This window comes from Hyphomonas sp. TMED31, assembly GCF_002172815.1.
GTDB lineage: Bacteria > Pseudomonadota > Alphaproteobacteria > Caulobacterales > Hyphomonadaceae > Hyphomonas > Hyphomonas atlantica.
This window is the reverse complement of the sequence record NZ_NHCK01000062.1, coordinates 1-57,671: the sequence shown is the minus strand read 5'-3', so window position 1 is coordinate 57,671 and position 57,671 is coordinate 1. Positions and strand designations below refer to the sequence as shown.

At 55.4% G+C, this 57,671-nt stretch carries 50 protein-coding genes, 1 tRNA gene and 1 pseudogene (1 of these 52 running past the window's edge); 31 read left to right on the top strand and 21 right to left on the bottom strand.

The annotated features are described in order from the left end of the window. A protein-coding gene (gene pyk, locus CBB91_RS09695; RefSeq protein WP_273013816.1) for a pyruvate kinase crosses the window boundary here: on the top strand, positions 1-282 show its end. The gene continues 1,143 nt to the left of window position 1, outside the view; 282 of the gene's 1,425 nt are visible here — the last part of the coding sequence; the start codon falls outside the window, past its left edge; it ends in the stop codon at positions 280-282. On the opposite strand, the gene CBB91_RS09690 is transcribed toward pyk, so the two are convergent. Both CBB91_RS09690 and CBB91_RS09685 read right to left on the bottom strand, forming a co-directional pair. Further along, entirely contained in the window at positions 269-805 is a 537-nt protein-coding gene (locus CBB91_RS09690) for a TIGR02281 family clan AA aspartic protease (RefSeq protein WP_051602802.1), read from the bottom strand. The two genes, pyk and CBB91_RS09690, sit on opposite strands and share 14 nt — an antisense overlap. 11 nt (positions 806-816) lie before the next feature. Continuing rightward, positions 817-1,011 (bottom strand): DUF1289 domain-containing protein, encoded by a 195-nt coding sequence (locus tag CBB91_RS09685; RefSeq protein WP_081806204.1) that lies wholly within the window; start codon positions 1,009-1,011, stop codon positions 817-819. Positions 1,012-1,143: 132 nt separating this feature from the next. Between CBB91_RS09685 and CBB91_RS09680 the strand changes: the two genes are divergently transcribed. The 7 genes from CBB91_RS09680 to CBB91_RS09650 all read left to right on the top strand — a co-directional run bounded on the left by CBB91_RS09680 (position 1,144) and on the right by CBB91_RS09650 (position 11,243). Further along, positions 1,144-2,154: a nicotinate-nucleotide--dimethylbenzimidazole phosphoribosyltransferase gene (locus tag CBB91_RS09680; RefSeq protein ID WP_273013814.1), complete on the top strand. Its 1,011-nt coding sequence runs from the start codon at positions 1,144-1,146 to the stop codon at positions 2,152-2,154. Positions 2,155-2,263: 109 nt separating this feature from the next. Further along, positions 2,264-3,460 carry an acyl-CoA dehydrogenase family protein gene (locus CBB91_RS09675; protein WP_035553822.1) on the top strand — a complete coding sequence of 399 codons (1,197 nt, stop codon included), beginning with the start codon at positions 2,264-2,266 and terminating at the stop codon, positions 3,458-3,460. A 26-nt stretch (positions 3,461-3,486) separates the two neighbouring features. After that, a complete protein-coding gene (locus tag CBB91_RS09670; RefSeq protein WP_035553819.1) occupies positions 3,487-4,641 on the top strand; it encodes an acyl-CoA dehydrogenase family protein in 1,155 nt (384 codons plus the stop codon). 357 nt (positions 4,642-4,998) lie between these two features. Beyond that, a complete protein-coding gene (locus CBB91_RS09665; protein WP_273013810.1) occupies positions 4,999-6,291 on the top strand; it encodes an outer membrane beta-barrel protein in 1,293 nt (430 codons plus the stop codon). A gap of 71 nt (positions 6,292-6,362) precedes the next feature. Further along, the gene (locus tag CBB91_RS09660; protein WP_155841930.1) at positions 6,363-8,759 is read left to right on the top strand and encodes a GNVR domain-containing protein; all 2,397 of its coding nucleotides are present in this window, start codon (positions 6,363-6,365) and stop codon (positions 8,757-8,759) included. A 145-nt stretch (positions 8,760-8,904) separates the two neighbouring features. Continuing rightward, entirely contained in the window at positions 8,905-9,951 is a 1,047-nt protein-coding gene (locus CBB91_RS09655) for a hypothetical protein (protein ID WP_273013808.1), read from the top strand. Continuing rightward, entirely contained in the window at positions 9,948-11,243 is a 1,296-nt protein-coding gene (locus CBB91_RS09650; protein WP_273013806.1) for an O-antigen ligase family protein, read from the top strand. The genes CBB91_RS09655 and CBB91_RS09650 overlap by 4 nt, the downstream gene beginning before the upstream one ends. A 24-nt stretch (positions 11,244-11,267) precedes the next feature. Here the strand turns inward: CBB91_RS09650 and CBB91_RS09645 are convergent, their stop codons facing one another. The 9 genes from CBB91_RS09645 to CBB91_RS09605 all read right to left on the bottom strand — a co-directional run bounded on the left by CBB91_RS09645 (position 11,268) and on the right by CBB91_RS09605 (position 20,816). Continuing rightward, positions 11,268-11,498 (bottom strand): hypothetical protein, encoded by a 231-nt coding sequence (locus CBB91_RS09645; RefSeq protein ID WP_273013804.1) that lies wholly within the window; start codon positions 11,496-11,498, stop codon positions 11,268-11,270. 82 nt (positions 11,499-11,580) lie between these two features. Continuing rightward, on the bottom strand, positions 11,581-12,564 hold the full coding sequence (locus CBB91_RS09640; RefSeq protein ID WP_273013803.1) for a glycosyltransferase family 2 protein: 984 nt from the start codon (positions 12,562-12,564) through the stop codon (positions 11,581-11,583). Next, positions 12,548-14,089 carry a lipopolysaccharide biosynthesis protein gene (locus CBB91_RS09635; RefSeq protein ID WP_273013801.1) on the bottom strand — a complete coding sequence of 514 codons (1,542 nt, stop codon included), beginning with the start codon at positions 14,087-14,089 and terminating at the stop codon, positions 12,548-12,550. The genes CBB91_RS09640 and CBB91_RS09635 overlap by 17 nt, the downstream gene beginning before the upstream one ends. Positions 14,090-14,224: 135 nt before the next feature. Next, on the bottom strand, positions 14,225-15,016 hold the full coding sequence (rfbF, locus tag CBB91_RS09630; RefSeq protein ID WP_273013799.1) for a glucose-1-phosphate cytidylyltransferase: 792 nt from the start codon (positions 15,014-15,016) through the stop codon (positions 14,225-14,227). 83 nt (positions 15,017-15,099) lie between these two features. After that, the gene (locus CBB91_RS09625; protein WP_273013797.1) at positions 15,100-16,236 is read right to left on the bottom strand and encodes a glycosyltransferase family 2 protein; all 1,137 of its coding nucleotides are present in this window, start codon (positions 16,234-16,236) and stop codon (positions 15,100-15,102) included. An 8-nt stretch (positions 16,237-16,244) separates the two neighbouring features. Further along, on the bottom strand, positions 16,245-17,423 hold the full coding sequence (locus CBB91_RS09620; protein ID WP_273013795.1) for a glycosyltransferase: 1,179 nt from the start codon (positions 17,421-17,423) through the stop codon (positions 16,245-16,247). 53 nt (positions 17,424-17,476) lie between these two features. Then, a complete protein-coding gene (locus tag CBB91_RS09615; RefSeq protein ID WP_273013793.1) occupies positions 17,477-18,448 on the bottom strand; it encodes a glycosyltransferase in 972 nt (323 codons plus the stop codon). A 62-nt stretch (positions 18,449-18,510) separates the two neighbouring features. Continuing rightward, the gene (locus CBB91_RS09610; protein ID WP_273013791.1) at positions 18,511-19,617 is read right to left on the bottom strand and encodes an acyltransferase; all 1,107 of its coding nucleotides are present in this window, start codon (positions 19,615-19,617) and stop codon (positions 18,511-18,513) included. Positions 19,618-19,778: 161 nt separating this feature from the next. Then, on the bottom strand, positions 19,779-20,816 hold the full coding sequence (locus tag CBB91_RS09605; protein ID WP_035553785.1) for an SDR family oxidoreductase: 1,038 nt from the start codon (positions 20,814-20,816) through the stop codon (positions 19,779-19,781). 178 nt (positions 20,817-20,994) lie between these two features. Here CBB91_RS09605 and CBB91_RS09600 point away from each other — a divergent pair, with 178 nt between their 5' ends. Further along, positions 20,995-22,107 (top strand): NAD(P)/FAD-dependent oxidoreductase, encoded by a 1,113-nt coding sequence (locus CBB91_RS09600; RefSeq protein ID WP_273013790.1) that lies wholly within the window; start codon positions 20,995-20,997, stop codon positions 22,105-22,107. Here the strand turns inward: CBB91_RS09600 and CBB91_RS09595 are convergent. Beyond that, positions 22,104-23,438 (bottom strand): FAD-dependent oxidoreductase, encoded by a 1,335-nt coding sequence (locus CBB91_RS09595; RefSeq protein WP_051602798.1) that lies wholly within the window; start codon positions 23,436-23,438, stop codon positions 22,104-22,106. The two genes, CBB91_RS09600 and CBB91_RS09595, sit on opposite strands and share 4 nt — an antisense overlap. Before the next feature lie 179 nt (positions 23,439-23,617). Here CBB91_RS09595 and rfbC point away from each other — a divergent pair, with 179 nt between their 5' ends. After that, positions 23,618-24,148, top strand: a complete 531-nt coding sequence (gene rfbC / locus CBB91_RS09590; RefSeq protein WP_273013787.1) for a dTDP-4-dehydrorhamnose 3,5-epimerase — start codon at positions 23,618-23,620, stop codon at positions 24,146-24,148. A gap of 30 nt (positions 24,149-24,178) precedes the next feature. Continuing rightward, positions 24,179-25,087: an NAD(P)-dependent oxidoreductase gene (locus CBB91_RS09585; RefSeq protein WP_273013785.1), complete on the top strand. Its 909-nt coding sequence runs from the start codon at positions 24,179-24,181 to the stop codon at positions 25,085-25,087. A gap of 111 nt (positions 25,088-25,198) precedes the next feature. On the opposite strand, the gene CBB91_RS09580 is transcribed toward CBB91_RS09585, so the two are convergent. From CBB91_RS09580 to CBB91_RS09565, 4 genes are all read right to left on the bottom strand, one after another. Next, complete coding sequence (locus tag CBB91_RS09580; RefSeq protein WP_273013783.1) at positions 25,199-25,894, bottom strand: sugar transferase; 696 nt, start codon at positions 25,892-25,894, stop codon at positions 25,199-25,201. Positions 25,895-26,258: 364 nt separating this feature from the next. Continuing rightward, a complete protein-coding gene (locus tag CBB91_RS09575; protein WP_035553775.1) occupies positions 26,259-26,846 on the bottom strand; it encodes a polysaccharide biosynthesis/export family protein in 588 nt (195 codons plus the stop codon). 54 nt (positions 26,847-26,900) lie between these two features. Beyond that, positions 26,901-27,824 carry a metallophosphoesterase family protein gene (locus CBB91_RS09570; protein WP_273013781.1) on the bottom strand — a complete coding sequence of 308 codons (924 nt, stop codon included), beginning with the start codon at positions 27,822-27,824 and terminating at the stop codon, positions 26,901-26,903. Between the two features lie 25 nt (positions 27,825-27,849). Then, positions 27,850-28,887: a glycosyltransferase family 2 protein gene (locus tag CBB91_RS09565; RefSeq protein ID WP_273013780.1), complete on the bottom strand. Its 1,038-nt coding sequence runs from the start codon at positions 28,885-28,887 to the stop codon at positions 27,850-27,852. Positions 28,888-29,105: 218 nt separating this feature from the next. Between CBB91_RS09565 and CBB91_RS09560 the strand changes: the two genes are divergently transcribed. From CBB91_RS09560 to CBB91_RS09545, 4 genes are all read left to right on the top strand, one after another. Next, a complete protein-coding gene (locus tag CBB91_RS09560; protein WP_035553773.1) occupies positions 29,106-29,390 on the top strand; it encodes a putative quinol monooxygenase in 285 nt (94 codons plus the stop codon). A 12-nt stretch (positions 29,391-29,402) separates the two neighbouring features. Continuing rightward, positions 29,403-30,626, top strand: coding sequence for an acyl-CoA dehydrogenase family protein (locus tag CBB91_RS09555; protein WP_035553771.1), 1,224 nt, complete (start codon positions 29,403-29,405; stop codon positions 30,624-30,626). Continuing rightward, positions 30,623-32,083: an MFS transporter gene (locus CBB91_RS09550; protein WP_273013778.1), complete on the top strand. Its 1,461-nt coding sequence runs from the start codon at positions 30,623-30,625 to the stop codon at positions 32,081-32,083. The genes CBB91_RS09555 and CBB91_RS09550 overlap by 4 nt, the downstream gene beginning before the upstream one ends. Positions 32,084-32,151: 68 nt before the next feature. Next, the gene (locus CBB91_RS09545) at positions 32,152-33,573 is read left to right on the top strand and encodes a Do family serine endopeptidase (RefSeq protein WP_273013777.1); all 1,422 of its coding nucleotides are present in this window, start codon (positions 32,152-32,154) and stop codon (positions 33,571-33,573) included. A 1,507-nt stretch (positions 33,574-35,080) separates the two neighbouring features. Here the strand turns inward: CBB91_RS09545 and CBB91_RS09540 are convergent. Both CBB91_RS09540 and CBB91_RS09535 read right to left on the bottom strand, forming a co-directional pair. Then, positions 35,081-36,346: a cytochrome P450 gene (locus tag CBB91_RS09540; RefSeq protein ID WP_273013773.1), complete on the bottom strand. Its 1,266-nt coding sequence runs from the start codon at positions 36,344-36,346 to the stop codon at positions 35,081-35,083. A gap of 58 nt (positions 36,347-36,404) precedes the next feature. Continuing rightward, positions 36,405-37,247, bottom strand: a complete 843-nt coding sequence (locus CBB91_RS09535) for a TauD/TfdA family dioxygenase (protein WP_273013771.1) — start codon at positions 37,245-37,247, stop codon at positions 36,405-36,407. Between the two features lie 59 nt (positions 37,248-37,306). On the opposite strand from CBB91_RS09535, the gene CBB91_RS09530 reads away from it, so the two are divergent. Continuing rightward, positions 37,307-38,620 (top strand): replication-associated recombination protein A, encoded by a 1,314-nt coding sequence (locus tag CBB91_RS09530; RefSeq protein WP_273013769.1) that lies wholly within the window; start codon positions 37,307-37,309, stop codon positions 38,618-38,620. Beyond that, on the top strand, positions 38,617-39,339 hold the full coding sequence (locus CBB91_RS09525; RefSeq protein WP_273013768.1) for an RluA family pseudouridine synthase: 723 nt from the start codon (positions 38,617-38,619) through the stop codon (positions 39,337-39,339). Before CBB91_RS09530 ends, CBB91_RS09525 begins: the two co-directional genes overlap by 4 nt. Positions 39,340-39,399: 60 nt before the next feature. Here CBB91_RS09525 and sppA read toward each other — a convergent pair whose 3' ends face one another. Continuing rightward, positions 39,400-41,172, bottom strand: a complete 1,773-nt coding sequence (sppA, locus tag CBB91_RS09520; protein WP_273013766.1) for a signal peptide peptidase SppA — start codon at positions 41,170-41,172, stop codon at positions 39,400-39,402. A 204-nt stretch (positions 41,173-41,376) separates the two neighbouring features. Between sppA and CBB91_RS09515 the strand changes: the two genes are divergently transcribed. The 8 genes from CBB91_RS09515 to CBB91_RS09480 all read left to right on the top strand — a co-directional run bounded on the left by CBB91_RS09515 (position 41,377) and on the right by CBB91_RS09480 (position 48,532). Further along, a tRNA-Gln gene (locus tag CBB91_RS09515) sits at positions 41,377-41,451 on the top strand. Between the two features lie 410 nt (positions 41,452-41,861). Then, entirely contained in the window at positions 41,862-42,629 is a 768-nt protein-coding gene (locus CBB91_RS09510; RefSeq protein WP_273013764.1) for a DUF3450 domain-containing protein, read from the top strand. A 33-nt stretch (positions 42,630-42,662) separates the two neighbouring features. Then, on the top strand, positions 42,663-44,060 hold the full coding sequence (locus CBB91_RS09505) for a MotA/TolQ/ExbB proton channel family protein (RefSeq protein ID WP_273013763.1): 1,398 nt from the start codon (positions 42,663-42,665) through the stop codon (positions 44,058-44,060). A gap of 35 nt (positions 44,061-44,095) precedes the next feature. Continuing rightward, the gene (locus CBB91_RS09500) at positions 44,096-44,605 is read left to right on the top strand and encodes a MotA/TolQ/ExbB proton channel family protein (RefSeq protein WP_027838575.1); all 510 of its coding nucleotides are present in this window, start codon (positions 44,096-44,098) and stop codon (positions 44,603-44,605) included. Further along, entirely contained in the window at positions 44,605-45,021 is a 417-nt protein-coding gene (locus tag CBB91_RS09495) for a biopolymer transporter ExbD (protein ID WP_273013761.1), read from the top strand. Before CBB91_RS09500 ends, CBB91_RS09495 begins: the two co-directional genes overlap by 1 nt. Before the next feature lie 11 nt (positions 45,022-45,032). Further along, positions 45,033-45,452, top strand: coding sequence for a biopolymer transporter ExbD (locus CBB91_RS09490; RefSeq protein ID WP_273013760.1), 420 nt, complete (start codon positions 45,033-45,035; stop codon positions 45,450-45,452). A gap of 11 nt (positions 45,453-45,463) precedes the next feature. Further along, positions 45,464-46,090, top strand: a complete 627-nt coding sequence (locus CBB91_RS09485) for an energy transducer TonB (RefSeq protein WP_273013758.1) — start codon at positions 45,464-45,466, stop codon at positions 46,088-46,090. 1,038 nt (positions 46,091-47,128) lie between these two features. Continuing rightward, positions 47,129-48,532, top strand: a complete 1,404-nt coding sequence (locus CBB91_RS09480) for a hypothetical protein (protein WP_035553734.1) — start codon at positions 47,129-47,131, stop codon at positions 48,530-48,532. Between the two features lie 55 nt (positions 48,533-48,587). Here the strand turns inward: CBB91_RS09480 and CBB91_RS09475 are convergent, their stop codons facing one another. Together CBB91_RS09475 and CBB91_RS09470 are read right to left on the bottom strand one after the other, a co-directional pair. After that, positions 48,588-49,925: a VWA domain-containing protein gene (locus CBB91_RS09475; protein WP_273013755.1), complete on the bottom strand. Its 1,338-nt coding sequence runs from the start codon at positions 49,923-49,925 to the stop codon at positions 48,588-48,590. A 12-nt stretch (positions 49,926-49,937) separates the two neighbouring features. Next, a complete protein-coding gene (locus tag CBB91_RS09470; protein ID WP_051602794.1) occupies positions 49,938-50,918 on the bottom strand; it encodes a MoxR family ATPase in 981 nt (326 codons plus the stop codon). A gap of 135 nt (positions 50,919-51,053) precedes the next feature. Between CBB91_RS09470 and CBB91_RS09465 the strand changes: the two genes are divergently transcribed. The 6 genes and pseudogenes from CBB91_RS09465 to CBB91_RS09440 form a co-directional block, all read left to right on the top strand. Then, entirely contained in the window at positions 51,054-52,025 is a 972-nt protein-coding gene (locus CBB91_RS09465; RefSeq protein ID WP_273013752.1) for a hypothetical protein, read from the top strand. A 79-nt stretch (positions 52,026-52,104) separates the two neighbouring features. Next, a complete protein-coding gene (locus CBB91_RS09460) occupies positions 52,105-54,273 on the top strand; it encodes a primosomal protein N' (protein ID WP_273013750.1) in 2,169 nt (722 codons plus the stop codon). Between the two features lie 178 nt (positions 54,274-54,451). After that, positions 54,452-55,012, top strand: a complete 561-nt coding sequence (gene atpH / locus CBB91_RS09455; protein ID WP_273013748.1) for an ATP synthase F1 subunit delta — start codon at positions 54,452-54,454, stop codon at positions 55,010-55,012. 8 nt (positions 55,013-55,020) lie between these two features. Further along, positions 55,021-56,556, top strand: coding sequence for a F0F1 ATP synthase subunit alpha (gene atpA / locus CBB91_RS09450; RefSeq protein WP_273013820.1), 1,536 nt, complete (start codon positions 55,021-55,023; stop codon positions 56,554-56,556). 41 nt (positions 56,557-56,597) lie between these two features. Next, positions 56,598-57,476, top strand: coding sequence for a F0F1 ATP synthase subunit gamma (locus tag CBB91_RS09445; RefSeq protein ID WP_273013747.1), 879 nt, complete (start codon positions 56,598-56,600; stop codon positions 57,474-57,476). A 47-nt stretch (positions 57,477-57,523) separates the two neighbouring features. Then, positions 57,524-57,671, top strand: a pseudogene (locus CBB91_RS09440) (F0F1 ATP synthase subunit beta); the annotation flags it as partial.

Below are 57,671 nucleotides of genomic sequence, written 5' to 3'. Positions count from 1 at the left end.
GGAGCCTTCGACCGTCTGGCCCGGTTCGCGCGTGTGCGTGGCAAGGCACCGATCCTGTATGGTTCATTGGACGATCAGAGGCTTCGCACTGCTTGCCTGCTATGGGGCGTCCACCCGCAAAGGCTGAATGCGGGCGCTGTTTATTGGTATCGGGATCTGATGGACGCAGCAGGCCTTGAGGGGCGCGTAGCCTATGCCCGTTGGGCTGGCGATGAGGAACGATTCGCCTGGGAGATCGGCGTTGGCAAAGGCCGCAACGGTGCGCTGATTACCGGCGTATGATCAGCTGGCTTTGCTTGAATTCATACGAGTAAAGTTCGCCAAGAAAGGTCATGCCCAGCAGCGACTGTTCCAGCCCGTCTTTCAGGATCATTGCGCCCACCTGTTCAATCTCAACCTGTCCGATGCGAATGCTGTCCAGCGTTACAGCGGCGCCGTGCGTAATGCCGCCAGCGGTCCGGATTTCCCAGCGATAGTCGAGGGTTTCAGGATTAAGGCCCAGGCGCTGGGCATCCCGATACGTGAGGGCCACCGTGCTGGCACCGGTATCCACCATGAATTTGACCGCGGTGCCGTGGACTTCTGCGCGCGTCCAGTAGTGTCCATCATCTTCGCGATCGATGATTGCGGCATTGGCGAAGCGAACCGACGTTCGCTTTTCGGTGGGGGCAGGCGCGGCCTCCGGTGTCATCGTTGCAAGCTCAGTGCGATGCTGCTCCATTTTTGGGGCAATGATGAAACTGACGATGGCCGAAAGCGCCACAGCGATGCCGAAACCGGCCAGTATGGTTTTCTGTGGTGACATCGTGCCGGCTCCTAACGCTTGCCGAGGGACTCGAGGCGGGAGATCCGCGCAGGCAGATCCGCAAGCACCTGCTCACGTCCTTCTTCCCCCATTTTTACCCATCCCCCAATTTCCTTGAGCGTTCGCGCGCACCCGAGACAGAGTCCTGTAGAGGCGTCTACAGCACAAACTTTGATACAGGGCGATTTGATGGCTTGAGCGGTCATGGATATAGGGTAATCAGCGATCGAGTGTGTGCAAGACAATCCCATGAATTCAGTAACAAAACCTTGTCGCCGATTGGGTTTGTTTTCTGTTATAAGAACAAGCAGTTTGAATATTAAGACGGAGCGTTTCCCTTGAGTGAGTCGACCCAGGAAATTTCACCTCTGGAAGACGCCCGTTCCCTGATCCGGAACGCGCCCGAACCCGATGCCGCACCCGCGCGGAAAGTGCGGGATGCACTTCTCGGCATGGGGCGTGAGGGGGATTTTGGCCGCCTCGGCGAGGCGGCGGCCTGGCTGGCAAAATGGCAGGGCAGGTTTCCTCCCCGGATCGAAAAGCCTTTCCTGGCTGTTTTTGCCAGTTCTCACGGCCTGGCATCAGAGGGCGTTTCCCTGTCCAGTCCAGACGACACGCGCGCACACGTCGATGCTCTGCGGGAAGGCAAGGCGCCCTTGTCGGCCATCGCGACCCAATCTGGTGCGAATATTCGCGTTTATGACCTCGCAATTGACAAGCCTACGCAAAGCATTGCCGAGAGCCCGGCCATGTCGGAGCGAGAGTGCGCTGCGACGATCGCCTACGGGTTCGAAACCGCGGAAGACAAGCCGGACCTGCTGGCGCTAGCGGTTTCTGGCGCGGGTGTGGGCACCGCTGCTGCCGCCGTGGCTTGCGCCCTGTATGGCGGCGCGCCGGACTATTGGGTCCGTCCAAGCAATCAGACGACCGCTGAACTGGTGGAGCGGCGCGTAGATGTTGTCGCCCGCGCGCTCGCATTGCATCGCGGGCATTTATCCGATCCGTTGCAGGCTTTGCGGCATGTGGGGGGGCGTGAACTGGCGGCGTGCGTCGGCGCGATCATCGCCGCGCGCCATCAGGGTATCCCGGTGGTGCTGGATGGATTCGCCACCACAATTGCGGCGGCGGTTGTGCACGCGATTGAGCCGAAGGCGATCAGTCACTGTATCGCGTCTCACGTCACGAGGCGGCCTGCCCACGAGGCAGCGATGGAGCGACTGGGCTTGCAGCCCTTGCTTCAGCTTGAGTTCCAGACTGGTGGTGGTCTCGGGTCGGCCACGGCGATTGGTCTTCTTAAAACAGCGTGTGCCCCCTTCATCGCTGAGCCCGAGGGAGCAAGTGCGACCTGACGCGACGAGAACCTGACGTTTACGCTCACGTCACCTTGCCTTTGTTCCAAAATGGCGGAAATAGAGGGGGCAAGAATGATGCGCAGTCAGCGCACAGTGAGGAGCCGTCATGAATCTCGATTTTACGCCGGAAGAAATTGCCTTCCGTAATGAAGTCCGCGAATTCATTCGCGATAATTATCCAAAGGAACTGGATGGAATTGGAACGCGTGAAGATCTCACGCGCGAGGAATTCCTGGCCTGGCACAAGGTGCTCGGCAAAAAAGGCTGGTCTGCGCCGGCTTGGCCAGAAAAATATGGCGGCACAGGTTGGACATCGACCCAGCGCTACATCTGGTCAGAAGAAAATGCGCGCGTTGATGCGCTGATGCCGCTGCCATTCGGTGTCTCGATGGTTGGGCCGGTGATCTACACATTCGGAAACGAAGAGCAGAAAGAGCGCCACCTGCCGGGTATCCTGTCCGGCGATGTCTGGTGGTGTCAGGGCTATTCCGAGCCGGGCGCTGGTTCCGACCTCGCCAGCCTGAAGACCACGGCCGTCCGCGATGGCGATCATTACGTGATCAATGGCCAGAAAACCTGGACCACTCTGGCGCAGCATGCCGATTGGGGCTTCTTCCTGTGCCGCACGGACCCAGACGCGAAAAAGCCGCAGGAAGGCATCAGCTTCATTCTCGTCGATATGAATACGCCGGGCATTGAAGTGAAACCAATCAAGCTGATCGACGGCACCCACGAGGTGAATGAGACCTGGCTGACGGATGTCCGCGTGCCAGTCGAAAATCTTGTTGGCAAGGAAAACGAAGGTTGGACCTACGCTAAATTCCTGCTCGCACATGAACGGTCCGGTATTGCCGGTGTCGCCCGCTCGAAGCGCGGCGTTGAGCGTCTGCGCAACATTGCTTCCGAAGAAACGGTTGACGGCACACCACTGATTGAAACCCAGGATTTTGCTCGCAAGATCAGCCAGCTGGAAATCGATCTGACCGCGCTTGAGTTCACAGAGCTGCGCACGCTGGCATCAGAAGCTGCAGGCAAGGGGCCGGGACCTGAAAGCTCGATCCTGAAAGTTAAAGGGACCGAGATTCAACAGCGTCTGACTGAGCTTACGCTTGAAGCGGTTGGCTATTATGGCGCGCCTTATGGGTACGGCATGGAAGCGACTGGCAACGAAGGTTTTGGCGTTGGTCCAGACCACGCCAACTTCGCAGCTGAGTCATATTTCAATATGCGCAAGACATCGATCTATGGTGGATCGAATGAAATTCAGCGCAACATTATTTCGAAGATGATCCTCGGCCTGTAAGGCGTACGAGGCAGGGAGGATACAAGATGGACTTCAATTTCACCGAAGAGCAAACCATGATCCGCGACAGCCTTTCCAGGCTGATCCGGGAACAATACGACTTCGAAACCCGTCGCAAGGTCGTTCAGTCCGAGTCTGGCTGGCGTCCGGAAATGTGGGCGCAGTTCGCTGAGCTCGGCTTGCTGATGGCTCCTTTCAGCGAAGAAGATGGCGGCCTTGGCGGCGGCCCGATCGATGCGATGGTTGTCATGGAAGAGTTCGGCAAAGGGCTCGTCGTCGAGCCATACGTGCCAAGCGTTGTTTGTGGCGGCGGTTTCCTGAAGCGCGGCAGTGACGCACAAAAGGAGGAATATCTCTCCGGCGTGATGTCTGGCGAGAACATCTTTGCCTTCGCATATGCAGAGCCGCGTGGTCGCTACAACCTGGCAGATCTTGAAACAACCGCGAAGAAAGACGGTGCCGGCTTTGTCCTAAACGGGCACAAGGCTGTCGTTGTCGGTGCGCCTTGGGCCACCCACTTCATCGTAACGGCGCGTACGTCCGGCGACCGTCGTGACAGCAACGGCGTTACAGTATTCGTGGTTGCGAAGGACGCCCAAGGCATCAGCACACGCGACTATCCGACCGTGGATGGCCGCCGGGCATCCGAAGTTTACTTCGAAAATGTCGCCGTTGGTGCGGAAGCCGTGATCGGCGAAGTCGACAACGGACTGCCACTGATTGAGACGGTGACCGATGAGGCCATTGCGGCAATCTGTGCAGAAGCGTGTGGCGCCATGAAGGTGGCTCACGCCATGACAGTGGATTATTCCCGTCAGCGTAAGCAGTTTGGTGTGGCCATCGGCAAGTTCCAGGTGCTGCAGCATCGCATGGTCGACATGTTCATGGAACACGAGCAGTCAATCTCCATGACTTACATGGCGACTTTGAAGCTCGATGAGGACGAGGTGACTCGCAAGAAAGCCGCGTCAGCTGCGAAAGTGCGCATCGGCCAAGCGGGTCGCTTTGTCGGCCAGGAAGCTGTGCAAATTCATGGCGGTATGGGCATGACTGACGAGTTGGCAGTTGGGCACTACTTCAAGCGCCTCACCATGATTGATGCCGAATTCGGTAATGTTGATCACCATTTGAAGCGCTACACCGCCCTGTCTGAAATGGATCTACCTGCAGCAGCGGAGTAAGGCAGATAGCGAACACGGCTTCGGCTAACCTTCAGACGAAGCTGTGCAATAATTAACTTCTGCCATAACGATTGTTACAACTTAGCCCGGGGCGCCGTTTCTTGCGCTCCGGGCTTTCTGCATTCTGCATAAAATACTGCAGAACACAGGTGTAGGAGAGGCCGAACGCAGTCGCCGTCCACGATCGGCCTCCCTGTAATCGATCGAATTTGTTCTAGTTTAATTACCTGATCCTCACCGTACTTCGCTAAGGATGGCTCACCAAAGGCAATAAAAGTGGTATGGGTCTTGCTTCATTGTTTTGGTAAACATTCCGGTAGGATGAACCGGAGATCGAGTTCCAGGGAAGAGGTGGAAATGTTGGAAATCAAGCGTGCGGGCCTTGCAGGTGTCGCAACAGGAGCGTTGGTGTTGGCCGCTACGGGTGTCGCACATGCGCAGTCTGGCGACTATTATAGCCGCGATAAGTATGAATCGGTCACCGACCGTAACCAGCCGGAGTTTGACCCGGAGCCCATCCGGCTTGGAGCCCTTACCGTAAACTCCAATGCCCATGCTGGACTCGGATACACGAGCAACGCGCTTGGCACGAGCACAGATGAGGAGTCTGATACGATTGCTGAAGTAGGCGCAAACCTCTCTGCGCGTACAAATTGGAGCGTACACGAGGTTGGTGTGGACGTCTCAGCGGTCCATCAGGAGTATCAAGACTACGGCGATCAATCGTTCACTAATCTGAATGGTCGTCTTCGTGGTCGCATCGATGTGACGCGGGAGTTTTCCTTCGGGGGCGCAGCCTTCTACCAGAAATCAACGGATCGGTATTCTGATCCTTCGAACACGTCCGGATTGGGCGAGCCGATTGAATTCACGCGGACTGGCTTTGATGTGAATGCGAACTACTCGAACGACCGGATCCGTTGGGCCAATGTGCTTACGATTGCGGAAGTCGATTATGATGATGCATCCACGATCACAGGTGTGCCGATTGACCAGGATTTCCGTGATCGCACCGACAACCGGTTCTATTCCCGGCTTAGCTACGCGCTTACGCCGAACCTTGCCATCTTTGGACAGGGCGTTCTGGATCAGCGCGAGTATGATAACAACGTCATTGTTGATGGTGTCGCGCGTTCACGCGACTCCGATACATATACGCTGTCCGGTGGTGTCGACTTCGAGCTGAACTCTCTGGTCCGCGGAGACATCGCGATCGGTTTTCTCTCGCAAGAGATGGACGACGCTTTCTTTGAGGACAATGACGGTCTTGCTGTCGACGCCAATGTCGAGTGGTTCCCGACCCGCCTGACGACAGTGTCGTTCAATGGCGGTCGCCGAACGGTTGATAGTGGTGTTGTGAATACCGCCAGTTCGGTCCAGACCAATTTCGGCGTTCGTGTTGATCATGAGTTGTATCGGAACATCATTCTTTCCGGATACGGAAACATCGAGAACTACGAATATGATGAAGTCGACCGTGATGAAGACGTTACTGATTTTGGCGTGATTGGCACGTACAAGATGAATAAACGTGTGCATCTGAATGCATTCGCGCGACACGTGGAGCGTGAGCGCGATGGTTCCGCGGTTGTCGGCAATCAGGATTACAGTGCAGATTTGCTCGGCATTTCTGTCCGCGTGTTCCCTTAATCCAAAATGGAGCGGCCTGAACCTTGGGCCGCTCCAAATTCAGCGTCAACTCCAACTTTCGGTATAGTATCTTGACCAAGACTTTCAGCTTTGAGCTTCCGACCCAGGTACCCGCAGAAGCGGATTCCGATGGCAACACCATGCCTACGGACCTCAAGTCCCTATTGGCTGCGGTCTATCGCCGATTCTGGCTGATTGCGCTGAGCTTTCTGGCGGTATTTTCGCTGGTCGCCTACATGACATTCAATCAGGTGCCGCTCTACAAGGCGAGCTCAATCGTTCAGCTTGATACGGAGCAGCAGAACGTCATTGATCTTGGAAGCGTGCTTAGTGGGTTGGCTGTAAGTACGGCAGTGATCGATACCGAAGTCATGATCATGAAGTCCAAATCTTTGCTCACCAAGGTGGCGGTGAAGCAAAAGCTGGTCGAAGATCCAGAGTTCAATTGGACGCTCAGAGAACCGGAAACGAGTGTGCTCGGTAGTCTGTCGGATAGCTTTCTTGGCTTTCTGGGGGTCGACACGACAGAAGAAGATCCGTTTGAAGGGATGAGTGTCGATGAGCGGGAAAATGCACTTCTCGAAAGTGCTGTAGCCAAACTCATGGGTAGCGTAGGCGTATCTCGAGTAGGTACGACTTACCTGATCAATGTGGAGGTTACGAGCGAGTCGCCTGAAACAGCCGCACGACTGGCAAATGCCATCGCAGATCAATACCGTGTCCAACAGCTTGAAACCAAACTGGATGCCACGCGGCGCGCTACCGAGTGGTTGTCTGACCGGGTATTCGCACTTCGGGAAGAGGTTGAAGAAAAAGAAAATCGAGTTGCTAAATTTATCGCTGACAACGACATGGAAACGGCGATGGGCAACACGCTCACTGAGCAGAATATCGCCTATTTAACCACGCAGAAAACCCAGGCCGAAGTCGAACTGAATCGTGTTCGGTCTCGATATGACAGCATGCGTCGCCAAATTGATGGGGGTGCAGGTGTGGATGGTATTTCCGAAGTTCTGGAATCTCCACTGATCACCAGCCTCAAACAACAACTCTCTACTGTGCGTGGTCGCGTTGGAGACCTTGAGACTCGTCTCGGTCCGCAGCACCCAGAATTGATTGGTGCGCGTGCAGAACAAGCCGATATCGAACGCCAGATCGAGAATGAAATGAACCGCATTGCGACGAATCTGGAAAACGAAGTTCGGGTTCGCCGGGATCAGGTCGGACGTCTCCAGTCGCAGATCAATAATTCAAACGCGAAGTTGCGCGGCAACAGCCTGGCCATGGTGCGCCTGCGTGAGTTGGAGCGCGATGCGGAGACCAGCCGCGTCCTGTATGAGGAGTTCATTTCACGCTCCAAGGAAACGCGAGAGCAGGATGGCCTGGTTCAACCTGATGCGGTGATCCTGTCGCAAGCATCGGTTCCAAAACACCCAAGTTCGCCTCGCACGAAATTGAACCTGTTGATTGGTGCAATTCTCGGCGGAATGCTGGGCGCAGGACTGGCACTTCTGGCTGAGCTGCTGGATATGAAAATTTCCTCCACCGAGGACATCGAGAAAAAGCTGCGCCAGAATGCGATCGGATCGGTGCCACTCATTCGTACCACCAACGCGCTCGGCTTTACGCAAACCAACCCGGCTGAGTATCTAATAGAGAACCCGCTATCTGCCTTTGCCGAGAGTGTGAGGTATTTGCGTGCAGCCATCGCGTTCTCTGACCTTGATAGCGAAACAAAGACGGTAGCGATTACGTCTTCGCTGCCGGATGAAGGTAAAACCAGTTTGACGCTCGCACTTGGTCGGATGTCAGCAATGTCCGGGGCTCGCACACTGGTTATTGATGGCGACTTCCGTCGCCGTCAGTTGACCGAAGCCGCCGGTCTCAAGCCCGAAGTCGGATTTATTGAGTATCTATTCGGAGCTGGTCAGCTGTCTGATGCAATTGCAAAAGATCCGAAGAGCATGCTCGACATCCTGCCCCTGTCGTTGACTGGGCACACGCCGCATGATGTGTTCGGTACGCGAGCGTTCGACGACTTGTTGGTTCGTCTGCGGTCAATGTACGATCTTATTCTGATTGACACAGGCCCGCTATTGTTGATGGCAGAGGCTCGTGTTGTGGCCGGGAAAACCGATAAAACGATCTTGGTTGTCCGTTGGAGGCATACGACACGTGCCGCGGCACGTCAGTCTCTCGCATTGTTGAAATCGTTCCAAGCAGACCTGCTCGGCGTGACACTAAACATGGTCAATCTCAATCGTCGTCGTCATTACAGTGATCCGGGTGCNAGCTACGATGCNTACCGGAAGTACTATCAGATGGAGAGCAAACCTTCTCTCTTCTCCTTTATGCGCGGCGGTTCCAAGAAGTCNAAGAGTGGGAAAATTCAGCCTACGGCCATTCAAACNCCTCCGAGTCTTGCCGACCATAAAACCGGNGCTGCNGAAAAGGTCGACGCGAACTGAGGTGCGGTGTGGGGGCTTTGGCCTCTGGCGAGAATTGGATTTTGTAATGACCAGGATTGCCTTCTTCGGACACGACGCGGCCGATGCGGCCGTGCGTCGCCGGGTCAAATCCTTTGTCGGAGACGGTCTGGAAGTTACGGGTTTCATGATGCGCCGCCGAGATAGCGACCCCGAATGGGAGAATGTCGATCTTGGCAAAACTCGCGATGGCGCTTTTCTTCAACGGATTGCACAGGTGTTCAAAGGGGCGAGAAAGGCTGCTGCCCACAGGGAAAAGCTCGCGGATGCTGACCTGATCTACGCTCGTAATCTGGACATGTTGGCTTGTGCATTTCTAGCGAAGCGCTACGCAAAATTGGACACACCGGTCATTTATGAGAGCCTTGATGTGCACCGATTGCTGGTTCGCAAAGACATTGTCGGACGGACAGTGCGATTTTTGGAAAGATCTTTGCTGAAACGTAGCCGAGCGCTGGTGGTTAGTTCTCCCGGTTTTATCAAGAACCATTTTGAGCGGTACTATGCTGGTCAGTACAAGGCTTACCTCGTTGAAAACCGGCTCAGCGCGGATGCTGACTTTGGACCTCGTCCGCGCGGTGAGGTATGTTCAGAAAGCGCAGCATCAAAAAAAATCACCCTTGGTTGGGTCGGCAATTTGAGATGCCAACGATCATTCAATCTTCTATGCGCATTGGCCGATGCTTTCCCTCACGCAGTAGAGGTTCATCTCCACGGGCTGCCGGCCCGAACAGAAATTCCAGTGTTTGAGCCTGAAATTGATGCGCGCCAGAACGTGCGATATTTCGGCAGCTATCAATCGCCTGAAGACTTGTCGGGAATTTATGCCTCGCTGGACGTCGTCTGGGCAGGTGATTTCATGGAAGCGGGATACAACTCGGTCTGGTTGCTACCAAACCGCATATATGAAGGCGGCTACTACGCAACGCCCTCCATCGCGCCTGCGGGCACTGAGACTGCGGCGTGGCTGCAACGGCATGGCTGCGGTTTTGTGGTCGAGGAACCACTGGAGACGGAGTTACCCAAACTGATCGAAAAACTCGTTTCTGATCGAAGTGAGATAACCCGATATGTGAATGTCTTGAATGCGTTACCCGAGGACATCTTTATTCAGCCAGCTGGCTTCATGCGTGATGTCGTAAGGACGAGCCTTGGGGGGGAGAGCGCGACATGAACATCGTAAGTCGTATTCCTGCTGATGACCGCGATGCGCTTGTCATGGCTACTGTATATGAAGAGCCGCGCAAGATTCCTTTTTGGGAGCAAGCGCTTCTTTCTATATGGTTCCTAAATGCGTTCGTTCCGCTGCCAATGGAGACGCCCCTAAGATATTTGATCGTCTTGTGGTTTGTCGCACAGCTGTTCCTTTACAAGGATGAAATTATCCCGGTCATGCTCAAGGCGTGGCCACTTTTTCCGATTCAGCTGTTCGGTCTGATGTCAGTGGCATGGTCTCCCTTTACAGGAGATGCCTTGCGCACGGCATTGCTGTTCCTGCTCACGCCAATTGTAGCCTTAATCACGATCGCGCGGTTTGATATCTCGACTATCTTGCGCTGCATGTTTTTCGCTGGAGTTGCCGCACTTGTTGTTTGCGCGCCTTATTACGACACCATGCATGCAGGCGGCCCGTATCCTCAGAAAAACTATTTTGCACAGCAAATGCTCCTTGTGGCTTTGCTTAGCCTAACGACGTTGTTGAACGACAAATCTTGGCCTTGGACGCGCATGCTCGCAGCTGTCGCGTTTCCCGTCGCACTTCTGTTCATGTTGCGGGCGCCGTCGGCCACTGCCTTGGTGTTCGCCGCGATAGGTATTGCTGGCCTTATGGGTGTTAAGTTTCTTTGGGTCTCGATCAGCCGTATTCGCCACCTTCGGTCGCTTCTGGTTTTGACGGCTTTTTCAGCCATTCTGTTGGGTGCGATGTTCGTGCTCAACCAGACGCATCAATCCTACCTGCAGGACTTCCTCGCTGCGCTGGGCAAGGATTCTACATTCACAGGCCGAACCGCTATCTGGGCCGCGGGTGAAGTTGCCGCAGCTGAACATCCCTGGATCGGGCATGGCCATTCGGGCTTCTGGCACATCTCAAACGGTGCAGCGCAGTCTATCAACGAGACAGACTTCAAGCCCTACGGAACCCAACTGACGTTCCACAACGCGTATCTCGAGGTTCGCGTGCATCTGGGGTATATCGGATTGGCTCTCTACCTGTTGATGTGGGCGTGGTGCGGCTACAGGCTTCTGCTACAGTTTTTCCAGCAAACTTCTCTTGAGATGTCGGCTTGGCTTGTTTTCGGAGGCATCGTGTTCGTTTCGACGTTCACAGAATCTACTGCTTGGTCCAGCTTCAATACGGCCTTGAATCTTTTGTATATCGGCGCAGCTGCTACACTATCTCCCGTACGCAGGAAGCGCGTAGGAGAAATGCCGGTATTTATCACGGGAAACAGAAGCGCCGCTTAGTGCACTGGCGGGTAGGTGAGAGAACTAGAGGATTGCTGCAACGCCAGCAATGATACCTGTCCAAAGCGCTGAGCTGAGGCAGACGATCACCAGGATGCGCAGCCAAACTGGCCATTTGTTCACACCATGCGTGTCCGTTTTCGGCTGATCCCGATAAGTCCCGATAACGCTGGTTTGAGTCGCCAAATTCATCATGGAGCGTGTCCTAGCAAGAGACGGGTTCACCTCATTCATGAACGTATATAGACCGGTCATTCCTTAAAGCGCCTTTAAGACGCGATTCTCAATTCACCTGTCATGGTAAGCCATCTTGCGGATGAATCCGGCGAGAATTGGATTATTCTGTGATGCTGCGGGCTGGCAGCAGCTTTCTGAGAACTTGCTTCATGATTGTGCCCAGAAGATTCAGGGACGCATCTACTGAAAAGCTAAATGCAGACAGCGTTAATGAAACGTCGCGTTGTCGGACACCGTCCATCCACGCCCAGATTGCGGCTTCGCGCTGCGAGTAAGCGGCATGAGCCTTCAGTGCTGATTTCGCATCTGGCGAGATCCCCGGCCTTTTCGACATGCGTGCTGAAATTGCGGCAAGCCTGCGATGGTCACGCCCAGCTTGCGAGTGAGATGCTGATCCTGCTCGTTGGACGAGATAGTAGCCGCAAGGGTCAATCAACCAGGCTTTGGTACCGTCCAGGAGAAGGCGTGTGTAAAGTTCAAAGTCTTCGCCAAATCGTAGTTCGTTGAGATAAGGCGAGTCGCCATCTTTCATGGCTAACCGATTGAAGAGAGGTTTGATAAAACCGAGTTCGGATCGAGGCGTTTCGACTTCAAATGATCGCTCTACAAAGAACTCGGCTGTAAGCGGAATCGGACCGTCGGGCTTTTCTGGCCAAAGGTTGCGTTCTATCGATTGTGGGGACGCTTCCTGCGAAATGAGAAGATTGTCTGCCACCCAATCAAGATTGTTTTCGATTGCAGTGGCCAGAAGTTTCGACAGGCGGTCTGGCAAAACAATGTCATCGCTGTCCTGCGGCGTGAACCAGCCAGCATCTGTTTGAGACAATGCGAGATTTCGCGCAGCGGATGGGCCCTGATTAATTGATTGCTTCAACACTCTCAGGTTGGGGTGAACATCTTCCAGACTTTTCGCAATCTCATAACCAGAATCCGTCGAACAGTCATCGACGACAATGACCTCGAGAGAGATGCCACTGGGGCACTCTTGCTTAAGCGCACTGAGAATTGCGCGTTCGATATGTGGTTCGTCATTGTACAGTGGAATGACAATGGCGACTTTGGAGGGATCAAGATTTTGCCGCATCTGAAACCTCAGGGGCAAAGTTGGACGACTCGTCATTGTCTGGCGAATTCATCATTGTCTGTAGGGCGCGCTCCTTCTTCCCGGCGAAGAGTAGGACCAGTGCCCTGATACGACGAAGGGTGGTGCGAGGTGAAACGATTAGCAACACCAGCGGATAAGTCAGCGCGCCCAGCACAACCAAAAGTAATAATTTTGCTATGTCATCCACGTGCTCGGGAATTCGAGCCGACGTAAGAATGACAGCGCCCGCCATGATGATCGATGCGAGCAAGGCGGATGCCCCAGCGAAAACTTGCTGCTTGATGGAAAATCCAACCACNCGCTGAACGGCGAGCGCACCGAGTACCCAGCCAATCATCTTCTGTGCCCAGATTAGCCACATGATCGCTTCAAGACCATATGGCGCAACATATGGGAGGGCAATCATCGTTGCCAGACAGATCAGCGCGATCTTCAATACCAGATCCGGGCGACCGACGCCTTTTAGCACGCCCGCGTCGAATGTAGATGTCGGGCGGCGAATCCCGATCAGCAACGAGATCTGAATTGCGCCAATTGCGCCGATCCACTGCTCTCCAAAGACGATTGGTACAGCGACGGGCGCGATAGCAACTGCACCGAGAAATGCGGGGTAGGCGACAAAAGTTGCGACCGTTATTGCACCGCGCAACAGCTTGTGGAGCAATTCGCGGTTGGCTTGGGATTTCGATGCAAAGGGCAGGGCAATCGCGCCGAAAGGAGANATCAGGGCGGTCCCGGCTTGCTCTTGAACGCGCATTGCAAGATTGAACATTCCGAGCGCTGCAGGTCCGAGAAACATGCCAATAACAGCCTGGGGAATGCTTTTCTCAAGCACGGTGATAAGGCGAAGGCTTACCGAGGCGAAGTTGAAAGCCGCAAGATCCTTCAAGTTAGAGATGGAGAAGGAGAGAGAAGGCATCCACCGGTCGAACCACCAAAAAGCCAGCATTCGAACGATTCGACGCGACAACTCCATAATGAGCAGCGCCCAAGCGTTCTGGAGCACTATCGCGAGTACAATGCCCACAATCGCCGCTACGAGGGTGCCCACCACGTCGACGAGGGCAATTTGCTTGAATGCGAGACGTCGCTGGAGATGGCCGGCCGGGACTGCAGTGAAAGCTCCCACAAAGAGACCTGCGGACATAACCCACAGGAATGGGGTCAAGCCCTCCTGTCCGAAAAATGCCTCGATCATCGGAGCGGAAACCGCGATGATCACAAAGAACAGCGCTGCGAAAAAGAACGACAAGCCAAAGACGGAGTTTGAGTGCCCCCTAGTCAATTCTTGCCGTTGAATAAGCGATTCATTCAGGCTGTTGCAGGCGATCGCTTCGGGAATGGCCAACGTCACCAGCACAAACCCGTATATGCCAAAGTCGGTAGGAGCCAATAGGCGCGCCAATACGACCAGCGACAGCATGCTGCCGACCAGTCCGGCCCAGCTCCCCACGGCGCTCCACGCGGCGGCCTTTCCTGCTGAGCTCATCAGTCCTTTGGACATGCATGGGTACCTTTCGGGCGGAGGGTCGAAACGTGGATTCTACAAACTGGTATCGAATGCGCCATGAATACTAGCAGATTGTCGTGACGGGACGGCCTGAGCGCGCAAATTGTGCCATATCAGGATTGCTGGAAGTCAGCTCTTGCCCATCAACTGCTCAGGTGCCCATGGGGCATCGCCTTTCTCCCAAAGGCCTTCAAGGTAGTTCCTGTCTCTGAGCGTATCCATCGGCTGCCAGAAGCCGAAGTGACGGTAGGCGTTGAGCTTNTTGTCAGANACCAGGCGTTCGAGTGGGTCTCGTTCCCAAATTGTGTCCGGACCATCAATATAGTCGAAAACCTCGGGCTCGCAGACGAAAAAGCCGCCATTGATGACGTTTCCATCTTCTGCGGCCTTCTCGCGGAACGACCGAACCGCACCGGTCTGGGAATCCAGGCTGAGACCACCGAAACGACCGGGCTGAACCACCGCTGTCAGCGTCGCGTAGGCATTCGATGCTTTGTGCTTTTCGATGAGATCCGTGATGTTCACATTCGAAACGCCGTCACCATAGGTCACGCAGAACGGTTCGTCGCCGATGTAGCGCCGCGCTGCCTTGATGCGGCCGCCTGTCATCGTATTCAGGCCTGTGTCGACCACCGTAACATTCCAGTCTTCAGCTTCGGTTTCATGAAACTCTACTTGGCCGGACCGCAAGTTCATTGTGAAGTCTGAGCGGGTGTTGCGATAGTTCAGAAAATAATTTCTAATATAATCAGACTTGTAACCCGCGCAGATGACGAAATCCTTGAGGCCGTGGGCGGCGTACTGGCGCATAATATGCCACAAGATCGGGTTTCCGCCGATTTCAACCATCGGCTTTGGCCGAATGCTGGTTTCTTCACTGATGCGTGTGCCGAAGCCGCCTGCGAGCAATACAACTTTCATGGATGTCGTCCCGATCCGCTAGTGTTCATTTGCGCATATCNTAGCAAGAAACGAGCCAGCCCATCAGGCAAGCCGATGGTTGCCTATCGCGCTCGTCTCAGAGCCAGCATGAAGCGAGAATACAAGAATGCGCGGGTAATCTTTCCTTTAAACAGCGCCTCTCGGACTCGCCATCTAAGCCCGTTCGAAAGCGATCTGCAGATCTCAGATCCAAGGGGCACAGATTCGAATATCTGTTTGTATTCAGCGATTGGAAATGCGCCATCGAAGATCTCTTCGCAGCCGTATTTCGATGAAAATGCGCGTGAAAGAGTGAGCGTCTCGGCATCGCTCAANGGGGCGTCCCCTANTGNCGCTGCATCGGAGAAGTCCTGGATTGCTAGGTCCCAAAGCTTCTTGCGNCCCATGATTACGCCNCTTTGAAGCAGTGCGCGGCGTTTGTCGGTTGGAGATTGGATCTGTTCGCCAGACGGCAGGAACTCGCTTAAATCCATATCGTCTCTCAGCGCGCGAAAAATCTTCTGGTCGTATTCCATCCATTTCTTGTCGCGTTCTGTCGCAGAGAAGCTGTTTTCCTTCGTGCCACGGAGTCCATCGTGTTGACGCTGGAAGAAAATAACGTCTTGCGTTCCAACTCCTGAGGCAACGCGGGCCAGCCGGATCAGGAAATCGTAGTCTTGAGAGCGAACGAGATTTTCGTTCAAGGGCCCAGATTGGTCGACGAGCGCACGCTTAAAGATCATGCCCGGCTGGTGAACGAAGAAATCCTCCATTGTGCGGACCAGAAACTCCTCAGACGCGCATTCAGTCCAGTAACCTGTGTCCCATTCCTGGCGGTTTCCGGCATTGTCGATCGAAAAACGGACGTGGCGNCCATNGGCAAAGCCGGCTTCTGGATTGTGTTGCAATAAATTTGTGAGGGTCTGCAGAGCGTCCGGATGCATCAGGTCGTCATCATCAACGATCCAGACAAGCGGATGCTGGCACTCTGAAAGTGCCAGATTGATCGAATGGGCTTTTCCTTGATTGCTTTGCTTGGTTATCAGTCGCAATTTGTCGCCATACGTCGCTAGCATCTCAACTGTGTCGTCAGGCGAGCAGTCATCAACCACAATGATTTCGGCAGGCTGTNNGGATTGCGCGAGCACAGACTCCANGGTTTCCTGAAGCAGNGTACANCGNTTGTAGGTTGGAAGTATTACAGAAACGCCATCCGACATACGGATCCTCACTCAGTGCTTTGGGGCGNGACGCCCGAATCGGTGAGCGCGCGCTTACACAATTCTTCGAGTTGATCATTGAGCTTGGTCGAATTGAATTTTTCTTCAATCACTTCGCGCGCATTTCGAGTGAGAGTGACAGCCAATTCCGGGTTCCTGGCCAAGGTCAGAATGTGATCCGCTATCTGATCACAGTTCTTTTCCCGTGCCAGAAGGCCCGATACACCATTCTCAATGAGTTCCGGAATGCCACTATGATAGGTGGAGATGACGCCAACGCCNCTGGCCATGGCCTCCATCAGCGAAAGCGGAATCCCTTCCATATCTCCGTCTTCAGAGACCACACTTGGCAGGACCAGCGCGTCAGACCGGGCTAGCGCGTGTGCAACTTCCTTGTGTGGCAAAGCGCCTGAGAAGCTCACCAATTCTGAAATGCCNAGGTCGCGAACAAGTGCTTTGAGAGATGCTTCGAGCGGACCGGAGCCTATGAGTTCAAACCGCATTGTCAGATCGGGCGCTTGGCTCACGGCTTTTGCAAACCCACGAATTGCGTACTCCAACCCCTTCTTTTCAACAAAACGACATACGGTGACAAGTTTGAATGGATCGGTATTGGATCGAGTTTTCGGTGCATATTTGAAGTTCTCGGTCTTCACGCCCATTCGGTGAACGAAAATGTCTTCTTCGCGTGCACCGAATTGCTGAAGTCGTTCAGACCAGAAGTCACTGACCGGCAATAGCATCTGTCTCTGATCAAACAGGTCTGAATACAGATTGCCTCCATTGGCAAGCAAGCTTCTCGACATATCGTCGCCGTGGAAGATCGTGAGAATTTTTGGTGCCGGAGACAGCGAGTTGGCGCTTTCCAGTACTTGAGCGCCAAACCAGCCAAAGTTGCAGATAATAACATCATTGGCTGTGCAGAACTTGCGCTCGCGCGAGGCGGTAAGCGCTCTGCGGAGACGGTAAGGCAGTCGATCTTGTAGTCCGGACAAGAGAGGATTGTCTGAGCGAACATAGGAGAGGTCGTGCAATCCTTCAGGCGATACAGCCTTTTCCTGTGGCTTGGCCCGGTCGTTTGCCAGAATGGAAACTTGATGTCCGCGGGCGATCATTCCTTCAATCTGGTCCAGAATGAAGGTCTCCGACAGCTTTGGAAACGTGCCAACGCGAAAGCCGATTTTCATCGGTTCATTAATCGGGTGAAGAGGTCCAGAATTCATCGTCCGTTCTCTAGCGCTCAGGATGGCCAGCCGGACCAGTATTTCCGGACACCAACCTTGATCATCAGCCAATCAAACCACGCGTCGGCATAGGTGGCAAAAGTTGTTGGGCCGCGCTGCTTCTCCAGCGCGGCGAAATGACGTTCGGTTGCCTCGGCGCCGTACTCTTTCTTCCAACGCAGGGCACGCCGGAAATAGTGTCTGCAATACCGACGTGTGACGCGTTTGAACTCCCGTTCCGTAAGAACATCCGGTCCGTGTTCATACAAAGAGTTTAGCCAGTCTACAAAATGCGTATTCTTTTTGACAATCGTCGCGGCGGTTTGTGAGCCATCATGAATGCGGACCCATCCGAGGCGTTCGTGCACCATGCCAAATTTTCCGCGTTTCAGGATAGCCAGCACGGATTCGAAGTCAGCACCCGTAAAGCGATCATCATAAATCGGATCGCGCCAGTCCATGACATCCCGGCGCATCAACATATGAACAGCGAAAAAGCCGATCTGATTCAAGAAGAAGCGTCGCACGACTTCCTTGCCGTCCATAACAGTCTGGTCTTCCGGCCAGACAAATGGGACCGGGTCATCATTCTTGGATACGTTCGTTCCGACCAGCAGGATATCATCATCAGTCTCGGCGACTTCCACCATTTTTCGCGTGCAGTTCGAAGACATTGTGTCATCCGCACAAAGAAGCCTTACATATTTTGCGTCTGCTGGAGCATGGCTCATCGCCGTATTCCAGTTGGAGTACAGTGGGAGCAATTGCGTGTTCTTGTGAACAATCACAGGAAAATTTTTAGGCTCAAAGGCTTCCAAAATGTCAGCTGTGCCATCGGTGCTACAATTGTCCAGCACGATATGGACCAGGTTTGGATAGTCCTGGGCCTGCACATTTTCGAGTGTTTCCAAAAGGAAATCCGCACCGTTGTAGACTGGGGTGATGATAGCAACTTTTGGAAGTGTCGTGTCGGGTTTGAGAGTGGTCATTCGTCGGAAACCGGATGTTAGAAATTATCTTTGGAAAGGACTTTGAAGAAGAGTGAAGGCGATCAATCCCGAGCGCTGCGTGTACTTAATTTTGATGCGAACAGAGGCGCGTCCCGAAGTAATTTTTTGAGACGCCGATAAATGGGCATTTCAAAGTATTTTTGGGTGAGGTGGGCCAGAACCAGTACGACCGGTACAATCAGAAGAATTTTTACGGCCAATGGCGTGTCTTCCGGTAGGATCAGGTAGGCGATCTTCTGTATTGGACGGTGTATGAGATACAGGGAAAATGAAATGGTGCCCAGATGATGGATCTTCATCGCGAGCTTTGCGCTTGATCCGACCTCGAACGCGCCGATCAGCACGACTGCGAGGAATAGCGGCAGCATGATAAAATCTATCCACAGATGGATGTATGGCAGCCAAAGACAGATCGCGAACAGTACAAGCAGTATTGGCGTTGCCATCCCAAATGCACGCTGAAGCGCCGGGTTGGGGGCCGCGTCCAGATGCGTGTACAGCTTGTAGATCAGGATGCCCGCCAGGAATGAGGCCATCCCACGGACCATTCCTGCGCTGACGGCCGGCGCCAATGTCTGAATGTGTCCGTCCAGATGCCCGAGCGTTATGAACAGCGTCACATAACACGCGATTGAAACTACGATCATCAGGCCGTTGACGATTGATGATTTGATCGAGCCCAGGATTCTGGTCCCGAATGCCAAGGCGAGTGCGACCAGAATATTTACCCAGAATTCGACAGAGATCGACCAGGATGGAGAATTGAACCAGAATTTGTCAGGTCCCAACCCAACATGATGGATCATCAATCCGTGTAGCGCCAATGTGGATTTGTCGATGTATTCGTTCGTTGCGATATATATCAGAACAGAGACGATCAGAGTGACCAGGTGCAATGGGTACAGACGCGCAAATCTGGCTTGTGCAAATGAAACGAGCGAGAATTCTGGGTTGCGAAAGTATGCGTGCATCAACACAAAGCCAGACAAAATGAGAAAGAAGTCTACAGCCAGATAGGTGTTGAGAGATCCATTTATCTCAGGAAAATGCAGGATCATGATCGCGAAGGCGGCATAGCCGCGCAAGCTGTCGAGCAGAACGAACCGCTTGGACGCTACTTTGCTTTGAGTAGGTGTTTCTATTGACACGAGACGTCCCCATCCAGTCTCGGAATACCGCTTCTGTCACATGACAGTGAGCTACATACAACGATTATTCCAAGTGATTCAGCATACGATTTCTGTTCTACCTCGCCCACCTCATGGGCGACTGGCGCCGATTTTTCCGCCAGCCCGCCCTGAGGCGTTCGCTAAAGATCGGACGATGACCAGTACAAGTCGTCTGTCAGCAGTCCATCGGCCTTGTACTTCATCAACATTTTCAGGCGCGTATACGGATTTGCCTGGAAGATTTCTGGTGTCATATTGATGGCTTTGAACACCTTGTGAAGCTGCGCGGCGCCTTTTTCTGCGGTCCATTCACATTTGAAGTCCGGCATCAATTTCTGGATCTTGTCGAAATTCACCCGGTAGGAGCGATTGTCGGCAGATGGCTCTCCGACCGACAGTGTGCAATCCGGGAATTCGTCAGCAACGATTTTGGCGATGTCGATGACCCGATAGTTCTGATCGGTGGAACCTACATTCATACGCTGTCCGGCGATCTTGTCCTGATCCGCATTCAGTGCGCAGTAAATCGCCTGACACATGTCCAGAGCGTGGACGAGAGGCCGCCACGGTTTGCCGTCTGACAACAGCTTGATTTCTTTCGTGGTCCAGGCAAGGCCACACAGATCGTTGAGCACGATATCGAAGCGCTGGCGCGGGCTGGCACCATAGGCGGTTGCGTTGCGCATGAAGCAGGTCGTGAAGTTTGCATCGTTCATTGGCGTGAGGTCGTTCTCAACGCGAACCTTGCATTCGGCATAGGCCGTTTGCGGATTGACTTCGCTCGTCTCGTCCAGAACGCCGTCATCCTTGCCGACGCCATAAACGGAGCAGGAGGACATATATACGAAGCGCTTCACTCCAGCCTTGCGGGCTTCATTCGCCAAACGAACCGAGCCTTGGTGGTTGATCTGGAAGGTCAGTTCCGGATTTTGCTGGCCAAGCGGATCGTTCGAAAGTTCTGCAAGGTGTGCGACGGCATCGAAGCCTTGCAGATCCTCAGCCGTAATGTCGCGAATGTCTTTGGTGACAATCTGTGGGCGCGGCCCGCTCATGGGGTAGAGCCAGCCTTCGCGATAGTATCCGGTATCAAGACCGACGGCATCAATACCGCGCTCAAGCAGATAAGGCCCCAACAGAGCCCCGATATATCCATCAGCCCCAGTGAAAAGTACGCGCATGAGAGTGTCCCCTTGGATTGCATGGTGTCTCAAAGTGACGGCGACTGTGCTGTTTTAGTTCAATGCGCAGATCATGCCGATTTCGAGACAGGATTGTCTGCCAAGTAGCAAGAACCGGGCCGTGACAGAACCAAAATTCGAATTAGCGTGTCCGATATTTTTGTTCTAATTACCGCTCATGGATACAGGGTACGAAATAGAGTGCGTCGTCATTGGTGCAGGCGTTGTCGGGCTGGCGTGTGCCAGGGCGCTGGCTAAAGGTGGGCGTGATGTCTTGGTCATCGAGCGCGGTGCCGATATCGGCATGGAAACCAGTTCGCGGAACTCTGAAGTCATCCATGCGGGCATTTACTATCCGAAAGGTTCACTGAAAGCTGAATGCTGTGTGTCCGGTCGTGAAAAACTCTATGAATATCTGCAGTCGCGGTCACTCCCGTATCGCCAATGCGGGAAACTGATCGTTGCGACAAACGACATTCAGGCTGAGGAATTAGAGCGCATTGCATCGCACGCTTGGGACAACGGCGTGGATGATTTGACGATCATCGATGCTGCAGAGGCCCAGCTATTGGAGCCAGCGCTTCATGCTACCCGCGCTTTGCTGTCGCCCTCCACCGGAATACTGGACAGTCATTCCTACATGGTCAGTCTCCAGGGAGAAGCTGAAGATCATGGAGGTGTGATCGCATTCAAGACGGAAGTTGTTTCGGGCGAAGTCTTGCCAGATGGAAGGACCCGATTGGTCTGTTCAGGCGATGAAGCTGCGACGATTACGGCCAACATGGTTGTGAACGCTGCAGGTCTGACTGCTCCAGCTTTGGCTGGACGTATTGAGGGTGTGCCATCTGAGCACGTGCCCGAATTCTACTACGCCAAGGGCAATTATTTCTCACTGAGTGGCTCTACACCGTTCAGCAAATTGATTTATCCGGTGCCGGAGCCAGGCGGGTTGGGTGTGCATCTGACGCTCGATATGGGCGGGCAGGCGCGTTTTGGCCCGGATGTCCAATGGGTTGAAACACTCGACTATGAAGTTGATCCCGCACGCGGCAACTCATTCTACGAGGCGATCCGGCGCTATTGGCCGGGGCTGCCGGATAACTCGCTTGTTGCCGGATACTCCGGCATTCGCCCGAAAATATCCGGACCGGGTCAGCCGAATGCAGATTTCCGGATTGCCGGTCCTGAGGATCATGGGGTGCCCGGTCAGGTCCATCTGTTTGGCATAGAAAGCCCTGGACTCACGTCCAGCCTGGCGATTGCTGACCGGGTTGCGTCACTTCTGAACTAGGCTTCAGCGCCGTAATTCATGACCATGTTTGCGGCGCGTTCACCTGAGATGAAGCTTTCATCTGTCCAGATATACGCCCAATCGCCATACCGGCCGCAATAGGCGACACCAACTTCCTTCAGATAGTCATGTACCAGTTTGAGGCATTTGGGGCGGTCGTGGTCGAAGATGACATTGCCCCACGGGGCGTAGAGGGTCGAAGTGTGGATGATTTCTTCCCGGTCCTGAATGTAGCCGATCTTCATCAGGCTCTGGATGGTCGGTTCGATCCAGTCTTCCAGCGTACCGGTCATCGGCTTCCATTTATCTGAAAAATAGATCTCTGCCTGAATTGCGCCGCAGCCTTCCGGGGCGACGTGCGGGGAAAACATGTGAGGGAAGGACAAGCGCGAGAACGGAATGTCTGCGTCGTAGAAATAGGTCCAGTGACAATCCGAAACGTTCGCCCGATTTACCCCGATATTGATTAGTACGACCTGACTGCATGACAGGAGCGCAGCGGCCTCCTGAACATCCTTGGGGGCATCCTTGATGAGTGGGATCAGCGCCGGCAGCGGGATCGAGGAGATCAGTTTCTCATAGGATGCTTGTCCCCCATGAGAGAAGGTAAGCATCTTTTCCCTTGTGTCGATTTCGGTCACGCGATGATCGAGGTGAACCTCAGACTTCTTCGCGAACATGTCGAGGTAGGAGACGAAGCCGCCATTTGTCGGATAGCGGAAGTCCGGAATGTAGTGGACGTCCTGAGTATCCTTGTCGAGCGCGCCGTGGAGGACCTCTTCGAGATCCGGTTGGTACAGGCGCGGTCCAAGCCAATCCGTGGTCAGGTTCTTGGCTTCTGTCGTGTGGTACTTCTTGGTGTACTCGCCCGGGAACGTGTCGCCGAAGGTTGGGCCGAAGGCCGCGTGAAGCCAATCCTGATAATTGCGGATTTCGCCATACTCATTGTTTTGCGCGTGGACAAAATCCTTGATGCAATCAACGATCAATTGTCTCGGAAGACCCGCCAAATTCACCTGAGCCGGATGCTTGATCCAATGGCCTTGCCAGTAATTGTTTACGCGGGACGGGAAGGCTTGGAAGTCCTGCTCCACGCTTTCAGCAAAGAGTGTCTTGATCCGCTCATTCTTTGTAAAAGAGATATGCGGCCCTTCGTCGAAAATGAAGCCGTCCTTATAGTCGAAGCTGGCGGTATGCCCGCCAATGTGATCTCGCGCTTCGTAGATGACAGGCTTGACCCCTTGTGAGTGCAGTTGATGAGCTGCACCGAAGCCTGCGCACCCCGCGCCGAGAATGCGCACACCGCTTTCGGTCAGATTGCCGTCATTCATAGAAGTCTCCGTAAGTTCGCCATGTCCCACGCTTGCACGGCTTGTTTGGTCACGATCGCCCGTAAACCATAGAAGTTTCGATACGATGAAATGACAGCGAAAAGATTGTTAATCTCGGAATGTGATTTGCAACTTCTATAGGCTAATCCAATTTCCGGACATCAATTCAGGGGACTGACATGAAATTTGTCGAAACGCCGCTCAGCGGTGCGTTCATCGTTGAGCAGGAGCCATTCTCGGATGCGCGCGGCTATTTTGCGCGAGCTTACTGCAAGGACGAACTTGCCACGGTTGGTGCGAACTATGAATTCGTCCAAGCGAATATGTCCGGCAACGTTTCGGCCGGGACGTTGCGCGGATTGCATTATCAGGACGAAACAGCGCCGGAGGCAAAATTCTTTCGCTGTATCAATGGCGCCGTTTTCGACGTCATCGTCGATATGCGGCCAGATTCGCCGACGCGATACCAATGGTTCGGCGTCGAACTGACAGCTGAAAACCGGAAGGCGCTGATTGTTCCGCCTCTATTCGCGCACGCATACCTGTCACTGACGGACGGTGCTGAAGTGTTTTACCAGACCTCGCATGCCTATGCGCCGGGAACGGAGCGCGGTGTTCGCTGGGACGATCCGGGTGTTGGAATCAAATGGCCTGCCCCGGTTACCGATATCTCCGATAAGGACCGCAACTGGCCCGACCTCGACATCTGACAAGAAGCTGCACACGCGGAAAATCAATCAATGACACAGACCATTATTGTTACAGGCGGTACCGGCTTCATCGGGTTCCATGCCGTCACAGACCTGGTTACCCGCGGGCACAAGGTTATCGTTCCAACAAGCCGCCCGATTTCCGAAAGCGTCCCGGGAGCGCATTACGTCGGCTGCGATCTGACTGATCCGGAAGCCCGGCAAAAACTGATCTCCGAGGCTGGGGCCGATACGCTGCTCCATATCGCATGGCGTGCTGCGGTCAGCGGGCTTTGGGGAGCGCCAGAAAATATTGACTGGCTTCAGGCAAGCCTCGCCTTGGGACGGGACTTTCTTGATGCTGGTGGCAAACGCATCGCTTTGTGTGGGTCCTGTGGCGAATATGACTGGACGTCCGGAATTTGCATCGAAGATGTCACGCCATTGCGCCCGAACACGATTTACGGAACCGCGAAAGTGTCAGTTCTGCACGGCCTCTCAGCCATGTGTCAGGTGGCCGGGGCCTCATTCGTGGCAGGTCGCCCATTCTTCATTTATGGTCCTCGTGAGCACGAAAGCCGCCTGACGGCTTATGTGATTAACTCATTGCTGGCGGGAGACGAAGCGGCGTGTTCTCACGGCATGCAGCTGCGCGACTACAGTCATGTGGCGGACGTCGGCCGCGGCATGGCAGCGCTTGCCGCCAGTGATCTGACCGGCGAGTACAATATCGGAACTGGCCAGGCGGTCCGCGTCAAAGACGTCATTCTTGAAATCGCCAGCGCTGTTGGCCGGAATGATCTGGTCAAGCTTGGAGCGAGGGAAGCGCCTGCGTTCGAGCCACCTCTTATTGTCGCTGATATGTCAAAGACACGCGCATCTGGTCTCGATTGGGCGCCGCGCTTTTCGCTTGAGACCGGGGTAGCGGATACGATCGACTGGTTTCGGGCACAACTTTAACGTCAACTGACACCTGAACATTGGGCAAGGAAAAGCCGGACGAGATCGTTCATCTCGTCCGGCTTTTTAATGCGCCTTGGAATGCCGAGCTTTCATTCTCGACCTTTGGAATCAGCGTGCGCCGCGGGAGTTGAAGACCGCTGGAACCGTCAGGAAAAGGATCTTGAGATCAGACAGGAAGGAATGCTCACGAACATATTCGACATCCATCTCTACGCGGGACTCATACGTCGTATCGCTGCGACCGCGAACCTGCCAAAGACCTGTCAGACCAGGACGGACGGCGCAATAGTCTTTGAAGTTGTCGCCATACTTCGAAACTTCGCTTTCAACGATTGGGCGTGGACCTACGAGGGACATGTCCCCACGAATGACATTGATAAGCTGGGGCAGTTCATCGATTGAGCTTTTCCGAAGGAAGTGGCCAAAAGGTGTGATGCGGGGATCGTGTGTGAGTTTCTGTGTGTCTGCCCATTCGCGGCGAGCTTCCGGGTCGGCGGCGAGTAATTCCTGCAGGCGGATATCCGCGTCAGCGACCATGGAGCGTAGCTTGTAGCATTTGAATGGCACACCGTCTTTTCCGAGACGGGACTGGCGGAACAGGGCCGGTGCGCCATCCTGCAGGCGCACGATAATCGCGACTGCAAGAATAAGTGGAGCGGTGAACAACAGGATGGCGGAAGCGACGACGACATCAAATGTGCGTTTCGCCGATAGCTCAGTTCCCGGACGAACGGGCCGGCTCCTGAGGGTCGTATATGTCGAAATCTCCACTTCGCGCGACTCTTTCGAAAGTCTCAATCCCATTTTCGTCCCCTACAATCTACACACAATGTGCCGGGTTACCTGCCACACCCAACGCATTTGCTAACGAGTAGTTAACTCGGAAGATTGATTGGATGTTTATTTCTTTCAGGGAGGTTTGCAATGTTTGTACCGCCAATTTTGAAAATAATTAGCGGATGGACGCAAATTTCGCGTGTCAGGGGAAAGTAAAGGGTAAGTATTCGGCAAAACACTACGAAATTTGGGCGTTCTGGGGGTATTTCTTGCTCGTTTGAAAATGAGTGACCGATTCTAGGACAGTCGCGTGCCAAGCTGGGAATCGGGAAACAAAAAAGGCGACGCCCAGAAAGCGCCGCCTTTGCAATTTTTGAATGGTTAAGTCGCGCTAGAAAATGCGCTCACCGATCCGGATCGTGTCGCCGGGTTTAACCGCTGTATTGGTGTCGAGCGTGTAGCTTTGTTCTTCTGCGCCATCTACGCTTTTGATGAACACAACCTTCTTGTTGGCCCGATAGGTAAATCCACCCGCAGCCGCCACGGCATTCAGAACGGTCAGGCCGGACGTGTAGGGATATTCGCCTGGTGATCCAACTTCGCCGAGAATGTAGAAGGGACGATAGTTGATCACTTCCGCACTTACGCGTGGGTTCAGGATGTAATCACCATCAAGCGTTTCGACGATACGAGCTTCGAGTTCTGGTGTGGTGAGGCCGAGCGCGTCGAGCTGGCCGATCAGTGGCAATGAAATTGCGCCGGAGCCGTCAACATCGAACTCGCCGGACAGGTCCGGGTGGCCGAACACAGTTACACGAAGGCGGTCGCCATTACCCAGGACGTACGCCGGAGCAGTGCGCTGGTCGGTCGCAACATCGGTCGCGTCTGAGCGCTGTGTGACGGTGCCGGACTGGCAGGCAGAAACGAGCAGGAATGTACCTGCCGCAAGCGCCAACAAAATAGCACGAAATATGGTCATGTCCCCAAATTCTCCCTGATTGGACGGCACCCGCCGCCAAGCTATGATTAGTCTTTAACTCGGACTTGTTTCCAGAAAGCTGACATCAGTGCCAAAAAGTCTGGCAGCCGATAAGCGTCCACTAATGAAGGCCCCGGTATCGAGGCCGATTCTACGATTATCGCGGAAGACGTCATCTGCTGGCGTGTGGCCGTGCACGATTACGTGCTCGAATTCTGCCGCATCATCCAGGAATTCATCTCTGATCCACAGCATGTCCCGGTCAGATTGCTGATCCAGAGGAACATCAGGACGCACACCTGCATGTACGAAGAGATAGTCGCCCGCGATGTGATGGGTCTTGAGGGATGCGTAGAATTCAAGGTGCTCTTTCGGCAGCCGATCGCGAAATCCGGTCCAGACCTGGTCCCAGGCTTTCTTCGCCGCTTGCATGGCTTCGTGTGACGTCAGGCTGGAGCGCGTGTTCGGTGGTTGAAAGCCATAAGAGTAAAGTGTTTCCCCGCCGCCATATCGGACCCATTGTTTTCCGAAACTGGCATCATGGTAGAAACGCAGAAGCGCCTCCTCATGGTTTCCCATCAGGAAGACTGTTTCAAAACCATCAAGGCGGTCGCTGATCAGGAAATCGATGACACTGCGGGACTGCAGCCCCCGATCAATGTAGTCCCCGAGAAAGACGATCGTGCACTTGGTGCCTTCAGGCAGCGTTTGCCGATCTTGCTTGATTTGATCGATGAGGCGTTCCAACAGATCGTGCCGACCGTGAATGTCGCCAATAGCATACAGGCATTCGCCGTCCGGCGCTGCAGATACGCGAGTCAGCGCCTGAGCAGGAGCTGGTTCGGCCTCTGCCTCCGATGGCGTCGAGAACGCTTCGAACCGTTGCCGCATCCGCGCGCGCAAAGACGTGGTCGAGCGGGTCAGTTGCCCGAGGCGCTCGATAAACGACTTCTGAATTTGCTGCGTCAGCTTTGCCATGGATGCTCAATGATTAATGAATTGTTTATAGTGGTTTTTGGGTGGAAACCAAAGGCGAGGCGGTGCCGGAACGCTTTGGAAGTATGGTTTCGCGCAAGAAACCGGCGGCCCAACTCATATGAATGGCGAACGACACAACGCCCGCGTAGAGCCCGCAGATTGATCTCTTGCTTATCGCGATGACCAGCGAAGCTGCGCCAAGAACCAAAAGGTACATGATTGGCAGAAGAAGAGTCCACCAAATGAACGGTGCGGCTATCAGGCTCATCAGATTTGCAAGCAACGCCGCAATTGGCAGCGCTTGTCGTAATTTCAGCACTTCCTGGTGTTTGCGAATGGTGCGGGCGCGCCCTTTGCCATAATTGAAGTATTGCCTGGCCAAGGCGGTGGCGCTGCTGCGAGGTACATACTGAATGCGGATGTCTGCATTGAGAAAAATGCGTCCTCCTTGTTGCGCGACGCGCGCATCATATTCGGCATCTTCATTGTGAGAAAACGTATCGTCGTATCCGCCAACTTTCTTGAAGACCCTCAAATCGAAGCCAGCGTGATGACCATGATCGACATAACCGGACTTCCGCCCCGCCTTGTGAGCAGATCCGCCTGATCCAAGTATTGTGTTTGAGACCCATGCATTGGCCTTCTCGAAGCAGGATTGGCCAATGGCGTCCATCGGTACGACGACAGATGCGGCTTGGGTGGACTTCAATGAATCGACGACATCCAGAATGAAATTTGGCGGATAGATCGAATGTGCATCGCAACGCACCATATAATCGGTGTGGTCGGAACCATATGCCTCGACGGCCAGATTGATTGCTGCAGCCTGTAGCCGTTTGGGGTTTTTCAGGACGATCAAATTCGGGAACTCGCCTTTGAGACCCTCGACAATCTCAACAGTACGGTCGTGACTTCCACCGTCCGCGATGACGAGTGGAATTTCCTGTAGCGTTTTGTCGCCCACCATTAGGGAGCGAATGCACGCCTCGATGTGAGCTTCCTCATTCAAGGTCGGAATCACGGCCATTGCGTTCGACTGCGATGCATATGTCGACTTTGGCATAGTGTTTCTTTCCATAACATCGGAAGGCATTGAGGGTCCTGAACGTCTGCTTCTGTTTAGGAACAGCAAAATTCATTCCAAAAGCTAAGGCCCATGTCGAGAGGCTGGCAAAACAACGCTTCAACCGACCAAAACCTGATCGCTCCCTCCCTTACGTTAGCCTTGCCGTCGGCGCCGAACATCCTAAGGATAGACGCATATATCAGGAGGAAATCGACATGATTGGTGTGGTTGTGAACCTGTCCATTCAAGAGGGCAAGGAAGCGGAATTTGAACAGGTCGCAAGGGACCTGATGGCGAAGGTCAAGGCCAGCGAGCCGGGCTGTCTCACATACCAGCTCTATAAATCCAAAGACGGCTCCTACGTTTTCCTCGAAGAGTATGCCAGCCAGGACGATCTGGATGCGCATGGCAAGACCGAGCATTACACCGCAGCTGCGCCAAAGCTGGGCGCGTGCCTCGCTGGCGCGCCACAAATTACCTACCTCACAAGCGTCGATTGATCCGAGACAATTATGGACCTCTCATTTACCAAGGAAGACCTTGAGTTCCAAAAAGAAGTCAGGGATTGGATTGCCGAGGCGTATACGCCTGAGCTGCGTGCGAAAATGGCCATGTCGAAGAACGGGTATCTCGACAAGGACGGCCAGGTGGAGTGGCAGAAGCGCCTTTATGAAAAGGGCTGGGTCGCGCCCAACTGGCCGGAAAAATATGGTGGCCCCGGTCTGTCACCATCCGAGCGCTACATCCTGAACATGGAGCTTTCCGCTGCCGGTACTCCCACGGTCAGTCCGATGGGGATATCGATGGTCGCGCCAGTTCTGATGGAATTCGGTTCAGACGAGCAAAAAGAAAAGTACCTTCCGCCGATCCTCCGGTCTGATGTCTGGTGGTGCCAAGGGTATTCAGAGCCGGGCGCTGGATCTGATCTCGCTTCACTACAGATGAGCGCGGTGCGCGACGGTGACGACTACGTTCTCAACGGTTCGAAGATCTGGACCACGCACGCGCAGTGGGCCGACATGATCTTCTGTCTGGTCAGAACTTCCAAAGAGGGTAAGCCTCAGGAGGGGATCAGCTTTATCGTGTTTCCGATGACTCTGCCGGGTATCACCGTTTCCGCACTTCCTACGCTGGATGGACCACTGGAAGGGCAGCAGGAGATCAACCAGGTCTTCTTCGAGAATGTCCGTGTGCCAGTGGCTGAAGCGCTTGTAGGCGAAGAGAACAAGGGCTGGACCTACGCGAAATACTTGCTCCAGTTCGAGCGTGGCAATGCGTATGCCCCGGGTCTTCGGAACATGCTGAGAAAGGCGCGAAAGATAGCCAGTCTGGAGCAATCTGAAGGTGAGGCGCTTATCCGTGATCGGGATTTCTCTCGCAAGCTGGCGAACATGGAAATCAAGATCGACAGTCTGGATGCAACTGAGCAGAGGATTTTTTCGGCCTTGTCGGCGGGGCAGGCAGTTGGCCCTGAGAGCTCCATGCTCAAATGCGAAGGGTCGGATACCCAGCAGGCGATCACGGAATTGATCCTGGAAGCGACCGGCGCCTATGCTGCACCATTTGTTCAGGACAGTTTCGCTGTCGCGCGGGATGGCGCAAATGCTGACCTGCCAATGCCGCAATATGCCGTGCCTGTTGCGCCGAGTTACTTCAACTATCGCAAGACGTCGATCTACGCTGGTTCAAATGAGATCCAGCGCAACATCATGGCCAAGATGGTGCTCGGCCTTTGACCTTTACGGCAGCGCCCACGCCAGTCGTACGCAAGCCGGGCTTCCTGACCAGGATTGCTTATGGCGTGGGCGGTGCCGCGAGCGGGGTCAAGAATAACGGCTTCGAGTATTTTCTGCTGCTCTACTATAGTCAGGTCCTGGGCATCTCTGCGTCGCTTGTTGCTGGCGCGTTGTTCCTGGCTCTTGTCGTTGACGCTGTGTCGGATCCGATTGTCGGGTATTGGTCGGATAATGTCCGCACACGGTTCGGGCGTCGGCNCCCCTTCATGTANGCAGCCATGTTGCCGCTCGGCGTTGCATATTTCCTGACCTGGAATCCTCCGGAGGGACNGGATAGCCAAGGATTGTTTGTCTGGTTGGTTGCGATCACGATCACCGTACGGCTGTGCTTTACGTTTTACGANGTGCCNAGCCTCGCACTNGCCGCAGAACTCACGCAGGATTACGACGCCCGAACCAGCCTCATGTCATTCAGGTATTTCTTNGCCTGGATCGGCGGCTTGGCCATNCAGGTTGCCTTGCTGACCTTGCTATTGCGGCCAACCGAAACGGTAAAGATGGGCTTCTTCAATCTGGATGGATGGCACACCTATGGGCTCTGGGCAGCGGTCACGATCGTCGGTGCCATTTTTATCTGCAGTGTCGGAACCCATCGTTATATCCCACACCTCAAGGCAGCGCCGCCTGCTCGCAACCTCACCATCGGCAAAGTGTTCAGTGAGATATTCGAGACCGTTTCGAATCCGTCATTCCGGGCGCTATTTCTGGCGACACTTTTCGGTCTGTTCGCGAGTGGAATATCAGCGGCATTGAATCAGTACATCAANGGCTTCTTCTGGGGCTTTGACACCGATCAGATCGCAGGGCTGACCATGGGCGTATTCCTGTCGGCTGGCATGGCGCTGGTGCTGGCACCGCTCATCGGGAAATCGCTGGGCAAGAAGCGCGGGGCGATCATCATCGGCTTGTTCGCCTTTACAATTGCACCAGCCCCCGTTCTGGCGCGGCTGTTCGGGCTCATGCCTGCCAACGGGACTGACGCGCTGTATTACATCGTGCTCGTGATCACTGTGGTCGANGTGGCGTTGATCATTGTGACGCAAATGCTGATGGCGGCGATGGTTGCGGACATTGTTGAAGANAGCGAACTTGCCACAGGGCGCCGTTCCGANGGCATCTTCTTTGCGGGTATCAGNTTCATTCGGAAGCTTTCGCAGGGGGCGGGAATTCTGACGGCCGCCGTCGTATTGTCGGTGGCAGAGCTACGGCCCGGCATGCAGCCGGGTGAGGTGGCGGATGCTTCGCTGGACCGTCTCGGATGGGGGTATGCCGTGTCGCTGCTNGTGATCTGGANGCTCATGATTTTCTGCCTGAGCTTTTATCGTATCAGCAGGGAAAGCCATGCAGCCAATCTGGCTGCGCTCGCAGCCAGGGATGAGCCGGGCACAACTCCCTGAAAAAACTCACNGATTTGTCATGAAGTGAGGAATTGCCACCTGCTTCACGCCGCAATAGAGCCATAGTCATGATGCATACACTCCGCATGACGAAACACGTTTCGAAGTTCCTGGTCGTTGCCGGGCTTTCGGTTCTGGCCCTTCTTGTCCTGGCTTTGTTGCCACTGTTTGCAAGCGCGCAGCGACTGCCGCAGTCACAAACCGAAATTGATCTCAGCTTTGCGCCGCTTGTCAGGGAAGCGTCGCCGGCTGTCGTCAACGTGTTCACCGAACGTATGGTGTCCAATCGCGTATCGCCAATGGAGCAGATGTTCTTTGGCAATGCCATTCCCAAGCAGCGTCGCCAGAATTCGCTTGGGTCCGGTGTGATTGTCGGATCAGACGGTGTGATTGTAACGAACAATCATGTGATCGAAGGCGCGGATACGTATCGTGTCGTGCTGAGTGATCGCAGGGAGTATCCGGCTGAATTGGTGCTCGCGGACGAGCGGACTGACCTTGCTGTGCTGAAGATCGACACTGAGGGCGCGGTGTTGCCGGTATTGCCATATGCAGACACGCGTGCGGCGCAGGTCGGCGATCTTGTGCTGGCCATTGGAAACCCGTTCGGCGTTGGCCAGACTGTCACCAGCGGCATTATCTCTGCGACGGCGCGAACAGATGTCGGAATCTCTGACTATGCCTTTTTCCTGCAGACCGATGCGGCGGTGAATCCAGGGAATTCCGGCGGCGCTCTGGTCAATACCAAGGGCGAACTCGTTGGCGTGAATACGGCGATCTTTTCTCGCTCCGGCGGTTCGAACGGGATCGGGTTTGCCATTCCGGCAGAGATGGTGAAGCGCGTGGTNGACGCGGCCATGAATGAAGGCACGTTTGTACGCCCTTGGCTCGGTCTCGCCGCGCAATCCGTCAGCTATGACATTGCAAAAGCTCAAGGTCTCGATCGGCCGGTCGGCGTGATGGTTACCGAGGTCTATGATGATGGTCCCGCTGATGAAGCCGGACTGCGNCGCGGCGATCTGATCACNGCCATCGATGGACGTGAAGTCTTCGATGAGAAGGGTCTGAAATTCNTGGCGGCCGTGCGGAGCCCCGGTGAGGAAGCGTCGCTGACAGTGCTTCGCGGCGGCAAGACCCAGAACATGGGTGTGACCGTGGCCCCGCCACCCGGTGCCAGCGAGGCTGACGTTGTATTGCTGGAAGGACGGACCGCATTCTCAGGTGCGCGCGTGGTTGAGCTCTCTCCTCGTTTGGCTGAGGAAAACGGGCTGGATCCTTTCCAGAAAGGATCAGGCATCTATGTCTATTCAGTCATGCGCCGCTCTATTGCGCGGAATTTCTTCCGCCCCGGAGACATTGTGCGCTCGGTGAACGGCGTTCAAACGAAGACGGTTGATGAGCTCAAATCGGCGCTCAANGAGGGAGTCAGTAGCTGGGATATTGAGATAGAGCGCAACGGCCGGGTCGTGCGCGGCACAGTCCGGCTTTAGGCGGGATGTCTCANTCGGCCGCGACTTTTGATGCNGTCTGGTCTGAAAACATATCCAGCATCAANCCATAGGCGTGCTCCAGTGGCAGTTTGTCGACATGTCGCTTTGCTGATCCGTCGACGCTTTGCACCCAAAANGCTCCATCGCGGCAATGNTTAGAATTGTTCACTTGGCCTACCAGCATGAACAGCTCCTCAAATGAGGTGCTTTCTCCATTTTTGGCGTTTGTCACTTCAAACCCGGGTTCGGTCTTCGATATCAGACCACACCAGAACATGATCCGATTTGCAGTGCGGCGCCATTCCATGATGGTCTTTCCGTTCGACTGAAGCGCGGCGAGCGTTGCTTCTGCTTCGATGGCGGCTGCTTCAGACTGGAATGTGGCCCAAGCCTGATGTGTCATGACCGGTTCGAAACTAACAGGTTGCGGTCCACCAGCCCATTGAAACAGGTCTTTGAAGCTGTGAGGGCGATACACGAATTTGCCGCCAATATGTTCATATTGGGTATTGGCTTGCTGGCTTAGAGCTGTCGCCAAAACGATCCGACCGGTTGGGCCAACCAGATCAAAGGCCTTGCCAACGATCCGGTCCATGTGACGATACGAATCCTCGATTGCCGAACCGTAGTTCCGCACGTCTTCTTCAGAAGGTTTCACCTGGTAGGAGTCCGGATCCATCTGACGCCAGTATCGGTGCTGAAGAAACGCTGTCGAATTGGCGAAAAACGTCGCGAACTGTGGACGGCGCTTTTTCCACGTCTTTGCGAATACGTCCCACATCATCCAATCGAGGACGAGCGCGCGCCCCCATTTGCGATCGCCAGATGCGGTCTTCTCGCCGGCGATCTGGCTCATGGCCGTTGTAACCGTATTCAATGAAAGCCCATGACCAAGCATGAACTTCATAAAATTCATGGCGTCAGCGGAAGTTGGCTTGGCATTTGGGTTGGTATGCTCGGCAACATGAAAGCTGATGAATTTNTGAAAGGCCTCATAAGAGGCGTCGCTTGGCGTGACATTGGCAGACCATGGGTCCGGCACCAGGAAGACGCGGTCTTTGCGCTTTGCGTCTGCGTTCATTGAACCGAAGACCACGCTCTCCACACCGGATTCCGCCAGAGTGTCCCAGACACGAGCTGGCTTGATGAGATGTCCTTCGTCCAACTCGGCGGCGCCGTGAACGCTCTCGGGCTGNCCAGTGTGAAACGTGGGCCACTGTACCCAAGGTTCCAGCGTTGGGTCATCCGTGNGAGTTACGAAAACTTCTGAACTGTCGCGAAGCTTCTTGAAATTCGGAAGTTGATCCGCGGCGATCATGCGCTCCAGAATTGGTGGGCACAACTCGTTCAATTCAAGAACGAGTACCGGCCCGGTCTTCAAATCAGCCTTCATAACAAACACGGTCCCCTTAAACGCCAACGCTTTCTGCGATCGCATTTTTTATGCATGAATTGGGCCAAGTGTCGATTACATCGCTTCGAAATTCAACCAGACTGGTGGAACGCGTCAGGCAGTCGCCTTTGGATGCAAAATCACAGGCAGTTTTTCGTAACCAAGCACGAAATTGGACAATACCCTTGTCGGTTCTCCCGTGACTTCCACNCGGTCAAAGCGGCGCANGATTTCCTCCCAGAGNATACGCAGTTGCATTTCTGCGACGCGATTTCCCATGCATCGGTGAATCCCGAACCCGAATGAAAGGTGGCGCCGGGCATTTGCGCGATCAATCCGGAATGTATCGGCGTCGTCGATTACCTCTTCGTCCCGGTTGCCGGAAACGTACCACATGACCACTTTGTCGCCTTTGCGGATTTTCTGGCCGCCGAGTTCGGTATCTTCTGTCGCCACGCGTCGCATATGTGCAAGCGGCGTTTGATAGCGAATGATTTCTGAAACCATATTCGGGATCAGCGAGGGATCGGCGCNTAGCTTATCGTATTCTTCGGGAAACTTGTTCAGGAAGTAGACGCCNCCTGAAATCGAGTTTCGCGTCGTGTCGTTCCCACCCACGATCAGCAGCATGAGATTGCCGAGCAGTTCGATTGGATTGTCGACCATGTGCTTGGTGTCGTCGCTGTGAGCGAGCAGGGAGATGAAATCNAACTTTCGGGGCTCTGCCGCCCTTTGGCGCCACAGCTGAGTGAAATAGGCGACGCATTCATTCAGATGCTTCATCCGCCATTCCATATCTGTGCCGACGATGCCAACAGCGTCGCTNGTTGTCGCAACGTCTGACCAGAAGGGCAGCTTGTGACGATCTTCGAACGGAAAGTCGAACAGTGTCGCCAGCATTTGTGTTGTCAGTTCGATGGAAACCTTGTCGACCCAGTTGAATTCTTCACCGACTGGCAGGCTNTCCAGAATTGTGCAGACGCGCTGTCGGATAAGGTCCTCGAGTTCTGACAATTGGGTCGGCGCGACCGCAGGCTGCGCCACCTTCCGCTGAATGTCATGGAGCGGAGGGTCCATGGCGATAAACATCGGTGGCTGGAAATTGTCGCTGGGATCGCCAATCACGATGCTCGGCTCAGACGAGAATGTCTTGTGATTGGAGTCGACGGCGATGATGTCGTGATACTTGGTCACCGACCAATATGCGCCTACGGAGCTTTCCGGGCAGTAGTGTACGGGCGCTTCCTGTCGCAAACGCCGGAAATACTCGCCTTGCATGTCGTTCTGAAATATCTCCGCCTTGGACACGTCAAATGTCTCNAGNGGCAGTGTCCAGGGGTCTGGAATTGCGCTCGCAGCCCCATACTCGGTATCGGCCATGTGTTCCTCCCGTTTTTTTCTTTTCAAAGTACGCCTGAAACGGGCAGGAGGCCAGCGCTCAGGTAGCGCCAATTGTTGTGCGGTGCAGCAGGCGGGCATGACCAGNATAGCCGCCGGTCGCCATGTGGAGCAGGCAGCGATTGTCCCACATGACCAGCATGTTCTCTCGCCATTTGTGTCGATACTGGAACTCCTGCCGGGTTTGCCAGCGGTAGAGCTCTGTCAGGAGAGCCCAGCCTTCNTCGTCCGTCATGTCTTCGAAACCCGTAATGTANCCGGCGGCGCCAAANAGCGTCTCCTGGCCGGTTTCGGNATGTGTGCGAATGACATCATGAGTTTGTGTCGCCTCCGCATCGNAAGAGGCGATTATGGTCATGCTCCTGCCGTTTTCCTTGTCCGCTTCACCATACATNCCGNCNGGCGCGTAGGCATTGCGGGCNGAGTGNACGGCTTTTCGTCCTTCCAGCCGACTGCGTAACTCTGACGGCATGTGTTCCAGNGCCAGATACTGGTTTGAGAACAAGGTGTCGCCACCCGATGGGGGGATGGTGATTCCGAACAGGCACGTTCCGCTTGGGGGTGATTCCTGAAAGCTCCAATCCGTGTGCCAGCTCTCAGCGAAGATCGGAGCTGTCTCGTCCGCGGCGCGCTGAACCGCGATAATGTGTTCGTGTCCGTCGATGGGTGCGATAAACGGGTCNTCTCCGAAGGGGCCAAAATAGAGCGTGAAGCGTTCAAGATCTTCGTCGCTCATTTCCTGGTCCGGGAACACGAGAACCAGGTGGTCCAGCCACGCCGACCGGATTTCATCTACGGTCTCTTTGGCGAGTGGTTGGGTCAGGTCAACGCCGCGAACAACAGCGCCGCACGCTTCCCCCGTTGGTGCAATCTCCAATGTCATTATATGTCTCCTCCACCTTCCACCTTATCACGGCATTCAAACCCGCCTAGAACGAGCTCATGACCGACCTTTTCTCTGCATCCGGCCTCTCGGAAGGCGCGCCGCAACCATTGGCGGACCGCTTGCGCCCAAAGTCTCTTTCGGAGGTCGTTGGACAGGACCATTTGTTGGGGGCGGACGGCCCACTACGGCGTATGCTCGACGCCGGGCGTTTATCCTCCATTGTTTTCTGGGGCCCGCCCGGGGTCGGGAAGACTACCATCGCCCGTCTGTTGGCGAGCGAGACGGATCTCGAATTCGAGGCCATCAGCGCGATTTTTTCCGGCGTGAAGGATTTGCGCGCAGCGTTCGAGCGTGCTGAGGCCCGCCGTTCGACAGGCAAGGGAACCTTGCTGTTCGTTGATGANATCCACCGGTTCAACAAAGCGCAGCAGGATGGGTTCCTGCCCTTTGTCGAAGGGGGGACCGTGACGCTGGTTGGAGCAACAACCGAGAATCCAAGCTTTGAAATCAATGGCGCTTTGCTGTCGCGGTGCCAGGTCATGGTGTTGAAGCGGTTGGACGAGACCGGGCTTGGTCAACTCATTCAGCGTGCTGAAACCCTGGAGGGGNGGGCGCTGCCGGTAGCNCCTGCCGCACGCGCGGTTNTGATGGAAATGGCGGACGGCGACGGGCGCTATCTGCTTAACCTGGTCGAGCAGGTCTATACGTTCGCCGGCAAAGGCGATGTCCTCTCAGTTGAGGCGATGTCTACTGCNCTTCAGAAACGTGCGCCTGCCTACGACAAATCCGGCGACGGGCATTACAATTTGATCTCGGCGCTTCACAAATCCGTTCGCGGATCAGATCCGGATGCGGCGATGTACTGGTTCGCGCGTATGCTGGAAGGCGGAGAAGANCCTCGCTTCATCGCGCGCCGACTTGTCGTNATGGCGAGNGAGGATATTGGTCTCGCGGATCCGACNGCGATGATGGTAGCTGGCGAGGCAGCCAGAGCCTTCGAGCGGTTGGGAGATCCGGAAGGGCTTATTCCGTTGGCGCATTGCGTTGTTCATCTGGCGACTGCCCCGAANTCGAACGCNGCCTATATGTCCCTGCACAAGGCTCGGGCAGCCGCGAGAGAGACTGGCAGCTTGATGCCGCCCAANACCATTCTGAATGCACCAACCAGCATGATGAAAGATCAGGGCTATGGGGACGGGTACATATATGATCATGATACGGAGGAGGGCGTGTCTGGTCAGAACTATTTTCCGGAAGAAATGGGGCGCCCCGTGTTTTATGAACCGACCGGACGTGGGCGAGAACGCGCAGTGCTTGAGCGCATGAACTATGTTGCCGAAATTCGTAAACGCTATCGGGGTGACTCATGAGAAATCGCCCGTTGCCGTCTCTGAGTGAGGCGGATCGTGCTTATGTGAGCAGTATTGTGCTCCATGAAGACAGCCAAGTGATCGTTTTCGACAAGCCGTCGGGATTGGCTGTGCAGGGCGGCGGGGGTGTTGAGCAGTCGCTGGACGACCTGCTCGTGGCTTTTGCCAAGTCAAATGGGAAGAGGCCGCGGCTGGTTCATCGTCTTGATCGGGGGACGTCAGGCGTTATTATTGTCGCACGGACAAAGCCTGCTGCAGCGCTTTTGTCTGAGGAATTCTCTTCACGTCGTGCACGGAAGACTTATGTTGCTGTCGTTGAGGGAAAAATTCCTGATGGCGACGAGGGCGTGTTCGACCAACCGCTTGTGAAAGTCGAAGAGGGTGGTCGCCCGCGCATGTTGATCGCCAAGCCGGACCGCAAGGGAAAACTGTCTGCCGCAACGGCTTGGCGANTTGTGTCTCGCACTGGCAATCACGCCGTGTTGGAGCTCTCACCGGAAACTGGGCGCATGCATCAAATACGGGCTCACCTGATGGGGGCGGGCTGTCCAATTCTCGGAGANCACCTNTACGGCACTGGCCAGCGATCAGCGGATCGACTCATGTTGCACGCGCAGTCACTTGAGATCACGCATCCTGATGGAGAGAGGCGGACATTTAGTGCCCCGGTTCCCAGTGAGTTTGAGCGGGTCGCGACAAGGCTCGGTTTAGCCCTTTAGTACGGCACATAAAAAAAGCCCTCCATTTCGGGAGGGCTTTTGTCAGGAATGAGTGATTGCCTATCTCTCTCTGAAGCGTGGCATCACGATCTGGGCCTGTCCGGAATTGACGGCTTCCATCGTTGCCATTTGCTCGATCAGTGCCTGGACATTCTTATCGTCGGTCAGGCGATTGAGCATGATGGCGGCCTCGGCGCCTTCGGCGGACACGCCGAACAGAGCTTCAAGAGCTTCCAATCCGGTCGGACGGTGCGGGTAGTAGACCAGACGTGGAGTCACATCCGCTTCGATATCGGCCAGTTCCTTTGCCTTTTCGACAGCGTCCATGAAGGTCCCGAGTTCATCGACCAGACCTACTTCCAGAGCGTCGGCACCTGTCCAGACGCGGCCACGAGCCACTTCATGCACTTCGTCATACGTCATGCCGCGACCATCTGCGACGATATTCAGGAACCGGTCATAGCCGCGCTTGAGCATNTCCTTNACGGCGGCTTCCTGCGTATCGGTGAACGTTGACGTGCCATANGCACCCGCAAACTCNCCGCCNACAGTGACCCGGTCGAAAGTGATGCCGAGTTTGTTCAGGCCACCTTCAATGGCGAACTTGCCACCAAAGATTCCAATTGAGCCAGTCAGTGTTGCACGGTTNGCAAGAATATAGTCAGCGCCGGCAGAGACGTAATATCCTCCGGATGCCGCGAGCGACCCCATCGAAACGATCACAGGCTTTCCGTCTGCCTGTACCGTTTCAATTGCGTTCCAGATCTGGTCCGCCGCAATCGGGGATCCGCCGGGGCTGTCGACGCGGAAAATAATGGCCTTCACTTTGTCGTTCGCCCCAGCGTCCANAATGGCGCGNGCGATGTTGTCNGACGCGAAGCCAGGCGGAGANGCGAATGGAGAGTCCGATTCAGAGCCTCCCGTGACGACTGCGCCTTCACCGCCAACAACCGCGATTTGCGGAGCGCGCAATCCGGGGGCAGGGGCCTGATAGGATACGAGGTCGACCAATTGCGCCCCCTTGCCACCCTGTTCCAAGGCAGCTTCGGACGCTTCTTCAGGGTATCCGGTCTTGTCGAGCAGGTTCAGTTCAACGGCTTTCTCCGCTGGGATCATGCCCCCTTCGAGCGTTGCTTTCAGGGATGACACGGACAAGCCACGGTCCTCAGCGATGTCGCCAAGACCTGTTTCCCAGAGCGATTCAGCCAGTGCCCTCATCGCTTCCCGGTGCGGNTCTGTNTAGGAGGTTTCGTTGTAGGAGTTTGGCGCNTTCTTGTATTCGTAGAACGGATACACTTCAGGTGTGACGTCAATTTTTTCGAACAGACCTTTGAAGAATTCCGTTTCGAACGTCAGTCCGGGAACAACCAGGTCTGCGCCGGGCTGCATCCAGATTTCATCCGCCGCCGAGATGGACCAGTAGGCAGAGGGGCCGCCAACGCCCAGCGTACCTTGTGAATGCGCGATGACGAATTTGCCTGAATCGCGGAAGCTGTGGATGGCTTGGCGAAGTTCTTCAGCTCTTGAGCTGCCCGTGCCAATGAATGCGCCGCGGATAAACAGGCCTTTGACAGACTCATCATCTTCTGCCGCCTTGAGGCGTGTAAGGAGGTCGATGAAGCCGGGCGAACCAGACAATGCGGCGAAGCCACCGGATGGAGCTTGGTCTGACAGCTCCATGTTGAGGTCCATGGAAAGGACCACAGCGTCAGGGCGCTCAGGTTTTGAGCTTGATGCTCCAATGATGAGCATCATGAAAAATGAGAAGATCAGAAAAATAAAAATGAACATGGCGGCAAGGGCGCCTGCCATGGAAAGGAAAAACGTCTTCATCTAGTTGGGGTCTCCATCGGCACGGTCTGGGAGTCTNTGGTTTTCTGTAAAACGATATTGCCGATTATCGATAAAAAGTAAAGGTGGGCATAGCATCCGTATTAAAATTAGGGCGGATCGACGCATTACCTGCACAAATCCACTGCAAAGGATGAGATCGGGTGTTGCCAGCCACCGCAAGAGTGGCTATTTCGGCGCCTTCGTTGGGGTGTCGCCAAGTGGTAAGGCACCGGTTTTTGGTATCGGCATTCCCAGGTTCGAATCCTGGCACCCCAGCCACTTCTTCGCAGTTGCCACACAAGTGGTATGATAGCGAACGACAAATATTTTGAGATACTGTATCACGCCGGTTGCGTTCGGGCGTGTGCCCGATATTTTCCTAACTGAATCGTAAACCCGCTTGTTGATCCCCGAATTCAGGGTTGTTAGCCTTGGAGATCAAAAGTAAGGGCGTTGCGTACCCGGCGTCTGAGTGGCAAAGGGTATANANAGAGAGCGGCCCACGCTCCAAAGCTCAGGGGAGAGGTCGGGCGTCTCTGCGCCTTTCGGCTTCCGACAATACCTACCAGGCCAATTGTGTGTGTGGTCATGGCATTGAAACCGGGACGTCCTCATGAGCAGGGCGCCTGACTGTCGAATTTTTACGCGCAATTCCTGCGCGACCGTTTGGAGAGTGAGAGGCAAACCTCATGAAGAAACTTCTGTCACCAGCTCGCGGCGTTCTTGCCGCTGCGCTGATTGCAGGCCTGGCCGTCCCGGCGCAGGCCCAGCTGCGCGATGCGCTCAATACCGGTGAGCAAGCCACCCGGCGTGCCGAACAGGTTCAAGAGCAAATCAACCAGCTTGACGATGAGCGCACGGATATGGTGCGGGAGTACCGCACATTGCTACAGCGTCGCGACGCCGCTGAGCTTTATGCCAAGCAGCAGGCTCTGGTTGTTGAGAGCCAGGAGCAGGAGATTGAATCTCTGACCGAGCAGCTCGGCTCAATCGATGATATCACGGCTCAAACCGTTCCAATGCTGCTGAGCATGATCGAAGACCTGAAGGCCTTCGTTGCTGCAGACCTTCCGTTCAAAATGGAAGAGCGTCAGGTTCGCCTCGACGGTCTGGATGCTGTCATGGAAACGCCGAACGTTACGCCAGCTGAACAGTATCGCCTCATCATGGACGCCTATCAGGCTGAAATGGAATACGGCCGCACGATCAGCACCTGGCAGGAAGAGATCAACATCGATGGCAACCCGGTGACCGTCGACATGTTCCTCTACGGCCGTGTTGCGCTCGTTTATGCGACGCCGAATGGCAAGACAGCTCGCTACAACCGCGCCACGGGTGAGTGGGAAGCACTGAAAGGCAGCTACGCTGCAGATATCGACAAGGCGATCCGTGTTGCTCAGGCGAAAGCCCAGCAAGACGTGNTGTTCGCTCCGGTTCAGAAGTTCTCCGTCCAGTAGTCGGCAGGCACCAGGGATTAAAGAGGTAATACAATGTTGAAGTTCAATTCCTCGCTGAAGGCTCTCGGTGCAGCTACGCTGCTCGGCCTCGGCTCTATNGCGGTGTCCGCTCCGGCCTCCGCACAATCACTTCAGGATGTTCTCGCCAAAGTGCGTCAGGACTCCAACCAGATGTCCGCTGAAGACCAGCAGCGTCTGCGTGAATTCCAGGCAGATACCGCTGCCCAGGAACAGAAAATGTCTGAAGCTCGCGGCGCACTTGCTGCAGCTGAAGGTCGTGGCCGTGCGCTGAGCGCACAGTTCGACGCAAACGAAGCGACTCTTGCGGATCTGGAATCTCAGGTTTCCGAGCAAGCCGGTGACTTCCAGGAGCTGCTGGGTCAGTTCCGTACGGCCGCTGGTGAAACCATGCCGGAAATCTCCAACTCCTTCGCGAACTTCGATTACCAGGGCCGCGTCGAGGGCATTGCCGAAATCGCTGAAGCTCGTACGCTTCCGAACCGCGCTCAGCTCGAGCGTCTTCCAAAAGCGATGCTTCAGGAAATGATTGCTCAGTCCGAAGTGAAGTCTTTCACCACGACTGTCGATGGTATCGGTCCTGATTCCTCAAACGCTGAAGCAGAAGTGATGCGCGTTGGCGTGTTCACTGCNGCNACGGTTGACGGCACGAAGTTTGTTGAGGTCCGCAAGAAGGACGACGGCGAAACCTTCCTGCAGGCTTTTGAAAAGCAGCCTTCCGGCGCCTTTGCATCTTCCATGCGCAGCCTGATCAATGCTGGTCCGGACCAAGTTGTCCGCGCCCCGGTCGACCCATCCAAGGGTAACNTGTTCGGCATTCTGGGTGACCTTCCAGAGCTTGGCGACCGTGTGAAGCAAGGTGGTCCGGTTGGTGCTGTGATCATGTTCCTGCTGGCTGTTGGCCTGCTGCTTGGTCTCTACAAGATCTTCACCCTGTTCACGATGGGTAGCGCAATGCGCAAGACGGCGAAAACCCGTCAGGCTGGTGACGGCAACCCGCTGGCTCGCGTGTTCGAAGCTTACGAGCAGAACAAGCAGAACGATATCGAGACGCTGGAACTCAAGCTGGACGAACAGATCCTTCGCGAGAGCCCGCGCATTGAGCGCTTCAACGACATCATCAAGGTTCTTGCTGCTGTTGCACCGCTGCTCGGTCTGCTCGGTACCGTTATCGGTATGATCATCACCTTTACGTCGATCACCATCTACGGTGCCGGCGATCCGAAGCTGATGGCTGGCGGTATCTCCGTTGCGCTTATGACCACCGTGTTCGGTCTGGTCGCAGCTATCCCGCTTCTTCTGGTTCATGCAGTNGTGTCCGCAATGGCNCGCGGCAACCAGCAGATGCTTGACGAACAGGCTGCTGGCCTGGTCGCCGAGAAAGCGGAATCCACGCGCGGGGCGGTGGCGTAAGCCACCTCCCTCGTTCACCCGAGGAGTAACCCGATATGGGTTTTGCAGACTTACAGGCTTTCCTCGATCGTGGCGGACCAGTGTTGCTGGTTATTATGCTCGCAACATTCTTTATGTGGGGCCTGATTTTGGAACGCGTGTTCTATTTCAGGTTCGCACATAAGCAGGTNGCNGCCGATGCGATTGCGGAGTGGCGTTCGCGCTCCGACCGGAAATCCACACTCGCGCACTGGGTAAAAGACAAGCTGGTCTCTGAAGTCCGCATGAAAGCGGAACAGAATGTCCAGCTGACCAAGGCCATGGTGGCGCTCGCGCCGCTGCTTGGTCTGCTTGGCACCGTGACCGGCATGGTTGCAGTGTTTGACATCATGGCGATCACCAGCGGTGCGGATGCCAAGGCCATGTCGGCCGGTGTGTCCCGCGCTACGATCCCGACGATGGCAGGCATGGTCGCTTCGCTCTCAGGCATTCTGTTCACCTCCGGCATGGACCGCCGGGTTAACCGCTCGGTCCAGCAGGTCGAAGATGCGATGGAGATTAGCTGATGCGAGGACGTACCCACAGAGCCCCTGAAGAGGCAAATGTTGACCTTACGCCCATGCTGGACGTTGTCTTCATCCTGCTCATCTTCTTCATCGTGACATCGACCTTCGCCCAGGAAGAGACGATTGGCCTCGAGCCGCCGCCGCCGCCTGCACCNCAGGATCANCAGCAGCAGCAAGTTCCGGCCATTCTGATCTATGTTGATGAGTCNAACCTGATCACGGTCAATGGCCGTGTCACCGATGTCGGAGCCGTCCGCGCAAACATTGAGCGTGTGCGTGCCGAGAACCCGGAAAGCCAGGTTGTGATTCAGGCGCATCCTAAGTCGAAGAACGGTGTCATCGTCCTTATTCGGGACGCCGCCTATAGNGCTGGCTACACGACAGGGGTGAACCTTGTCTTGTCCCAGGCAGAATAGAGGAGCAGCACATGGCACGTAGAAAACGCCAGAGCATGGCCGGTGGCGGTGGTGCGGAAGACGACGTCAACCTCACCCCAATGCTGGATGTGGTCTTCATCCTGCTCATCTTCTTCATCGTGACGGCACAGTTCATCAAAGAGCCGGGCGTGGATATCGTCCGTCCTGACGTGGATAACAAAGCGACTGCCAAGCCGCTTGCCATTCTGGTCGCGATTGATGCGGAAAGCCGTGTCTTTATCGACAAGAAGGAAGTGGCGGCAGACGAGGTCGCCTTTACCATCAAACAGATGCGTGAAGACAATCCTCGTGGTAAGATCGTCGTTCAGGCCGATGTTGCTTCCGAAGCTGAAGTGCTGGTCGATCTGATGGAAACCATCAACAAGCTTGANGGTGCCACNGTGATCGACGTGTCGGCGAAGAGAGAATAGGAGACAGCCACATGCTAAATAATCCCCTTCTTCGCCTGGTGATTGCGCTCGGGATCGCGGTTCCGATCGTCTACGCTCTCTTNATGNTGATGAACTACCTGATCAGCGTCAAAGAAGTGANGCTTGACGAGAGCGAGCAGCGTGTTCTGTCGGCGATTACGCCACAACAGCAGGACTCCGACGTNCGCGTTCGTCAGCGGTCAAAGCCGAAGCGCATNGACTCTGCGCAGAAGCCNCCACCGCCGCCGAAAGTCTCGGCAACGAAGTCCCAGATCGATTTGCCAACCCCACGTATNGAGGGTGCCGCACCGACCGATCTGAACCTTGGCCGCATGGACTCACTGGCAATCGATCCGGTTGCGATTTCTGACCGCGACGCACAGCCAATTCGTCCACCGACCCCGTCTTATCCGCAGCGTGCTGCTGAACGGGGCACGGAAGGAAGCTGTGAAGTTCGCTTCGACGTGGACACCCGTGGACGCCCGTACAACATTACCGCAACCTGCACAGACAATGTGTTCAAGCGGGAAGCCGAGCGGGCTGTCAGCAAGGTGGAGTTTGCTCCGAAGATTATCCGGGGTCAGGCAGCTGAGCGTAAAAACGTGGTTTACCCACTGGAGTTCAAGCTGGCTGACTAAGTCCGGCAGACACATCGCGAATTTGAAGAAGGGCGCTCCANGGGGCGCCCTTTTTTGGTTAAAGCNCCNATAAAGGNGCGGGGTTGCCGNNACGTAAAGGTTATGACATAATATTACAATAAGAAAACGATAATTGGAGGAAGTCTGATGAGTTATATCCTTGCCGGCGCAGTCGACACTGCAGCTCCAACCCTTTCCATCGGGCGGCGTTCTATTCTGTCGTCTGGTTGGAGGCGATCGCTCGCGGCGCTCGCGCCAGCCGCNATGATCACGGCAGGTCTCTTCTATATTATGGACGGTCTCATCAGCGTCGAAGACGTCACACTTGACCCTTCGCCACAGCGAATTCTCGAATCCATCGTATATAGCCACCACGACCCTNANANGGCGATTTTCGTTCGGCCAAGGCCTGAAATGATTGACGTGCAAACGCCGCCTCCACCACCGCAGAGGTCGCCAATTGACACAGATGTGGGGCTGCCGCCGATAACGCATGTTGGAGGGGTGCCGTCCAGGACGCCGATTGCTAATGTCAGCACTTTGATGACAGATGCGAGCCCGATCATTGATCGTATCGCGACGCCTGTCAGGCGACCTCTTCCTGTTTATCCGAGAGCGATGGCATCTCGCGGTCAGGAGGGGGAGTGCCTGGTCCNNTTTAGTCTCACCGCGCGAGGCGCGCCNTTCAATGTGGTCGCGGACTGCTCGCACCGCGGGTTCGAATCAGAGGCGCGCCGTTCTGTCGAAAAGGCAGAGTTTTTGCCGGGAATTTTGAAGGGTCAGCCCGCTGAATCGCACGGATTTTCATACCCGCTTCAATTTCGCCTTAGTGAGGAGTGATAATCATTAAAACCCTGTAGTACATCGTTGACGCGCCGTGTCGCTTGCACCCATATTCGGCACGAACCGTAATAGATTTACACTTGGATTACGCACGCGCATAAAAAGCCTCACAAAGCGCGCGGAAGTCCTTGATCCGGCCGGGCAATTCCGGTTGATAGAGCTGAACCCGCGGTCCCTGCGGACAGGAGAGGAATTATGGGATTTAAAGCAACCCTGAAAGGTGCCGTTCTGGCCGGCATGATGGCAGCCTTTGGCGCTGGTGCTGCAATGGCGCAAGCCGCTTGTGAAGAGACGCAGTTCTCCTCGAAGACGGGCGAGATCTACTTGAAGGCCGAACAGTCTGCCATGACAGACAAGGACTTCAATGCTGCGTCGCAATTCATGAACCAGCTGAAGTCTCAGGAACTGAATTGCTACGAAGAAGGTGCGGTTCTCAAACTGTCCGCTTATATCAATATTGAACGTGGCGACCGTCAGGGCGCTATTCGTGACCTGCAGTCCGCACTCGATAAGGGCTACATTCCAGCCAAGGACGCAGCGCAGACTTACTACAATATCGCACAGATCTATCTTCAGGGTGAGAACGTCGAGAAGGCGCTTGAATTCATGAAGAAGTGGCAGCAGGCCGGTGGCCAGCCGGATCGCCAACAAAAGTGGCAGCTGGCAGTTCTCTATCAGCGCGTTGACGATTTCCAGACAGCCATCAAATGGGCTGAAGAGGTCAAGCGCGACGACGGGAGCAACTACAAGCAGGAAGTTTATGACCTGCTGATCTATCTCTACAACTCGGTCGACGACAAAGCGAAGCTCGCTTCCATTCTGGAAGAAGTGCTGGTTCGCAACCCAACTGAGCGGAAGTATTGGGATGCGATCGCAGGTAACTACTTCGCTGCGAATGAAGAACGCAGAGCCTTTGAAGTTCAGAAGGCAATGTATCTCGCCGGACTTCTGACCAAGGAAGACGAATTGATGCGGGTTGTGAACTTCTACAACCGCTTCAACGCGCCTTACCATGCTGCTCAGATTCTCGAGAAAGAGATGAATGCCGGTCGCATCAGCAAGTCGCTCAAGAATCTCGAATTGCTGGCCAACCTTTACCAGGTCGCACGTGAGCACGAGAAAGCCATTCCTGTGATCAAGCAAGCTGCTGCTGCTGGCGGCGGCGGTGCCATGCTCGAGCGTCTTGGCCGCTCTTATGCTGACCTGCAGATGTGGGAAGAGACAGAAGAAGCGCTGACTGATGCGCTGAACGCTGGCGGCGTGAAAGATCGCGGCACGGCTTATGTGATGATCGGTCAATCGCGCTACGAGCGCAATGATCGCGCTGGCGCGCGTGAGGCATTCCGTCAGGCCAACAATCGCGGTGGACGCGGCTGGCTGCAGTTCATGGACTCTGAAGAGGCCACGGCTGACGCATTGGTCTGCTTCGAGGTTCAGTCAGCTTATCTCAACATCGAGAACGAAGCGAAAATCTGTAAGCGTCTTGAAGTTCTTGGTGAAGAGAACGTTCCGGAAAGCTGCAAGACTGTCCCAGAGCGTCTCAAGGCAGCGGAAGAAAAGTTCAATAACACCCCAGAGTGCCGCGCGCAGCGCTCGTAAAGAAATGGGTAGTTGAGATTGAGAGAGCCCCGGCATTTGCCGGGGCTTTTTCGATTCAGGCGTAAGCGCTGAGCACGTCGTCGACCGCTCGCTCAAGATCCTTGAGTGTGGAGACCTGGCTCATGGAAGAGCAGTAGGGGCGGTAGCGCGGAATTTCACTATCCCCCGTGCCCCATGCTGGCTGTGGCTCCGGGTTCAGCCAGATTGTACGCTTTGCGCGGGCAGCAAAGCTCCGGAACAAATCCGTGCGCGGGTTGCCATGATTGGATCGACCGTCGCCGAGAACGATGATCGTCGTGCGCCGGTCAATGAGTTGTTCGTGGCCAGATTTCAGATTGGTCCAGGCTTCGCCATAATCGGTAGACCCCATGCCTGCGACGCGAAGGATTTGGTCCATGGCGTCTTCGAATTTGTTCTTCTCGAGGATGTCATCAACATCGACCAATTTGTTCGAGAATGCGAAGGCGTGCAGGTCCGGCACGACATCCTTCATGGACCAAAGGAGCAAAAGCAGAAACCGGACGTAGCGAGCGACTGATCCGGATACGTCGCAAATCACGACAATCTTTGGTTTCTCCCTTCGCTTCTGGCGCCAGACGACGTTGAAGGGAACACCATCAACTCCGGCATTCGCACGCATTGTGCGTCGCACGTCCAGCTGGCCCCGGTTCTTTTTTCTGCGTCTTCGAGAGTGCTTCACTGCGAGGCGCTTTGCGATACGCGCGACCAGAACTTTCATGCGTGCCATATCACTTAGTTCAATGGCTGAGAGTTTCTTGTTCTCAGCGAACTCATTTCGGAACTGCTCGGTCTCGCCCTTGCCGAAGATGTCATAGCTGCGCTGCACGCGTTCCCGCGCCCGCATTGTCAAGTCTCGTCTTAGTTCGATTAGCCGCTCTGCTTCAGTATCGCCCTCTTCGCTGCGCTGCTGAAACGCCTGCATGAGACGTTCCTGTATTCGCTCACCGCCCATTTCACGCACCATTTGTTGGGCATAGTAAGCAATCTGAGTGGAGAACCGAATATCGTCCGCATCAACGGCGTTCGCCGCGCGCTCCAGTGCAGACGCAATCGCGGCTTCGTCGCCCGACTCCATCAGGTCCACCGGGTCAATCTCCGAAGAAGCATCACTCTGCTCGGAGTTTTGATTGTCTTGGTCTTGAGATGAGGAGTTCAGGCTGCGTGGGGCGAAATACGCATCAAACAATTCGTCAAATGTGACGGCTTCTTCTGGTGATTTGGCCAGCGTGCACCGCAAGGCATCCTTCAGGAAGGCTCGGTCTGAATAGCCCGCCACGGAAACAGCGCGGGTGGCATCAATGGCCTCACCCGTGGAAACGCGCACGTCAGATGCGCGAAGGGCTCGAATGAAGCTGGTGATCTGACGTTCCATGCCTTTTCCAGCCTAGCGCGTAAATTGCCCCGGATACATGGGTTTGCCGCTGGTCGCTTCGCGCACCAGTTTTGGAATATCTGAGGTCACTGCCTCAATGTCGCTTTCATGTTTCAGGAGTACGTTGAGTGTGTCCCGGACAAATGCTTCATCAAGTGCGCTCGCATGCAGCAGAAGCAGCGTTTTGGCCCAATCAACAGTTTCCGCGATAGACGGTTGTTTCTTGATATCTAGTTCGCGTACGGACTGAACAAAGCTGATCAACTGCTCCAGCAGATCCTCAGACACTCCCTCAACCCTGGCCTGCACGATGCGTTGTTCGCGCTTATGATCCGGAAATCCTATGTGCAAGTGAAGGCAGCGGCGTTTCAAGGCATCGCCGAGCTCNCGCACATTGTTCGACGTCAGAATAACGATCGGCGGCACGTTCGCCTTGATCGTTCCGATCTCCGGCACCGTGACCTGGTAGTCGGAAAGAACTTCCAGGAGAAACGCTTCAAATTCCTCATCAGACTTGTCGATCTCGTCGACCAGCAAAACGCTGCCAGCTGATTGGCGCATGGCCGTCAGCAAGGGTCGCGCTTCAAGGAACTGTTCCGAGAAGAACAGGTCTTCGAACGATCCAAGCTTTTGCAGGGAAGATTCAAGCGTCTTTTCGTCGCCTACGACTTCGTTCAGTTTTTCCTTCAGCAGCTGAGTATAGAGAAGCTGTTTACCGTACTTCCATTCGTACAGCGCTTTGCCCTCGTCCAGGCCTTCATAACATTGCAGTCGAAGAAGGGGCACATCAAGCCAACGCGAAAGCGAGGCTGCGAGGTCGGTTTTGCCGACACCTGCGGGCCCTTCGATCAGGATGGGCTTTCGCAAACCAAGAGCGAGAAAAACGGCCGTCGAGATCTGTTGCGTGGATATATATCCAACAGATTCAAGGCCGGACGTAATGGCCTCGATTGAGGTCATGGGCTCGTAGCCGGTGAGGGAGGTCTGTGTCATCGGTCCAATGGGTAGGTCTCGAGAGGGAAACTGGCAAGCGGTATCGCTGGGGTAGGGGTAGCCTTACGTAGTTCCCCGAATTGGGGCGATTGCCTGATGTCTGCTACGATCAGGACAGTTCGTGGGAGAAGAGAGATGAGCGATCAGGATGTGACAATGGTCCGTGAAGCTGTTGGTGTGTTCGACACTGAAGATGCCTTGCAGGCAGCGGTTGACGACCTCTTGTCTCATGGATTTGACCGGGCCGAGATTTCCCTTCTTGCCGCGACAGACAGCGTTGAGCGCGCGCTTGGACATGCCTATCGCAAGGTTTCCGAGATTGAGGATGATTCCCTGGCGCCACGCATTGCCTACGTTGCGGAAGAGGATGTCGGTGCGGCGGAAGGCGCCGTGATCGGAGGACTGATTTATGTTGGGGCGCTTGCTGGATTGGTGCCGGTGGTTGCATCCGGTGGTGCATTGGCGGCCGCATTAGCAGGCATGGCCGTCGGCGGCGGTGGAGGTGCTGCACTAGGCGCCGTTCTCGCGCGGCTAATAGGCAAGGAACACGGTGACTATGTTTCCGACCAGATTGCACATGGTGGGCTCGCCTTATGGGTGCGGACCTGGAATGCGGGTGACGAGCGGCGCGCGGTTCAGATATTGAAAACGCATTCCGGGAAAGATGTGCATCTGCACGGAATTCCTGACCATGCTTACGCGCCAAACCAGCCGATCATGTCCGTTGGCGCGGAAACGTCGAGTTCTGCCGATATCGTCAGCGAAGAAGGAGGGGTATTCTACGCAGCCGGCAAGATGTTCACGGACAGGGAGACGGCTGAAGCCTATCTGGAGCGGCAGAATTTTCTCGACAGGCTCTACCAGGCTGGCCGATCATTGGATGTTGATCTGGATGCCGCCTTGCTCGATCCGGCCGACGCGTTCAAAACAGTTCATCAACTCATGTCCAGCAGGTGTGAAGACAGTTTGAAGCTCGAACTGCTTCGGCGTTGGGAGTATGATATTAAGGCGCTTGAAGTTGCAGATGATGAGGGCATGACGGGCTCGAGTGAGGCGGCGCTCATGCAAGACATCGAGCTGGCCATCCGGCAATTGGAACGTGTGTAGGTTCGTTGTAGCGCCAGTCAAAATTGTCAGGTGACCGAAAGGTTCGACAGGTCAGAAGCGTCAGGGTAGGGATTCGCTCATGCCCATCGCTCGGATTCTCTTTCCCCTGCCTCTGCCGGAACCGTTCGACTATGCGGTGCCCGAGGGACTGGACGTTCAGGAGGGAGCATACGTCGCTGCACCACTCGGCAAATATGAGCGACTTGGGGTTGTTCAGGAGATGTTGCCCGACAGCGCAGGTGACGGGCGAAAGCTGAAGTTCGTATCCGAAGTCTATCCGACGCCGCCCATGTCCCGTCCGATGCGGGAATTCATTCAATGGGCTGCGCGATATACCGTGTCTCATCCCGGTCACGTCCTTGGCATGGCGCTCCGCTCTCGTGGGGGATTGGTGCCGTCGCCGACTGAGACTGTGTATTCGCTCACAGGGGCCACGCCGCCAAGAGTTACCGAGGCCCGGACCAAGTTGATCGACGCCGCCAGAGAGCTTGGTCCGCAAAGCGCATCCGTGCTGTCAGAAGCGGCGGGCGTCTCGTCAGGAGTGGTGAAAGGATTGGCGGATGCTGGCGTTCTGCGCGCAGAATCAATCGCAACAGATCTGCCATTTGAGTCGCCATTGGCCGATTTGCCCGGCGCGACCTTGACCGATGAACAGGCCGAAGCCGCGCAAGCGCTCAAATCTGCGGTAGCCACCCGGGCCTTCGAGACATTCCTGCTCGACGGGGTGACGGGCTCCGGCAAGACAGAAGTCTATTTCGAGGCCATCGCTGAAGCGCTGAAGACTGATGCCGATGCTCAAATTCTCGTCCTCTTGCCCGAAATCGCGCTGACCCAGGCGATTCTGTCCCGGTTCGAGTCGCGTTTCGGAGCGAAGCCGGCGCCATGGCATTCGGGTCTTTCTGACAAGGAGCGTCGCCGGACATGGCGGGAGGTGGCGCATGGGCGAGCCCGAATCGTCATTGGCGCGCGTTCGGCGCTCTTCCTTCCATATCGGCAGTTGAAGCTGATCATCATCGATGAGGAGCACGACGGCAGCTACAAGCAGGAAGACGGCGTTACATACCATGCGCGCGACATGGCGGTCATGAGGGCGAAGCTGGAAGAGGCCGTTGTTGTGCTGGCCTCCGCGACGCCGGCGCTGGAAACGATGGTGAACGCAGAATCCGGGCGTTATCAGAGGCAGAAACTCTCTGCGCGTCCGGGCGCGTCGCGACTGCCGGATGTTGATCTTGTTGATCTTCGCCGCGCGCCGCCGGAGCGCAATCACTGGCTGTCGCCACATCTGATCCATGCAATGCAAGAAACCTTCGCGGCGGGCGAGCAAACGCTTCTGTTTCTGAACCGCCGGGGCTACGCGCCACTTGTGATTTGCAAGAGTTGTGGTGAACGACTGAAGACACCCGGAACTGAAAACTGGCTAACCGAACACCGTTATACCGGGCGGCTCGTCTGCCATGTCACCGGCTATTCGATTCCCAAGCCCAAGACATGTCCGCATTGCGGCGCCGCTGATTCCCTTATGGGTGTCGGGCCCGGTGTAGAGCGTGTGGCTGAAGAAGTGCGCACATTGATGCCCGAGGCGCGGATTGAGATCTTCTCGTCGGACACGGCGCAAGGGGGCGAGGCGACGCGCGGAATTGTGGACAGGATGGAGCAGGGCGAGATCGACGTCCTCATCGGGACGCAAATCGTCGCCAAGGGTCATAATTTCCCGAATCTTACACTCGTCGGCGTTGTCGACGCGGACAGCGGCATGAAGGGCGGAGACCTCCGCGCAGGTGAGCGCACATACCAGCTGCTCAGCCAGGTTGCAGGCCGTGCGGGCCGGGCAGAANGACCGGGCCGGGCATTGGTGCAAACCTATGCGCCGGACAACCCGGCGATGCTGGCTTTGGCGGATAACAACCGAGACGGATTTCTCCAGATCGAACGGGATGTTCGTGCTGAACTCGGTCTTCCGCCGTTTGGGCGACTGGCGGCGATGATTCTGTCTGCACCTTCAGCTCAGATGGTTGATGAAATTGCGCTGCAGATCGTACAGCAGGCGCCTAACGGCGAAGGGATAGAGGTGTTTGGGCCCGCGCCGGCCCCAATTGCTGTGCTGAGAGGCCGTCACCGACGGCGNTTTCTCGTCAAATCGCCCAAAAACATTGATCTTTCAGCCTATATGGCCGCCTGGATCGCTCGTTTGAAGTTGCCAAACCCGGTGCGGATGTCGGTGGATATCGATCCATACTCATTCCTGTAGCCCTGTGGTTTTGCAGTGAATGCCATTTCGCCGCATAGATAGCTTCTTTGGCTGTGTTGTCAGGCTGAAAGACTGATGCTAAGCGGCGCACAGTTTTTATGGGCACGTACCGCAAGGTGCGTTGTCCTGCTTTGTTTTTCAGGTCGATTTGACCGACTCAATCACGGACGACAGAACCTTGGCTGCATCTAAAGTGACAAAAGCGAGTGAAGCTGCCCGGCGCTATGCCAGCGCGCTCTTCGATCTTGCTCAGGACAAGGGCGCTCTCGCCGAAGTCCACAAGGATTTTCAGGCGTTTGCAGAACTGCCGAAGGAATCCAAGGATCTGGCCATTCTGCTCGGATCGCCAGCCTTTTCGGCGGATGAGAAAGTGGGTGCCCTGACCGAAGTCATGAAGAAGGCTGGTTTCTCTGGTCTGCTGTCGAATTTCGTAGGCGTCATGGCCCGCAACGGTCGCTCTCAGGATATTCTGGGCGCGCAGATCGCTTTTGACGAATTATACGCGAAGCAGCGCGGTGTGAAGCGCGCCGTTGTTCGCACCGCAAAGGAAATGACTGGTGCAGAGCGCCAGCGTATCGAATCAATCCTCGCCAAGGCCGTTGGCGGCGAGGTCGAATTGTCCAGCGAGGTTGATGCCTCGCTGATCGGCGGCATTCAGCTGCGCATCGGGTCTCAACTCGTTGACGCCAGCCTGGCCGCCAAACTGGATCGCATGAACACCGCCATGAAGGGAGCATGAGTAGCTCGATGGACATCTCACCAGCAGAAATTTCGGGCATCCTGAAATCGCAGATCGAAAACTTTGGCGTTGAAGCTGAAGTTTCCGATGTCGGTCAGGTTCTGTCAGTTGGCGACGGTATCGCCCGCATCTATGGTCTCGACAGCGTTCAGGCTGGCGAGATGGTCGAATTCGACGGCGGCATCAAAGGCATGGCGCTCAACCTTGAAAACGACAATGTCGGCGTCGTGATCTTCGGTGACGACCGTTCGATCAAGGAAGGCGACACAGTCAAGCGTCTCGACGAGATCGTTGCTGCGCCGGTTGGCAAAGGCCTGCTGGGCCGCGTTGTGAACCCGCTCGGTGAACCGATCGACGGCAAAGGCCCGATCACCGATATTGCTGAGCGTGCCCGTGTGGACGTCAAGGCTCCTGGCATCATTCCGCGGAAATCCGTGCATGAGCCAATGATGACCGGCATCAAGGCTATCGACGGCATGATCCCGGTTGGCCGCGGCCAGCGTGAGCTTGTGATTGGTGACCGTCAGACCGGCAAGACCGCTGTCTGTGTCGACACCATCCTGAACCAGAAGCCGACAAATGACGCGGCAAAGAACGACAGCGAGAAGCTGTTCTGCGTTTACGTCGCGATTGGTCAGAAGCGTTCCACTGTTGCGCAGGTCGTCAAGACGCTCGAAGAGCGCGGCGCACTGGATTACACGATTGTTGTATCCGCAACTGCTTCCGAGCCGGCTCCGATGCAGTACCTCGCACCGTTCACCGGTTGCGCCATGGGNGAGTGGTTCCGTGACAACGGCATGCACGCCCTGATCATCTATGATGACCTTTCCAAGCAGGCTGTTGCGTANCGCCAGATGTCGCTGCTGTTGCGCCGTCCTCCGGGCCGCGAAGCTTATCCGGGTGACGTGTTCTATCTCCACAGCCGCCTGCTTGAGCGCGCTGCGAAGATGGGTGACGCGGCTGGCAATGGCTCNCTGACGGCCCTGCCGATCATTGAAACGCAGGCCAACGACGTGTCGGCCTACATCCCNACCAACGTGATTTCCATCACNGANGGNCAGATCTTCCTNGAAACCGATCTGTTCTACCAGGGTATCCGCCCGGCTGTGAACGTCGGCCTCTCGGTGTCTCGTGTGGGCTCCGCTGCCCAGACGAAGGCNATGAAGAAGGTTGCCGGTTCCATGAAGGGTGAGCTGGCTCAGTACCGNGAGATGGCTGCATTCGCTAAGTTTGGTTCCGACCTCGACGCCGCGACACAGCGCCTGCTGAACCGTGGTGCCCGTCTGACGGAGCTCCTCAAGCAGCCACAATACTCTCCGCTGCTCATGGAAGAGCAGGTTGTTGTGATTTANGCNGGTACNCGCGGCTATCTCGANAAGGTCGAACTGAAGGAAGTNACTCGCTACGAGAAAGAGCTGCTGGCTCATATNCGGGGCGCGAANGCTGACCTNCTGAAGAANATCCGCGANGAGAAAGCNCTCACGGACGANATCGAAGCCGAGATCAAGAAAACACTCGACGATTTCACGGCGAAGTTCGCCTGATTTCGCCCGCAGTTTGAGAACGAAGAACCAGAAGGCCTGACATGCCCAGCTTGAAGGACCTCAAGAACCGGATCGGAAGCGTGAAATCCACGCGGAAGATCACCAAGGCCATGCAGATGGTCGCGGCCGCGAAGCTGAAGCGGGCGCAAGACGCTGCGACGGCTGCGCGTCCATACGCCGAGCGTCTGGCGTCCGTGCTGGCAAACCTGTCGGCATCAGCTGGCGCTGGTGGGCCAAAGCTTCTGACCGGCACCGGTGAAGACAAGACNCATCTTGTTGTCGTGCTGACAGCCGAGCGTGGCCTGGCAGGTGGCTTCAACACTTATGTGGTGAAGCTGGCCAAGCAGAAAATCGACGAGCTTCGCGCCGAGGGCAAGGAGGTGAAAATCCTCACTGTCGGCAAGAAGGGACGTGAACAGCTTTCCCGCGAATATGGCGATCTGTTCGTTGGCCATGTCGACCTCTCTGACGTCAAGGGCGGTGATTTCTCGGAATCCGCGATTGGCCTCGGCAAGAAGCTGACGCTCGAATTCGACCAGGGCGACTTCGACGTGGCTACACTCGTCTATTCGCAGTTCAAGAACGTGTTGAGCCAGGTTCCGACTGCACAGCAACTCATCCCGGCATCAGCTCCGGAAGAATCCGAAACGGTCGATCTTGGCAACGCGCTCTACATTTATGAGCCATCCGAGGAAGCCATTCTGGAAACGCTGCTGCCGCGCTATATCAATACCCAGATATTGTCTGCCATGCTGGAAAGCGCAGCAGGCGAGCAGGCCAGCCGCATGACGGCCATGGACAACGCGACCAACAATGCCGGCGAAATGATTGACTCGCTGTCACTGCAATACAACCGCGCACGCCAGGCCCAGATCACCAAGGAGCTGATCGAGATCATCTCCGGTGCTGAGGCACTCTAAATGGCCAAGACTGAATCCATATACCCGCTCCAAAGGAGACGACCCGCATGAGCACTCCCGCAAACGCTAAAGGCCGCGTGTCCCAGGTTATCGGTGCTGTTGTCGACGTCGAATTCGACGGCGAACTGCCCGCCATCCTGAACGCGCTCGAAACAGACAATAACGGCAACCGTCTGCTGCTCGAGGTCGCCCAGC

Bases quoted from the DNA above. Each gene is read 5' to 3' on its own strand.
- CBB91_RS09690 (WP_051602802.1), bottom strand. From the start codon at position 805: ATGTCACCACAGAAAACCATACTGGCCGGTTTCGGCATCGCTGTGGCG.
- CBB91_RS09685 (WP_081806204.1), bottom strand. From the start codon at position 1,011: ATGACCGCTCAAGCCATCAAATCGCCCTGTATCAAAGTTTGTGCTGTA.
- CBB91_RS09675 (WP_035553822.1), top strand. From the start codon at position 2,264: ATGAATCTCGATTTTACGCCGGAAGAAATTGCCTTCCGTAATGAAGTC.
- CBB91_RS09670 (WP_035553819.1), top strand. From the start codon at position 3,487: ATGGACTTCAATTTCACCGAAGAGCAAACCATGATCCGCGACAGCCTT.
- CBB91_RS09665 (WP_273013810.1), top strand. From the start codon at position 4,999: ATGTTGGAAATCAAGCGTGCGGGCCTTGCAGGTGTCGCAACAGGAGCG.
- CBB91_RS09655 (WP_273013808.1), top strand. From the start codon at position 8,905: ATGATGCGCCGCCGAGATAGCGACCCCGAATGGGAGAATGTCGATCTT.
- CBB91_RS09650 (WP_273013806.1), top strand. From the start codon at position 9,948: ATGAACATCGTAAGTCGTATTCCTGCTGATGACCGCGATGCGCTTGTC.
- CBB91_RS09645 (WP_273013804.1), bottom strand. From the start codon at position 11,498: ATGACCGGTCTATATACGTTCATGAATGAGGTGAACCCGTCTCTTGCT.
- CBB91_RS09640 (WP_273013803.1), bottom strand. From the start codon at position 12,564: ATGCGGCAAAATCTTGATCCCTCCAAAGTCGCCATTGTCATTCCACTG.
- CBB91_RS09615 (WP_273013793.1), bottom strand. From the start codon at position 18,448: ATGACCACTCTCAAACCCGACACGACACTTCCAAAAGTTGCTATCATC.
- CBB91_RS09605 (WP_035553785.1), bottom strand. From the start codon at position 20,816: ATGCGCGTACTTTTCACTGGGGCTGATGGATATATCGGGGCTCTGTTG.
- CBB91_RS09600 (WP_273013790.1), top strand. From the start codon at position 20,995: ATGGATACAGGGTACGAAATAGAGTGCGTCGTCATTGGTGCAGGCGTT.
- CBB91_RS09595 (WP_051602798.1), bottom strand. From the start codon at position 23,438: ATGAATGACGGCAATCTGACCGAAAGCGGTGTGCGCATTCTCGGCGCG.
- rfbC (WP_273013787.1), top strand. From the start codon at position 23,618: ATGAAATTTGTCGAAACGCCGCTCAGCGGTGCGTTCATCGTTGAGCAG.
- CBB91_RS09585 (WP_273013785.1), top strand. From the start codon at position 24,179: ATGACACAGACCATTATTGTTACAGGCGGTACCGGCTTCATCGGGTTC.
- CBB91_RS09580 (WP_273013783.1), bottom strand. From the start codon at position 25,894: ATGGGATTGAGACTTTCGAAAGAGTCGCGCGAAGTGGAGATTTCGACA.
- CBB91_RS09575 (WP_035553775.1), bottom strand. From the start codon at position 26,846: ATGACCATATTTCGTGCTATTTTGTTGGCGCTTGCGGCAGGTACATTC.
- CBB91_RS09570 (WP_273013781.1), bottom strand. From the start codon at position 27,824: ATGGCAAAGCTGACGCAGCAAATTCAGAAGTCGTTTATCGAGCGCCTC.
- CBB91_RS09565 (WP_273013780.1), bottom strand. From the start codon at position 28,887: ATGCCAAAGTCGACATATGCATCGCAGTCGAACGCAATGGCCGTGATT.
- CBB91_RS09560 (WP_035553773.1), top strand. From the start codon at position 29,106: ATGATTGGTGTGGTTGTGAACCTGTCCATTCAAGAGGGCAAGGAAGCG.
- CBB91_RS09555 (WP_035553771.1), top strand. From the start codon at position 29,403: ATGGACCTCTCATTTACCAAGGAAGACCTTGAGTTCCAAAAAGAAGTC.
- CBB91_RS09480 (WP_035553734.1), top strand. From the start codon at position 47,129: ATGGGATTTAAAGCAACCCTGAAAGGTGCCGTTCTGGCCGGCATGATG.
- CBB91_RS09475 (WP_273013755.1), bottom strand. From the start codon at position 49,925: ATGGAACGTCAGATCACCAGCTTCATTCGAGCCCTTCGCGCATCTGAC.
- CBB91_RS09465 (WP_273013752.1), top strand. From the start codon at position 51,054: ATGAGCGATCAGGATGTGACAATGGTCCGTGAAGCTGTTGGTGTGTTC.